36 protein-coding genes are annotated in these 45,886 nt (G+C 72.4%); 20 read left to right on the top strand and 16 right to left on the bottom strand.

Annotation, left to right across the window (positions count from 1 at the left end; genetic code table 11):
- Positions 1–255: 255 nt before the first annotated feature.
- From P1P75_RS11255 to P1P75_RS11265, 3 genes are all read left to right on the top strand, one after another.
- A complete protein-coding gene (locus tag P1P75_RS11255; protein ID WP_319254131.1) occupies positions 256–2,427 on the top strand; it encodes a trypsin-like peptidase domain-containing protein in 2,172 nt (723 codons plus the stop codon).
- Positions 2,428–2,665: 238 nt separating this feature from the next.
- Entirely contained in the window at positions 2,666–3,115 is a 450-nt protein-coding gene (locus P1P75_RS11260; RefSeq protein ID WP_319254133.1) for a sec-independent translocase, read from the top strand.
- 179 nt (positions 3,116–3,294) lie between these two features.
- Positions 3,295–3,954: a hypothetical protein gene (locus tag P1P75_RS11265; RefSeq protein ID WP_319254135.1), complete on the top strand. Its 660-nt coding sequence runs from the start codon at positions 3,295–3,297 to the stop codon at positions 3,952–3,954.
- A 63-nt stretch (positions 3,955–4,017) separates the two neighbouring features.
- On the opposite strand, the gene P1P75_RS11270 is transcribed toward P1P75_RS11265, so the two are convergent.
- Genes P1P75_RS11270 through P1P75_RS11280 form a run of 3 tightly spaced genes read right to left on the bottom strand, consistent with a single transcriptional unit; the run spans position 4,018 to position 7,055 of the window.
- A complete protein-coding gene (locus P1P75_RS11270) occupies positions 4,018–5,151 on the bottom strand; it encodes an Mrp/NBP35 family ATP-binding protein (RefSeq protein ID WP_319254137.1) in 1,134 nt (377 codons plus the stop codon).
- A 43-nt stretch (positions 5,152–5,194) separates the two neighbouring features.
- Positions 5,195–5,782, bottom strand: coding sequence for a DUF1003 domain-containing protein (locus P1P75_RS11275; protein ID WP_319254139.1), 588 nt, complete (start codon positions 5,780–5,782; stop codon positions 5,195–5,197).
- Entirely contained in the window at positions 5,766–7,055 is a 1,290-nt protein-coding gene (locus P1P75_RS11280; RefSeq protein WP_319254141.1) for a CBS domain-containing protein, read from the bottom strand. The genes P1P75_RS11275 and P1P75_RS11280 overlap by 17 nt, the downstream gene beginning before the upstream one ends.
- A gap of 235 nt (positions 7,056–7,290) precedes the next feature.
- Here P1P75_RS11280 and P1P75_RS11285 point away from each other — a divergent pair, with 235 nt between their 5' ends.
- A complete protein-coding gene (locus P1P75_RS11285) occupies positions 7,291–8,052 on the top strand; it encodes a hypothetical protein (RefSeq protein WP_319254143.1) in 762 nt (253 codons plus the stop codon).
- Positions 8,053–8,056: 4 nt separating this feature from the next.
- Here P1P75_RS11285 and P1P75_RS11290 read toward each other — a convergent pair whose 3' ends face one another.
- Complete coding sequence (locus P1P75_RS11290; protein WP_319254145.1) at positions 8,057–8,584, bottom strand: hypothetical protein; 528 nt, start codon at positions 8,582–8,584, stop codon at positions 8,057–8,059.
- Between the two features lie 25 nt (positions 8,585–8,609).
- A complete protein-coding gene (locus P1P75_RS11295; RefSeq protein WP_086771688.1) occupies positions 8,610–9,725 on the bottom strand; it encodes a magnesium and cobalt transport protein CorA in 1,116 nt (371 codons plus the stop codon).
- A 491-nt stretch (positions 9,726–10,216) separates the two neighbouring features.
- On the opposite strand from P1P75_RS11295, the gene P1P75_RS11300 reads away from it, so the two are divergent.
- Positions 10,217–10,801: a suppressor of fused domain protein gene (locus P1P75_RS11300; RefSeq protein ID WP_086771687.1), complete on the top strand. Its 585-nt coding sequence runs from the start codon at positions 10,217–10,219 to the stop codon at positions 10,799–10,801.
- Positions 10,802–10,831: 30 nt separating this feature from the next.
- On the opposite strand, the gene P1P75_RS11305 is transcribed toward P1P75_RS11300, so the two are convergent.
- Entirely contained in the window at positions 10,832–12,055 is a 1,224-nt protein-coding gene (locus P1P75_RS11305) for an MFS transporter (protein WP_319254148.1), read from the bottom strand.
- A 159-nt stretch (positions 12,056–12,214) separates the two neighbouring features.
- Between P1P75_RS11305 and P1P75_RS11310 the strand changes: the two genes are divergently transcribed.
- The 3 genes from P1P75_RS11310 to P1P75_RS11320 all read left to right on the top strand — a co-directional run bounded on the left by P1P75_RS11310 (position 12,215) and on the right by P1P75_RS11320 (position 14,528).
- On the top strand, positions 12,215–12,856 hold the full coding sequence (locus P1P75_RS11310; RefSeq protein ID WP_319254150.1) for a DUF6758 family protein: 642 nt from the start codon (positions 12,215–12,217) through the stop codon (positions 12,854–12,856).
- A 154-nt stretch (positions 12,857–13,010) separates the two neighbouring features.
- Positions 13,011–13,868: a PHP domain-containing protein gene (locus tag P1P75_RS11315; RefSeq protein WP_319254152.1), complete on the top strand. Its 858-nt coding sequence runs from the start codon at positions 13,011–13,013 to the stop codon at positions 13,866–13,868.
- A gap of 54 nt (positions 13,869–13,922) precedes the next feature.
- Positions 13,923–14,528, top strand: coding sequence for a MarC family protein (locus P1P75_RS11320; protein WP_086771683.1), 606 nt, complete (start codon positions 13,923–13,925; stop codon positions 14,526–14,528).
- Positions 14,529–14,605: 77 nt separating this feature from the next.
- Here P1P75_RS11320 and P1P75_RS11325 read toward each other — a convergent pair whose 3' ends face one another.
- On the bottom strand, positions 14,606–14,758 hold the full coding sequence (locus P1P75_RS11325; RefSeq protein ID WP_007384531.1) for a hypothetical protein: 153 nt from the start codon (positions 14,756–14,758) through the stop codon (positions 14,606–14,608).
- A 243-nt stretch (positions 14,759–15,001) separates the two neighbouring features.
- On the opposite strand from P1P75_RS11325, the gene P1P75_RS11330 reads away from it, so the two are divergent.
- Entirely contained in the window at positions 15,002–15,898 is an 897-nt protein-coding gene (locus P1P75_RS11330) for an NYN domain-containing protein (RefSeq protein WP_319254154.1), read from the top strand.
- A gap of 131 nt (positions 15,899–16,029) precedes the next feature.
- Here P1P75_RS11330 and P1P75_RS11335 read toward each other — a convergent pair whose 3' ends face one another.
- Both P1P75_RS11335 and P1P75_RS11340 read right to left on the bottom strand, forming a co-directional pair.
- Positions 16,030–16,908 (bottom strand): alpha/beta hydrolase, encoded by an 879-nt coding sequence (locus P1P75_RS11335; RefSeq protein WP_319254156.1) that lies wholly within the window; start codon positions 16,906–16,908, stop codon positions 16,030–16,032.
- A gap of 145 nt (positions 16,909–17,053) precedes the next feature.
- Entirely contained in the window at positions 17,054–19,732 is a 2,679-nt protein-coding gene (locus tag P1P75_RS11340; RefSeq protein WP_319254158.1) for a DEAD/DEAH box helicase, read from the bottom strand.
- A gap of 507 nt (positions 19,733–20,239) precedes the next feature.
- Here P1P75_RS11340 and P1P75_RS11345 point away from each other — a divergent pair.
- Entirely contained in the window at positions 20,240–20,968 is a 729-nt protein-coding gene (locus P1P75_RS11345; RefSeq protein WP_319254160.1) for a ferritin-like fold-containing protein, read from the top strand.
- Between the two features lie 199 nt (positions 20,969–21,167).
- On the opposite strand, the gene P1P75_RS11350 is transcribed toward P1P75_RS11345, so the two are convergent.
- The 4 genes from P1P75_RS11350 to P1P75_RS11365 form a co-directional block, all read right to left on the bottom strand.
- Positions 21,168–21,437 (bottom strand): hypothetical protein, encoded by a 270-nt coding sequence (locus tag P1P75_RS11350; RefSeq protein WP_319254162.1) that lies wholly within the window; start codon positions 21,435–21,437, stop codon positions 21,168–21,170.
- Positions 21,438–21,667: 230 nt separating this feature from the next.
- Complete coding sequence (locus tag P1P75_RS11355) at positions 21,668–21,895, bottom strand: DUF3107 domain-containing protein (RefSeq protein ID WP_073493074.1); 228 nt, start codon at positions 21,893–21,895, stop codon at positions 21,668–21,670.
- A gap of 145 nt (positions 21,896–22,040) precedes the next feature.
- A complete protein-coding gene (locus tag P1P75_RS11360) occupies positions 22,041–22,682 on the bottom strand; it encodes a TetR/AcrR family transcriptional regulator (RefSeq protein WP_073493073.1) in 642 nt (213 codons plus the stop codon).
- Between the two features lie 232 nt (positions 22,683–22,914).
- Positions 22,915–23,136, bottom strand: a complete 222-nt coding sequence (locus P1P75_RS11365) for a hypothetical protein (protein WP_266462072.1) — start codon at positions 23,134–23,136, stop codon at positions 22,915–22,917.
- Positions 23,137–23,335: 199 nt separating this feature from the next.
- Between P1P75_RS11365 and P1P75_RS11370 the strand changes: the two genes are divergently transcribed.
- From P1P75_RS11370 to moeZ, 7 genes are all read left to right on the top strand, one after another.
- Positions 23,336–24,583, top strand: coding sequence for an alpha/beta hydrolase (locus P1P75_RS11370; protein WP_319254165.1), 1,248 nt, complete (start codon positions 23,336–23,338; stop codon positions 24,581–24,583).
- Between the two features lie 5 nt (positions 24,584–24,588).
- Complete coding sequence (locus tag P1P75_RS11375) at positions 24,589–26,046, top strand: DUF3152 domain-containing protein (RefSeq protein ID WP_319254168.1); 1,458 nt, start codon at positions 24,589–24,591, stop codon at positions 26,044–26,046.
- A 252-nt stretch (positions 26,047–26,298) separates the two neighbouring features.
- Positions 26,299–28,218: a DUF3492 domain-containing protein gene (locus tag P1P75_RS11380; RefSeq protein ID WP_319254171.1), complete on the top strand. Its 1,920-nt coding sequence runs from the start codon at positions 26,299–26,301 to the stop codon at positions 28,216–28,218.
- Positions 28,215–29,552 carry a hypothetical protein gene (locus P1P75_RS11385; RefSeq protein ID WP_319254172.1) on the top strand — a complete coding sequence of 446 codons (1,338 nt, stop codon included), beginning with the start codon at positions 28,215–28,217 and terminating at the stop codon, positions 29,550–29,552. The genes P1P75_RS11380 and P1P75_RS11385 overlap by 4 nt, the downstream gene beginning before the upstream one ends.
- Before the next feature lie 220 nt (positions 29,553–29,772).
- The gene (locus P1P75_RS11390; protein ID WP_319254174.1) at positions 29,773–30,735 is read left to right on the top strand and encodes an NAD-dependent epimerase/dehydratase family protein; all 963 of its coding nucleotides are present in this window, start codon (positions 29,773–29,775) and stop codon (positions 30,733–30,735) included.
- Positions 30,723–31,472 (top strand): spherulation-specific family 4 protein, encoded by a 750-nt coding sequence (locus tag P1P75_RS11395; protein WP_319254176.1) that lies wholly within the window; start codon positions 30,723–30,725, stop codon positions 31,470–31,472. The genes P1P75_RS11390 and P1P75_RS11395 overlap by 13 nt, the downstream gene beginning before the upstream one ends.
- 63 nt (positions 31,473–31,535) lie before the next feature.
- Positions 31,536–32,714: an adenylyltransferase/sulfurtransferase MoeZ gene (gene moeZ / locus P1P75_RS11400; RefSeq protein WP_073497294.1), complete on the top strand. Its 1,179-nt coding sequence runs from the start codon at positions 31,536–31,538 to the stop codon at positions 32,712–32,714.
- A 64-nt stretch (positions 32,715–32,778) separates the two neighbouring features.
- Here the strand turns inward: moeZ and P1P75_RS11405 are convergent, their stop codons facing one another.
- From P1P75_RS11405 to P1P75_RS11415, 3 genes are all read right to left on the bottom strand, one after another.
- Positions 32,779–34,344, bottom strand: coding sequence for an alpha/beta hydrolase (locus P1P75_RS11405; RefSeq protein ID WP_319254178.1), 1,566 nt, complete (start codon positions 34,342–34,344; stop codon positions 32,779–32,781).
- 130 nt (positions 34,345–34,474) lie between these two features.
- On the bottom strand, positions 34,475–36,019 hold the full coding sequence (locus P1P75_RS11410) for an alpha/beta hydrolase (RefSeq protein ID WP_319254180.1): 1,545 nt from the start codon (positions 36,017–36,019) through the stop codon (positions 34,475–34,477).
- A 114-nt stretch (positions 36,020–36,133) separates the two neighbouring features.
- Positions 36,134–38,839, bottom strand: coding sequence for a lysylphosphatidylglycerol synthase transmembrane domain-containing protein (locus tag P1P75_RS11415; RefSeq protein ID WP_319254182.1), 2,706 nt, complete (start codon positions 38,837–38,839; stop codon positions 36,134–36,136).
- A 185-nt stretch (positions 38,840–39,024) separates the two neighbouring features.
- Between P1P75_RS11415 and P1P75_RS11420 the strand changes: the two genes are divergently transcribed.
- The 3 genes from P1P75_RS11420 to P1P75_RS11430 all read left to right on the top strand — a co-directional run.
- The gene (locus tag P1P75_RS11420; RefSeq protein ID WP_319254184.1) at positions 39,025–39,438 is read left to right on the top strand and encodes an MGMT family protein; all 414 of its coding nucleotides are present in this window, start codon (positions 39,025–39,027) and stop codon (positions 39,436–39,438) included.
- Between the two features lie 308 nt (positions 39,439–39,746).
- Positions 39,747–43,100, top strand: a complete 3,354-nt coding sequence (locus P1P75_RS11425; protein WP_319254186.1) for an ATP-dependent DNA helicase — start codon at positions 39,747–39,749, stop codon at positions 43,098–43,100.
- 207 nt (positions 43,101–43,307) lie between these two features.
- Positions 43,308–45,886, top strand: a 2,579-nt coding sequence (locus P1P75_RS11430) for an ATP-dependent helicase (RefSeq protein WP_319254188.1), incomplete at its 3' end; no start/stop codon positions are given.

Below are 45,886 nucleotides of genomic sequence, written 5' to 3' on the forward strand. Positions count from 1 at the left end.
CCTCCGCCCCCACCCCGTCCCCGCACCAGGCCCACTGATCCGTGGACCTGGTTGAATCCAGGGTGAACCGCGCGCATGCGGCGCGGGGCGGAGTGCGAGCCTGAGCGCGGGGAGAGCATGAACGAGGGCAAGCCCACAGAAAGCCCTGCCGGGCGGGCGGACGGGCACGCGGACGAGACAGACACGCCTGTGCGGGACGCGGTCCCTGAGGGGAGTTCTGCGGGGCCGGTGGGTGTGGAGCGGTCGGTCGGGCCTGTGCGGGATGCGGTCCCTGAGGGGAGTCCTGCCGGGCCGGCGGATGCGGAACGGCCGAGCACGCCCGCGCGGGATGCGATCCCCGAGGGCGACTTCGAGCTGGCCCGCCCCGAAGCGGCCGCCGGTGCGGTTGTCCCGGAGGCCGGTTCCTCGCAGCCGTCGTCGGGGGAGGCGGCCGAGTCGGCAGGCGGCGCGGTCCGCCCTCCCGTCGGGGACCAGGAGGAGTCACTGCCGACGGCCCCCGCGACCCAGCACCCTGCCGTCACCGACCTGCCCAAGCCCCTGCACGACCCCGACCCCTACAGCACCCCGCCCTATGGCGAGCCCGGCCCCTGGGCGCCCGCACCGCCCGTCCAGCACCCGGCAGCGCCACCGGCCTCCCGCACGGCCGCCTCCGGGGCACCGGTGCCGACGCCCGGTGCCGTCGACGTGCGCGGCCTGGGCGCTCCGGAGACGCCCCCGGTCGTGCCTGGCGTTCCTGGCGCACCCGTGTTCGACGGGGTCCCGCCGGACCCGGGTACGCCTGTCCCCGGGGTGGCGGCTGCCGAGGCGCCCCCGGTCGTGCCTGGCGTTGCCGGCGGGCCCGTGTTGGACCTGGTCCCGCCGGTCTCGGGCGGGCCCGCTGCCGGCGGGGCGGCCTTCGAGGCGTCCCCGCCCGTCCCGGGTACGCCCGCCCCCGGCGTGGCGGCTGCGGAGGCGCCCCCGGCCTCGCCTGGAGTTGCCGTCGCGCCCGTGCTCGACGGGGTCCCGCCGGTCCCGGGTACGCCCGCCGTCGGCGTGGTGGCTGCGGAGGCGCCCCCGGCCTCGCCTGGAGTTGCCGTCGCGCCCGTGTCCGACATGGTCCCGCCGGTCCCGGGTACGCCCGCCGTCGGCGCGGTGGATTCCGAGACGCCCCCGCTCGCTTCCGGCGCGCTCGGTGCGCCCGCCCCCGGCATTCCCGTCCCGGCCGCCGAAGTCCCCGCCGACCCCTGGCGCCGCTACGACCCCTGGGCCGCCGCTCCGCTCGGGGCCGGTCCGTTGCAGCAGACCGGGGGCGCTGTCCTCAGCGTGGAGCAGCGGCGCAGGCGCAGGCGTCGTGGGCTGGTCGGTGGGGCCCTGCTGCTGGCGCTGGTGTCCGGGGCCGTCGGCGGCGGCGTCGGGGTCCATCTGGAGCGCAGTGGCGGCGTGGGGGCGGTGGAGCTGCCGCAGGCCCCCGCCGAGCCGGGCGGGCGGGACGCGGACAGCGTCGCCGGGATCGCCGCCCGTGCCCTGCCCAGCGTCGTCACGCTGCACGTCAGCGGCAGCGAGGAGGCCGGCACCGGCACCGGCTTCGTCCTCGACACGCGGGGCCACATCCTCACGAACAGCCACGTCGTCGAGCCGGCCGGGTCCGGCGGCGAGATATCCGTGGTCTTCAACGGCGGCCAGACAGCCAAGGCCGAGGTCGTCGGCAAGGACAGCGGATACGACCTCGCGGTGGTGCGGGTGACCGGCGTGCGGGGCCTGCGGCCGCTGCCCCTCGGCAACTCCGACAACGTGCGGGTCGGCGACCCGGTCGTCGCCATCGGCGCCCCCTTCGACCTGGAGGGCACGGTCACCTCGGGCATCATCAGTGCCAAGGAGCGGCCCATCACCGCCGGCGGCGAGAGCGGTGACGCCAGCGACGTGTCGTACGTGGACGCACTGCAGACCGACGCGCCCATCAACCCCGGCAACTCCGGCGGCCCCCTCCTCGACACGCGGGGCCAGGTCATCGGCATCAACTCGGCCATCAGGTCCGCCGCGGACGGCACCGACTCCGACGGCGGCCAGTCCGGTTCGATCGGCCTGGGCTTCGCCATCCCGGTCAATCAGGGCAAGCGCGTCGCCGAGGAGCTGATCAACACGGGCCGGGCGACCCACCCGGTCATCGGCGTGACCCTCGACATGGACTACTCGGGCGACGGCGCCCGGGTCGGCACCGGCGACAGCGGCGGGAGCGCTCCGGTGACCGCGGGCGGCCCCGGCGACAGGGCCGGCATCCGGCCGGGGGACGTCATCACGGCCGTCGACGGCCGGCGTGTCCACTCCGGCGAGGAGCTGATCGTCAAGACCCGCGCCCACCGGCCCGGCGACCGCCTGGAGCTGACCGTCATACGCGACGGGAAGGAACGCACCCTTTCCCTCGTGCTCGGCTCCTCGGACAGTGGCTGAACCGGCCCGCCGATCGACAGGAACGTCACATCCCGGACGCCGCCGCGCAGGTCGTCCGGGCAAACAACGCGGAAAACCGGTCGTCCGTGACCACCCGGACACCTCGGGACGGTACCGGTCGGACAGGTGTGACAGGTACCGTGGACCCGGCCCGGACCACGGACGACCCGCACCGGCGACCGAGGGCCACACAGGGCCGCCGAGGACCGCGGACCGCGGACATCGCAAGGAGCTTCAGGTGTTCAATGACATAGGGCCGCTCGAGCTGGTGACGATCATTGTCCTGGCCGTGCTCGTCTTCGGTCCGGACAAGCTCCCGAAGGTCATCCAGGACGTGATGCGCACGGTCCGCAAGGTCCGTGAGTTCTCGGAGAGCGCCAAGCAGGACATCCGGCAGGAACTCGGCCCGGAGTTCAAGGACTTCGAGTTCGAGGATCTCAACCCCAAGACCTTCATCCGCAAGCAGCTGGACAACGAGGACCTGGGGCTGAAGGAACTCCGCAACGGCTTCGACCTGAAGAAGGAGATGGCCGAGGTCGCGGACGCCGTCCATGGCCGTTCCCCCGAGTCCTCCTCGCCGTCCGCTGCCGCTTCCTCCGCTTCGTCGGGTGACCGTATCGACATGACGAAGAAGCCGGAGGAGCCGGCCAAGGACGACCGCCCGCCCTTCGACGCGGACGCCACCTGAGCCTCCCGTGTCCCCCGATGTGAGGGGGCGCACGTCCCACGCGCCGGGCGGCTTCCCCGCAGTCACGAGCGGGGTGGCTATGCTGCCTGGTTGTTGTGCGGGCCGTACCCAAAAGGGCAACGCCGCCCGAAGGGGGACGGGCCGTACGGTCCGGCGAGAACGAGGAGGCGTCCGGGGACATGGAGACGACGAGTCGGGCAGTCGTGGAGGCGCCGGACGCGGAGGGTGGACAACAGGTCCGCTCCGCCCGCCGCACGGTCGACGGATACCTGGAGGCGCCCTTCCCGTGGTACGGCCTCGACGAGGCCTTCACGGGACCGCGCTGGCTGATGCAGGTCGGCACGGCGGCCGACGGCGCCGTCGAGCACGGATCGATCGGGCACGGTGACGAGCCCTCCGTGCGGCACGAGACGGCCGGTGAGGACCGCGGGAAGTTCGCGGTCGTGGTGACCGTCGCCGCGAACCCCGTACGCCGCAGCGCGGACGGCACAGGGCTGCTGGAGGCCACCTCGGTGTCCTCGGCGGCCTGGCTGGCGGGGGTGGGGCTGCTGTCCTTCACCTGGCCGGGCCAGATGGACCACAGCCTGCGGGACGACTGGCTGGAGCAGCAGACCGAGACGGCGTGGGTGCTGGCCGACGACCTGTCCGGCGAGGACTGGTCCACGCTGTCCCTGCCGGTCGACGGTGTGCCGACCCCGTTCCACTACCGCGAGTCGGAGTTCGGCTGGGTGCTGGCCGGCTCGACGAGGGAAGGGGTGCACGTGGGGGCGTACGGGAGAGGCATGAGCGCGTACGGGCTCGGCTTCGCCGTGGTCAAGGACATCGCGGCGTACGAGTAGCCGCGGAGACGACAACGGGGGCGCCGTCCGTCAGGACCGGCGCCCCCGTTGCCGTACGGCGGGTCAGAACTTGTTCTTGGGGGTGATGCCCAGGGACAGGCCCGACAGACCGCGCTGGCGGCCGCCGAGCTTGCCCGCGATGGCGCGCAGGGCCGCACCCGCCGGGGAGTCCGGATCGGTGAGGACGACCGGCTTGCCCTCGTCGCCGCCTTCGCGGAGGCGGACGTCGATGGGGATCGAGCCGAGGACCGGCACCGAGGCGCCCGTGGTGCGGGTCAGGCCGTCGGCGACGGACTGGCCGCCGCCGGTGCCGAACACGTCGACCATCTCGCCGCAGTGCGGGCAGGGCAGCCCGGACATGTTCTCGACGACACCGACGATCTTCTGATGGGTCTGGACGGCGATGGAACCCGCCCGCTCGGCGACCTCGGCGGCGGCCTGCTGGGGCGTGGTGACGACCAGGATCTCCGCGTTCGGGACCAGCTGGGCCACCGAGATCGCGATGTCGCCGGTGCCCGGCGGGAGGTCGAGCAGCAGGACGTCCAGATCGCCCCAGTACACGTCGGCCAGGAACTGCTGGAGCGCGCGGTGCAGCATCGGGCCGCGCCAGACGACGGGGGCGTTGCCCGGCGTGAACATGCCGATCGAGATGACCTTCACGCCGTGCGCCGACGGCGGCATGATCATGTTCTCGACCTGGGTGGGACGGCCGTCCGCTCCCAGCATGCGCGGCACGCTGTGGCCGTAGATGTCGGCGTCGACGACGCCGACCTTCAGGCCGTCGGCCGCCATCGCCGCCGCCAGGTTCACCGTCACCGACGACTTGCCGACGCCGCCCTTGCCGGACGCGACCGCGTACACGCGCGTGAGGGAGCCCGGCTTGGCGAAGGGCACCTCGCGCTCGGTCTGGCCGCCGCGCAGTGCGCTCGCCAGTTCCTTGCGCTGCTCGTCGCTCATCACGTCGAGTGTCACGTCGACCCGCGTGACACCGTCGACCGCGGCGACCGCGTCGGTGACGCGCTGGGTGATCGTCTCGCGCATCGGGCAGCCGGAGACCGTCAGGTACACGGCGACCGCGACCGCTCCATCCGCTCCGATGTCCACCGACTTGACCATCCCGAGTTCGGTGATGGGGCGGTTGATCTCGGGGTCGTTCACCGTCGCCAGTGCTTCACGCACCGCGTCTTCCGTAGCCATACGAACGATGGTACGGCGCCCCGCCGGGGCCCAGACACGCCCGTCAGCGGTCGTCTACGTCACGTCCGCGCGACCGTTCTGCCGGGAATACGACATGGCCGTCCCGCAGCCCCTCCAGCTCCTTCACCATGTCCTGCAGTTCGGAGCGGATCCAGTCCCGGGTGGCGACCTCGCCGAGGCCGATCCGCAGGGCGGCGATCTCCCGTGTGAGGTACTCGGTGTCCGCGATGGACCGCTCGTTCTGCTTGCGGTCCTGCTCCAGGTTGACCCGGTCGCGGTCGTCCTGCCGGTTCTGCGCGAGCAGGATCAGCGGGGCCGCGTAGGAGGCCTGGAGCGACAGCATGAAGGTCAGGAAGATGAAGGGATAGCTGTCGAAGCGCAGGTCGTGCGGGGCGAAGCTGTTCCACAGGACCCACACGATGATGACGATCGTCATCCAGACGATGAACCGTCCGGTGCCCAGGAAGCGGGCGATGCGCTCCGAGAGCCGCCCGAAGGCCTCCGGGTCCCACTCGGGCAGGATCCGGCGCCGGGGCGGGCGCGGCTGGTCCAGCCGGACACGGGGGCGGGTCGTCGCGGTGGCGCCGGCCGGGATCCGCTCGGTGCGGGCGAGGTCACGCTCGGGAGCCATCGGGCACCTCACCCTCGGCCAGGTGGAACTCCGTCTCCCGCCAGTCCTCGGGCAGCATGTGGTCCAGCACGTCGTCCACGGTCACCGCGCCGAGCAGCGAGCCCGCCTCGTCGACGACGGGCGCCGCGACCATGTCGTACGTCGCGAAGAACCCGGCGACCACGGGCAGCGCCGCGCCCGGGGCGAGGGTCTGGAGGTCGTCGTCGAGGATCGAGCTGACCAGCGTGTACGGGGGGTCGCGCAGCAGCCGCTGGAAGTGGACCGTGCCCAGGTACTTGCCGGTCGGCGTCTCGTCGGGCGGACGGCAGACGTACACCTGGGCGGCGAGCGCGGGGGAGAGGTCGGGGTTGCGGACCCGGGCCAGGGCGTCGGCGACGGTGGCGTCGGGCCGCAGCACGATCGGCTCGGTCGTCATCAGACCGCCCGCGGTGTGCTCCTCGTACGCCATCAGGCGGCGCATGTCGGCGGCGTCGTCGGGCTCCATCAGGCTCAGCAGCCGCTCCTTGTCCTTCTCGGGCAGCTCGGAGAGCAGGTCGGCCGCGTCGTCGGGGTCCATGGCCTCCAGGACGTCCGCGGCGCGCTCCTCCTTGAGCTTGCCGAGGATCTCGATCTGGTCGTCCTCCGGCAGCTCCTCCAGGACGTCGGCGAGCCGGTCGTCGTCGAGGGCGGCGGCCACCTCCGCGCGGCGCTTGGCGGACAGGTGGTGCAGGACGTTCGCCAGGTCGGCCGGGCGCAGCTGCTCGAAGGTGGCCAGGAGGCTCTCCGCGCCCTGCCCGTGCTCCTCCAGGGAGAACCCGGTGACGGCCGACCACTCCACGGTCAGTTTCTCGCCCTTGCCGCGCCGGAAGGCACCCGACCTCCTGCCCTTCTGCACGAAGATCCGGTCGATCTCCCAGTCCCGGCGGGCCGGCAACTGCCGCACGGACAGATCGAGGACGGTGACCTCCTCACCGGTCTCGGCGAGCGTGACGCGCCGGTCGAGCAGCTCGCCGAAGACGAGGCGCTCGGTGGGCCGCTGTTCGAAGCGGCGGACGTTCAGCACGCCGGTGCTGAGGACCTGGCCGGACTCGATGCTGGTCACCCGGGTCATGGGCAGGAAGATCCGGCGCCGGTTGGTCAGTTCGACGACCAGTCCGAGCAGCCTCGGCGGCTTGCGGCCGACCCGCAGCATGACGACCAGGTCACGGACCCGCCCCACGGTGTCGCCGTTGGGGTCGAAGACCGCGACTCCGGCGAGGTGGGAGACGAAGATCCGGGGGGCGCCCGCTGCCATGTCCGGACCTCCTTCTCGTACGCGCTCGTACGGGCTGTTCGCTGCCTCGTTCCCCGCGGTGTTGCGGGTGAGGTTCTTTTCCCAATTGCCCGCTCGTGCGGGCTTCAGGCTAGCCCGTCCCGATCGGGTACGCCCTGGTGAGCGGTCCGGACGGACTGGCTCCGATCGCCCCCGGGGACCCCGGTACGCTGCGGTACGCCGTTCAGGAGTCCCCCGCAGAAAGGCAGCCCCCTCTGTGACTGCGATCGCCCAGGGCCGTACCCGTCGACGGGCTCCGCTGGTGAGCGCGATGTGCGCGCTGGCCGTGACGGGACTGGGACTCACCGGGTGCGCCGACGAGGACCCCGACGCGGGGACGAACGGGGTCGGCAAACTGGCCGCCGACAAGATCCAGGCCAAGGCGCAGGCCGCCGCCGGGGAGGTGGACGCGGTGCGGCTGTCGGGGACCGTGGTCGCCGGGGGGAAGTCGTACAAGCTCGACATGAGCCTGAAGTCGGACGGCGCCACGGGGTCGGTCACCGCCGGCGGCACGGCCTTCCACCTGCTGCGGGTCGACGAGGAGCTGTACCTCAAGGCGGACGCCGCGTTCTGGAAGCACGAGGACGGCAAGTCCGACGACGTCGGCTCCGACACCGCGGCGGCGGGCAAACTCGACGACAAGTATGTGAAGGTGCCGACCGGTGACCCCTCGTACAAGAAGTTCAGCGGGTTCACGGACAAGGACCTCCTTCTCGACAGTGTGCTGACACTGCACGGTTCGCTGGACAGGGACGGGCACCACGAGCAGGCCGGGGTGCGCACCATCCGCATCACGGGGGACGGGGGCTCCGGCGGCACGCTGGACGTGTCCCTGGAGGGCAAGCCCTACCCGCTGCGCCTGGAGCGCGCGGGCGGGGCGGGCACGCTGACCTTCTCCGCCTGGGGCAAGGACTTCACCCTGGAGGAGCCGGCGAAGGACGAGACGGTGGACTACGGCAAGCAGCTTCCGACGTCCTGACCGGCTACGCGCGCGTGCCCTTCTTCCGTTTCTTCCTCAGCAGCAGCCGCGGAAGGCCCGCCGGGGCCGGCTGACGGGTCGTCGCCGGGGACGGCACCGGCGGCGCCGACAGGTTTCCGTCGGGCAGCGGCGACGTACCTCCGGTGGGCTCCAGCCGGATCACACGGCACTCGCGCGCCCAGCGTCCGGTCATCGCCTCGCCGTCGGGCGCGTTCAGCCGCTTGCCCTTGAGGTCGGCGACCGCCGCCTCCCACGCCTTCGTGCCGGGGGCGAGCTGCACGACCCGCGCGGTCCAGGTGACCAGCCGGCCGCCCTTGTCCTTGCTGCGCACGGTCACCTCGGCCGTCACACCGTCGGCCAGCCCCGGCAGCGGCTGCTCGCCGGGCCCGTCGCCGACCAGAGCGGCCGCGCCCTCGTGCCACACGTGCCACAGCGCACGCGCGGTGCGTTCACCGGCCGCCTCGACCCAGATGAGGCCGGACTTCTTGGTGGCCTCCTCGACGAGGGCCGGGTCGAGCAGCTCGCGTGTCATGGGGACCACCCTATCCAGGCGGCTCTCACAGCCAGCCGTTGCGCTTCAGCGTGCGGTGGATGCCCACACAGAGCGCCACCGTCACCGACATCATCACCGGGTAGCCGTACCGCCAGTGCAGCTCCGGCATGTGGTCGAAGTTCATGCCGTAGACCCCGCAGACCATCGTCGGTACGGCGATGATGGCGGCCCAGGACGTGATCTTGCGCATGTCCTCGTTCTGCGCGACGGACGCCTGCGCGAGGTTGGCCTGGAGGATCGAGTTGAGCAGCTCGTCGAAGCCGATGACCTGTTCCTGGACCCGGGCGAGGTGGTCGGCCACGTCACGGAAGTACTTCTGGATGTCGGGGTCGATCAGCCGCATGGGCCGCTCGCTCAGCAGCTGCATCGGCCGCAGCAGCGGCGACACCGCCCGCTTGAACTCCAGTACCTCGCGCTTGAGTTGGTAGATCCGGCCGGCGTCCGTGCCGCGCGGGCTGCCCTTGCGGCCCGGCGAGAACACCTCCGTCTCGACCTCGTCGATGTCGTCCTGCACGGCGTCGGCGACCGCGATGTAGCCGTCGACGACGTGGTCGGCGATGGCGTGCAGTACCGCCGACGGGCCCTTCTCGAGCAACTCCGGGTCGTCCTGGAGGCGGTGGCGCAGCGCGCGCAACGAGCCCTGGCCGCCGTGCCGGACGGTGATGAAGAAGTCCTTGCCGGTGAAGCACATGACCTCGCCGGTCTCCACGATCTCACTGTTGGCGTCGAGTTGGTCGTGCTCGACGTAGTGGATGGTCTTGAAGACGGTGAACAGGGAGTCGTCGTAGCGCTCCAGCTTGGGGCGCTGGTGGGCCTGGACCGCGTCCTCCACGGCCAGCGGGTGCAGCCCGAACTCCCGGGCGATACCGGCGAACTCACTCTCCGTCGGCTCGTGGAGTCCGATCCACACGAAGCCGCCGTCGCGGCGCACCTGGCGCATCGCCTCGTGCGGGGCGAGCGGCGTCGGCATCTCGACGCGGGCGCCGTCGCGGTAGACGGCGCAGTCGACGACGGCCGAGGGGGTGGCGGGGTCGCGGGTGGTGTCGTACGGGCCGCTCTCCTTGCGCAGGGAGGGGCGGGACGGACGGACCACGGCACGCAGGTCGCGGATCATCGACATGGCAGGCTCCTTCGCGACAGGCAACGAAAGGCGCCGACGACGGGTGGAACTACCCGGAATGGGGACGTCCTGACTGCGGATGTTTGGTACGTCCACAAAGCGGGGAGCACCGCACCGTCGCGGTGGCGGGTTTCGCTACTGATTCAGCTACTGCTTCAGATCAGACGGATCGCGCGGACCGAAGAGGTCAGGGGGATCCGGTACAACGAAACGAAGTGCTCTTCCGAGTGAGGACGCGAACGCGAGAGGCGGCGGTCGGCCGGAGCCAGAGCTACATCAGCGGCGGGAAGAGCGAGTGGTACTGCACGGTCGACTTCGATCCATGACAGCCCCACCTCCTCCAGCCGGTCCCCCGTGAGGGAATACCTTCGGCGTCGGAGCTTGATCGCGACGCTTCTGCGTGCTGCCCCGAACCACCGGCCCAGAGTAGCAGCCGACCGAAGTGTCAAGGCGCTGCTTTGCCTTGTGCTGGTGAGTTCTATGCTCGCGGCATGGCAGATGTTCTTCCTCTGGTCGAGGCCCGGTTGCGCAGCGCGCTGGGCGAGCCGGACGCCCGCGCCGCGGTCACCTTCCTGGGCACGGACCGCATCGAGGTCCTGCGTTTCCAGGAGGGTGACATCGTCCGCTACGCGACCCTCGGCATGTCCGCGCAGCCGATGAGCGACCCCACCGCGGTGCTCGCCGACCCGGTCAAGGGGCCTCGCGCCGAGCTGGTCCTGTCCGTGCGCGCCGGTCTCGCCGACACCGGCAAGGTGCTCCGGCCCCTCGCCGTGCTCGCGGCTTCCCCGCAGGTCGAGGGTGTGGTCGTGGCGCCCGGCGCCTCCCTCGACGTCGGTGAACCCCTGTGGCCCGGCGCCCCGTTCACCTCCGTGCTGGTCGCCGAGCCCGGCGGTCTGATCGAGGACCTCGACCTCGACGAGCCGCTCGATCCGGTGCACTTCCTGCCGCTGCTGCCGATGACCCCCAACGAGGCGGCCTGGAAGCGCGTGCACGGCGCCCAGGCCCTCCAGGAGCGCTGGCTGACACACGGGACGGACCTGCGGGATCCGTCCCGCAGGTCCGTCCCGCTGGAGTGACCGAGCTCACCGACCGGCGGCCGGATCCGGTCAGTTGGCGAACACGGTGACCCCGTCCTCGGCGGCGTGCCCCGGTTCCAGCTCGGCGGCCTCGTGCGTGAGCGCCTCACGCCGTACGGCCACCACGACCGCGCCCAGGACCGCGGTGACCGCCGCGACGACGAACGGGACGTGGATGTCGGTCCACTCCTCGATCCGCGGCGCGAGGAACGGCGCGGCGGCCGCGGCGAACCAGCGGACGAAGTTGTAGCCGGCGCTCGCGACCGGGCGTGGGGCGTCCGACACGCCCAGGGCCAGCTCGGTGTACACGGTGTTGTTCACACCGATGAAGGCACCGGACAGGATCGTGCAGGCCACGGCGGTGGCGTGGTCGCCGTAGCCGAGGACGAGGACATCGGCGGCGAGCAGCAGCAGCGAGCCGCCGAGCACCTTCAGCGAGCCGAACCTTCGCTGCAGCCGGGGGGCCACCAGGACCGAGAAGACGGCGAGCAGCAGACCCCAGGCGAAGAACACCGCGCCCGACGCGTAGGGCGTCATGTCCAGCACGAACGGCGTGAAGGCCAGCACGGTGAAGAACGTGTAGTTGTAGAAGAACGCCGAGACCGCCGCCGAGGCCAGACCACCGTGGCCGAGCGCCCTCAGCGGGTCCAGCAGCGAGGTCCTGCGGGCCGGCTTCGGCTGTTCCTTCAGGAACGCCGTGATGCCCAGGAAGCCGATCGCCATCAGCGCCGCCGTGCCGAAGAAGGGGTAGCGCCAGCTGGCGTCGCCCAGCAGCGCGCCGAGCAGGGGCCCGCACGCCATGCCGAGGCCGAGGGCGGACTCGTACAGCAGAATCGCCGCCGCGCTCCCTCCCGCCGCCGCGCCGACGATCACCGCGAGGGCGGTGGAGACGAACAGCGCGTTGCCCAGGCCCCAGCCCGCCCGGTAGCCGACGAGTTGTCCGACGGTGTCGGAGGTGCCGGCCAGGCCCGCGAAGACGACGACGAGGGCGAGGCCGAGCAGCAGGGTCCGGCGACCGCCGATCCGGCTGGAGACGAAGCCGGTCACCAGCATCGCGAAGGCGGTGATCAGGAAGTAGGAGGTGAAGAGGAGTGAGACCTGGCCGGCCGTGGCGTCCAGGCCCTGGGCGATGGACGGCAGGATCGGGTCGACGAGTCCGATGCCCATGAAGGCGACGACGGACGCGCCGGCGGTCGCCCAGACCGCCTTGGGCTGCCGCAGAAGGCCACCGGCTCCCGCATCGAAGGGGTCCATGTTTGCTCCCGTCCCGAACAGATGGTTGGTGTTTGCACATACTAAGTTAGTCAAGCTAATTAATGCAAGATACATCTATATGGTCCGTCGGGCAGGGGTTCCGCCCGGACGGGTGATCGTCCTTGACGTGGGCCGGATCGGGTAGGACCGTGGGGCTCTATGAGGGGCGAACCCAGTTGCCCGAAGTGTGGTGGCCGGGTCAGGGCTCCCGGCCTCTTCTCCGATTCCTGGCAGTGCGACGTGCATGGGGCCGTGTATCCGCTCCAGCCCGTGATCCCGCCCAGCGTCGAGGCCCTCAGCGTCGTCGTGCACCGCACCCAGGTGCCGGTGTGGATGCCGTGGCCGTTGCCGGTCGGCTGGCTGTTCACGGGCGTCACCTATGCCGGTGACGACCGCAGCGGCGGCCGTGCCAGCGCCGTCGCCTGCACGGGCCCCGGCCCGCTCGGCGGCATGGGGGAGCTGATCCTCGTCGCGGAGGAGCTGGGCGTCGGACTCGGCGCGCGCTACGCCGGGATGGACGGCCCCGACCCCGGCCCGTACATGAACGTCGAGAAGCCGCCCCAGGCCAAGGTCCTCGCCGCCGGCCGCCCCACCCCGCTCTGGCTGGTCAACGGCGCTCCCGACGACCGCGCGGTCTTCGCGGGCGAGGCGCGGGGTCTGTGGCTGTGGGCGGTCGTCTGGCCCGAGCAGTCGGGACTGCTGATGTACGACGAGCTGGTGCTGACCGATCTGCGGGACGCTGGGGCCGAGGTCGAGCTGGTGCCCTGCGGGGCGCTGTCGCCGCGGCTGCTGAAGCCGTGAGGGTGGCTTCCTGGCCTGGGAGCCTTTGGCGGGGCGACTGAGTGGGCGCCTGAGTGTAGGGGGCTCTTCCCCGGTTCGGGTGTGACATGGGAGTCCGTAAATCCGGTTATCCTTGAGCGTCCCCGTCCACCCGTCACCGCCTGGAGCCCGCGTCGTGCGCATCGATCTGCACTGCCACTCCACGGCTTCCGACGGTACGGACACCCCGGCCGAGCTGGTGCGCAAGGCCGCGGCCGCCGGACTGGACGTCGTCGCGCTGACCGACCACGACAGCACCCGTGGGTACGCCGAGGCGATCGCCGCGCTGCCGCACGGGCTGACCATGGTCACCGGCGCCGAGCTGTCCTGCCGTGTCGACGGCATCAGCATGCACATGCTGGCCTACCTCTTCGACCCCGACGAGCCCGCCCTGCTCGCCGAGCGCGAGCTGGTGCGCGACGACCGGGTGCCGCGGGCGCGCGGGATGGTCGCCCGGCTCAACGAACTGGGCGTGCCCGTCACCTGGGAGCAGGTCGCGCGGATCGCGGGGGAGGGTTCCGTCGGGCGCCCGCACGTCGCCACCGCGCTCGTCGAACTCGGCGTCGTGCCGACCGTGAGCGACGCGTTCAGTCAGCACTGGCTGTCCGACGGGGGCCGGGCCTACGTCGCGAAGCACGAGACCGACCCCTTCGAGGCGATCCGGCTGGTCAAGGCGGCCGGCGGGGTCACCGTCTTCGCCCACCCGGCCGCGAGCAAGCGGGGCCGGACGGTACCGGAGTCCGTGATCGCCGAGCTGGCCGCCGCGGGCCTCGACGGCATCGAGGTCGACCACATGGACCACGACGACGACACCCGCACGCGACTGCGCGGGCTCGCCGCCGACCTGAGCCTGCTGGTGACCGGGTCGAGCGACTACCACGGCAGCCGCAAGACGTGCGTGCTCGGCGAGTACACGACGGACCCCGAGGTCTACGGGGAGATCACCCGGCGCGCGACGGGCGCGTTCCCGGTGCCGGGGGCCGGCGGAGCCTGAGGCTCACCTCCGACCCGTCACCCTTCATCCTCCTTCCGCAAGGCTTCCGTACTGATGTTCGACGTCGCCGTCTTCGGCTCCCTCTTCCTCACCCTCTTCGTCATCATGGATCCCCCCGGGATCACCCCGATCTTCCTCGCGCTGACCTCCGGGCGTCCCGCCAAGGTGCAGAAGCGGATGGCCTTCCAGGCCGTCTGCGTGGCCGGCGGAGTCATCACGGTCTTCGGGCTCCTCGGCCACCAGATCCTGAACTACCTGCATGTGTCCGTGCCCGCGCTGATGATCGCGGGTGGACTGCTGCTCCTGCTGATCGCCCTGGACCTGCTGACCGGCAAGACCGACGAGCCCAAGCAGACCAAGGACGTCAACGTGGCGCTGGTCCCGCTCGGCATGCCCCTGCTGGCCGGGCCCGGCGCGATCGTGTCCGTCATCCTGGCCGTGCAGAAGGCCGACAGTGCCGCCACGCAGGTGTCGGTGTGGGCGGCGATCCTCGCCATCCATGTCGTGCTGTGGGTGGTGATGCGCTACTCGCTGCTGATCATCCGCGTCATCAAGGACGGCGGAGTGGTCCTCGTGACGCGCCTCGCGGGCATGATGCTGTCCGCCATCGCCGTGCAGCAGATCATCAACGGCGTCACGCAGGTCATCCAGGGGGCCTGAGGCCCGCCCGGTACGCGCAGAGCCCCCTGCGGCATCGTGCCGTGGGGGGCTCTGAAGTCTGGTGAGGACCCGTGGTGTCACGAGGCCGAGGTGTCGGCCGGACGGATCCACAACCGCTGCCCGATGGCGGCGGCCTGCTGAACGATCCGGTTGACGGAGGCGGCGTCCACGACGGTGCTGTCCACGGGGGTACCGTCGACGTCGTCGAGTCGCATGATTTCGAAGCGCATGGGCTTCTCCCTTCGTCTGGTCATCCTCCTGAGGAGAATTGCTTGCTGTACATGGGAGTCAACCCCGTGCGGGTTACGAACATTCCCTACGCTAAAGAAATTTTTCGAACGTCTAATTACTAACCGGTAAGGGAGCTGGTCCGGCGAGCGCCGGAACGTTGACCGCCACGGTCGTCGAGCGGCCTCGGTGGACCGAACGGGACCGGTTGTGTTCGCAGCGTGACCGCCGGGACAATGGGCGTGATGAACGACGACCTCGAGGCCCTCGCCGCCCACATCGACCGCACGAACGAGCTGCTCACCCGCATGCTCGCCGAGGTGGCCAAGACACCCTCGACCCATGCGATCTTCGTCGACGCAGGGTACCTCTACGCGGCTGCGGGCCGGCTGGTCACCGGGACCGAGGACCGCCGGGCCTTCGACCTCGACGCCGAGGGCCTGATCGACGCGCTCATCGACCGCGCCCGCACCATCTTCGCGGACAGCCGGCTGCTGCGCGTCTACTGGTACGACGGCGCCCGCCGCCGCATCCACACCTCCGAACAGCAGACCATCGCCGAGCTTCCCGACGTCAAGGTCCGGCTGGGCAACCTCAACGCCAACAATCAGCAGAAGGGCGTCGACTCCCTGATCCGCAGCGACCTGGAGTCCCTGGCCCGCCACCGTGCCATCAGTGACGCGGCGCTGCTGGGCGGCGACGAGGACCTGGTCTCGGCCGTGGAGGCCGCGCAGGGGTACGGCGCCCGCGTCCACCTCTGGGGCATCGAGGCCCCGGAGGGCCGCAACCAGGCGGAACCCCTGCTGTGGGAGGTCGACAGCCAGCGCACCCTCGACCTCGACTTCTTCAAGCCGTACGTCTCCCGGCGCACCGCCCAGACCTACGAGCCGGCCGGCGCGGCCCGGCCCACCCGGGACGACGTCCGCTTCATCGGCGCGCAGATCGCGGCCAAGTGGCTGGCGGCGCGAGGCCGGGAAGCCCTCGTGGAACTGCTGCCCGGCCACCCCTACCTGCCCGGCTCCGTCGACCAGGACCTCCTGGTGGAGGCGGAGGGCATGCTCCAGTACTCGCTGCGCGGCCAGTCGGACCTGCGGCGTGCGCTGCGGGACGGGTTCTGGGAGCACTTGCAGACGCAGTACTAGCCGGCGCCACGGGTCGGGCTCAGTACTGGCCGGGGTCACGGGTCGGACGTAGTGCTGGCCCGGCCATCGGTCGGACGCAGTGCCGGTCCGGGCCGCAGGTCGGTCGCGTCCGGTGGCGGATTCCGCTTCGGTCAGTCCCTCTCCGGGCGGATCTTGTCCCAGAAGTCGGCGAGCGCGTGGGCCGTCGGCAGGGGCTGGTCCAGGTTCGGCGAGTGCTCGGCGCCCGCGACGACCGTCCGGTGCGCGCCCAGGTCCATCGCCATGTCGTCCAGCAGGGTCACCGGCCAGGTGTCGTCACGGGCTCCGGACAGGACGTGGAAGGGCAGCGGCACAGCGGCGAGTTCCGCCACCCGGTCCGGCTCCGCCAGCAACTGGCGTCCGGTGGCGAGGAGTTGGGCGGGTTTGTGGTTCACCCAGCGCTGCCGCAGCAGGGCCGGTTCGCCGAAGCCACGCGCCGGGCCGCCGACTTCCTCCGGCGGTCCCATCGCCAGGATGGCCTCCCACACCTCGGGCATCGTCATCAGCGCGAGCGCGTCGTGCAGCAACTGCACACGCTGCCGCTGCGACTCGGAGATCTGCGCCGGGCCCGACGCGACGAGCGTGAAGGAGAGGAAGGGAGAGTGGTCGATCAGGACGGCGGCGCGGGCGATCTGACCACCGAGGGAGTGCCCGGCCAGATGCACAGGGGTGCCGAGCGCGGCCGCCTGCGCGAGCACGTCGTGCGCCAACTCCTCCCGGGCGTAAGGAGCTTCGTCGAACTCGGGACCGTCGCTCTGGTTCTGCCCGCGCCCGTCCACGGCGACCGTGCGGTACCCGCGCGCCGCCAGCGGCTCGTGCAGCAGGTGGAAGTCCTCCTTGCTGCCGGTGAACCCGGGCAACAGCAGCGCGACGCCGCGCGGCACCACGCCGTCGGCCACGGGCGAGTCGACGACGGCGAACTCACCGCGCGCGGTCCGCAAGGGGTACGCGCGAGCGCCGGGGGGCGGGGTGAAGTCGGGCGGGATGGTCACACGCCGAGGCTACCGGGCCGGGCCGACGGGCTTCGAGTGGAGGGGGCCGTCAGAGGACGACGCCGGTCCGGTCCCGGGAAACGCCGACGGCCCGGTCGCTCCACTGGGGAGGGACCGGGCCGTCGGACTGGGGCCTGGAGGGCGATCAGCTCTCCGCGGACTTCGCGGCGGCCGTCGCCTTGCGCGGACGCCGTGCCTTCGGCTTCGCCTCGTCGGCAGCACCGGCCTCGGCGGCCGGAGCCGTGGTGGCGGTCTTGCGGGTGCGGCGCGGCTTGGTCTCCGGCTCCTGCGTGGCCTGGGCCGGGATGTCGGCGACGGTGGCCGTCGCCTTCGGCTGGGCGGCCTTGCGGGTGCGGCGGGGCTTGACCTCGGCCTCGGCCTCGACGGCCGCGGCCTCGGCCGGGGCGGCAGCGGTCTTGCGGGTCCGGCGCGGCTTGGCCTCCGCGGCCTCGGCCGTGTCGACCGCGGCCTCCGGCGCGGCGGCCGTCTTGCGCGTACGGCGCGGCTTGGCCTCGGCCGTGTCGACCGCGGCTTCCGCGGCCGCTGCCGCCGTCTTGCGCGTACGGCGGGGCTTGGCCTCGACCGCGTCGACGGTGTCCGCCGCGGCCTCCGTCGCGACCGCGGCCTTACGGGCGCGTCGCGGCTTGGCCACCGTGCCCTCGGCCGTGTCGACGGCGGCGGCCTCGGCGGCCGGAGCCGTGGTGGCGGTCTTGCGGGTGCGGCGCGGCTTGGTCTCCGGCTGCTGCGTGGCCTGGGCCGGGATGTCGGCGATGTCGGCGACGGTGGCCGTCGCCTTCGGCTGGGCGGCCTTGCGGGTGCGGCGGGGCTTGACCTCGGCCTCGGCCACGACGGCCGCGGCCTCGGCCGGGGCGGCAGCGGCCGCGGCCGGGGCGGCGGCGGTCTTGCGGGTCCGGCGCGGCTTGGCCTCCGCGGCCTCGGCCGTGTCGACGGCGGCCTCGGCGGCCGGAGCCGCAGTCTTGCGCGTACGACGCCGCGCGGGCTCGGCGGCCACCGCGATGTTCTCCGCGGTTTCGACCGCAGGCTCGACCTCGGCCGGGGCCGTCGCCTTGCGGGTACGGCGGCGCGGCCTGGTCTCGGTCGCCTCCGCCGTGTCGACGGCGGCCTCGGCCGCGGGGGCCTCCACCGGCGCCTGGGCCGGCAGCTGCACCGTGGTCTCGGCTGCCGTCTCCGGCACGGTCACCGGCGCGTCCGCGGGCCTGCGGGTGCGGCGGCGGCGCGGCTTGGTGTCCTCCGGGGCGGCGACGTCGAGGGCCGGGCTCGCCACGGTCTCCGCGACCGCCTCAGCGGCCTCGGGGGCGCTGACCGAGGTCACGGACGCGGCCGTGGCGACCTCCTGCGCCCCGGTGGCACGCCCACGGCGCCGGCGGCGCGGCGTGCGCGACGAGGTCGCGTCCTCCGTGGCGGGCGCCTGCTCGGGTGCGGCGGTCCCCACGGGGGCCGACGCGTCGAGGACCTCGCCGTTGCGGGTGCGGCGGCGACGGCGCGGTGTACGTGCGGGGCGCTCACGCTCGGCGGAGCGGGACTCGTCCCGGGCGCCACCACGGCGGTCACCCCGGTCGTCGCGCCCACTGCGGTCGTTGCGGTCGTTACGGCCGCGTCCACCGCGGCCGCCCGGCTCGCCGAGGTCCTCCATCTCCTCCGCGGCGAGTCCGGCACGCGTGCGCTCCGAACGCGGCAGCACACCCTTGGTGCCCGCGGGGATGTCGAGTTCCTCGAAGAAGTGCGGGGACGTGGAGTACGTCTCCGGCGGGTCCGGGAACTTCAGGTCCAGCGCCTTGTTGATGAGCTGCCAGCGCGGGATGTCGTCCCAGTCGACGAGCGTGACGGCGATGCCCTTGGCGCCCGCGCGGCCGGTACGGCCGATGCGGTGCAGGTACGTCTTCTCGTCCTCGGGGGACTGGTAGTTGATGACGTGGGTCACGCCCTCGACGTCGATGCCGCGGGCGGCCACGTCGGTGCAGACCAGGACGTCGACCTTGCCGTTGCGGAAGGCGCGCAGCGCCTGCTCGCGGGCGCCCTGGCCGAGGTCGCCGTGGACCGCGCCGGAGGCGAAACCGCGCTGCTGGAGCTGGTCGGCCAGGTCGGCCGCCGTGCGCTTGGTACGGCAGAACACCATGACCAGGCCGCGGCCCTCGGCCTGGAGGATGCGCGCGACCATCTCGGGCTTGTCCATGTTGTGCGCGCGGTACACGTGCTGCCTGGTGTTCGCGACGGTCGCGCCCGCGTCGTCCGGCGACGTGGCGTTGATGTGCGTCGGCTGCGACATGTAGCGGCGCGCGAGACCGATGACCGCACCCGGCATGGTGGCCGAGAACAGCATGGTCTGACGCTTCACCGGAAGCATGTTGATGATCTTCTCGACGTCGGGCAGGAAGCCCAGGTCGAGCATCTCGTCGGCCTCGTCGAGGACCAGCGAGCGGATGTGCTTCAGGTCGAGCTTCTTCTGGCCGGCGAGGTCGAGCAGTCGGCCGGGGGTGCCGACGACGACGTCGACGCCCTTCTTGAGGGCCTCGACCTGGGGCTCGTAGGCCCGGCCGCCATAAATGGCGAGAACGCGCACATTGCGCACCTTGCCCGCGGTCAGCAGGTCGTTGGTGACCTGCGTACACAGCTCGCGGGTGGGGACGACGACGAGCGCCTGCGGGGCGTCGGTCAGGTCCTCGGGCTTGGCGCGGCCGGCCTCGACGTCGGCGGGGACGGTGACGCGCTCGAGGAGCGGGAGGCCGAAGCCGAGCGTCTTGCCGGTGCCGGTCTTCGCCTGTCCGATGACGTCGGTGCCCGTCAGGGCGACCGGGAGCGTCATCTCCTGGATGGGGAAGGGGGTGATGATGCCGACGGCTTCAAGGGCTTCGGCGGTCTCGGGAAGAATCCCGAGCTCTCGGAACGTGGTAGTCAGGGTGCTGCCTCTTCTGTGTGCGCGGTGCGAGGCGAGCGCGGGGGTCGTGGCGGACCATGTCGGGGACGTCGGCCGCCCTTGGGGCGAGACCGGCAAGACACGGGACCTCTGCCGACGCTCTAGCGTTCGTACCGCTGAGGGGATCCCTCCGGTCGTCGTACGCAATGTGCCGTACGGCCAGGGAGGGCTGTCGGGTCGGAGCCGATCGGGCCACCGACCGGGCATCCTCATACGTGCAGCCCGTCGAATATTCGGCAGGCGCATTACCACCATACCCCGGATTCACGCACATGCGATGGCCGATTCGGTCACGTTGTGGTTGTCACACCGTCGGACATGGTCCTTCGCGTCGTCGTTGTCACACTGATTGACCAGGGACTTCCGTCCCACGACGAGCGGGCTATTGTGCGCTGCATGACGAGCTCTGACAACCCTGAGAACGCCGCCACCGGTATCGCCGCCCAGGACTGGGCGAAGGCATCCGCCGATCCCCAGTACCGGGCCGCGGTCGTGGACCTGCTCGGCGCGCTCGCGTACGGCGAGCTCGCGGCGTTCGAGCGGCTCGCCGAGGACGCCAAGCTGGCACCCACGCTGGAGGACAAGGCGGAGCTGGCCAAGATGGCATCCGCCGAGTTCCACCACTTCGAGCGGCTTCGCGACCGGCTCACGGAGGTCGGTGAGGAGCCGACGCGCGCGATGCAGCCGTTCGTCGCCGCGCTCGACGGCTTCCACAAGCAGACCGCCCCGTCGGACTGGCTGGAGGGCCTCGTCAAGGCCTACGTCGGCGACTCGATCGCCAGCGACTTCTACCGCGAGGTCGCGGCCCGTCTGGACACCGACACCCGGGCCCTGGTGCTGGCCGTGCTGGACGACACCGGTCACGCCGGTTTCGCCGTGGACCGGGTGCGCGCGGCGATCGACGCGGACCCGCGCGTGGGTGGGCGGCTCGCCCTGTGGGCGCGGCGGCTGATGGGCGAGGCCCTGTCGCAGTCGCAGCGGGTGGTGGCCGACCGCGACGCACTGTCGACGATGCTCGTGGGCGGGGTCGCGGACGGGTTCGACCTCGCGGAGGTGGGCCGGATGTTCTCGCGGATCACCGAGGCGCACACCAAGCGGATGGCCGCGCTGGGCTTGGCCGCGTAGTCCCTGCGGGGGCTTCCGGGCTTCCGGGCTTCAGGGCTTTGAGGGCTTCCGGGCTTCCGGGCCGCGCGGCCTCGGGGCCGCGCGGGGTGTGCGGCTGCGGGCCGGTCGCGGCCGGGCCGTCCGCACGGCGGGCCGCGGCCCGGTTCGGCATGGCGTCCTAAGGCGGTCCGGTGCGGGGCCGCCCTCCCGTCCGCGCCTCTTACGCCGTCGCTGATCGGCGGCGGAGTCTTGTCGCCGGGCGCAGGAGCAGGGAGAGGGAAGCGCTGGAGACGATCAGCGCGCCGAGGAGACTGCCGATCGCGGAGCCGGTGCCCAGGGCGCTGTGGGTGACGAAGTCACCGAGCAGGGCTCCGGCCACGCCCGTCATGAGCACCAGGGCGCGGGCCGGTAGCCGGTGGGACAGGCGGTGGAGCGCCGCCCACGCGAGCACGAGGCCGAGCACAGCGGAGGCGAGCGCTTCCAAGATCATCCGTGGTCCTTCCAGGCGGCCGGGCCGTGCACCAGGGTCGTAGCCCGTCTTACCCGTGACCTGCGGAATGCAACCCTGCCCTGTGGCCGGGTTGTGCTCCATCTGTGGAGGACACGGTGGAGGGCACGGTGCGGAGCGGAGGAGCCGGGCGGAACGCGGAAGTGGCCGGGCGGAACGCGGAAGGGGCCCGGCAGCCGAACGGCCGCCGGGCCCCTTCCGTCGAGCGTCGCCTACAGCGCGCCGAAGCCCACCTTGCGCGGGGCCGGCTCGCCCAGCTCCACGTAGGCCAGGCGGTCGGCCGGAACCAGGACCTTGCGGCCGTGCTGGTCCGTGAGGCTGAGCAGCTGCGACTTACCGGCCAGTGCGTCGGCCACCACGCGCTCGACCTCCTCCGGAGTCTGACCGCTCTCCAGAACGATCTCGCGGGGCGCGTGCTGCACGCCGATCTTGACCTCCACGGCTAAGTCCCTCCGACGGTCACGAGGTGCGCGGGCTTCCGCGCCGTACGCTGCACACATTAGCCCGGTGAGGGGACGTACACGGCGCGGCCGTCCACGCCAGGAGCGAACAGCGAGCGGGAACAAACGGCCGGGGTGGTGCCGCTCAGTGCTGCTCGGTCCCGTGCAGCGGGAAACCGGCGATGCCCCGCCAGGCCAGTGAGGCCAGCAGCTGCACCGCCTCGTCGCGCGGGACGCTTCGGTCGCTGTGCAGCCAGGAACGGGCCACCACCTGCGCGAGGCCGCCGAGCCCGGAGGCCAGCAGCATCGACTCCGCGCGCGAGAGACCAGTGTCCTCGGCGATGACGTCGCGGATCGCCTCCGCGCACTCGTTGGTGACCTTGTCGACGCGCTCGCGCACGGCCGGCTCGTTCGTCAGGTCCGACTCGAAGACCAGACGGAAGGCGCCGCCGTCGTCCTCGACGTAAGCGAAGTACGCGTCCATCGTCGCGCGGACGCGCTGCTTGTTGTCGGTCGTGGACGCGAGCGCGCTGCGCACGGCCTGGATGAGCGACTCGCAGTGCTGGTCCAGCAGGGCCAGGTAGAGGTCGAGCTTGCCCGGGAAGTGCTGGTAGAGCACCGGCTTGCTGACGCCGGCGCGTTCGGCGATGTCGTCCATCGCGGCCGCGTGGTAGCCCTGCGCGACGAAGACTTCCTGGGCGGCGCCCAGCAGTTGGTTCCGTCGGGCACGGCGCGGCAGGCGGGTGCCTCGCGGGCGCGCCGCCTCGGTCTGCTCGATGGCTGTCACGCCGCCTCCCAATGTCGTCCCTCTTGCGGTGTGCCGCCGCGCCGCCATCGTACTTTTCGGTAACCGTGGTGCGCGCGGTGCGAACGCAGAATTTCACGGACCGGACGATGGTAAAAGCCGTAGGTAAGGTTTCAAACCGGGGCGTTGTGGGCACAATCGCGCTCCACTCCAGCTCGGTGCACGGCGATTGCCGGCGTTTCCTCGCCTTCCGCGGCGGTGCTCCTCGGTCTCCTCAGCGGTAGTCGTCCTCGTCGTGCCTGATGACGCGCGCCTGTTCGGCGAGGTCGGCCTCGTTGGCCCGGCTGGGGTCGACGCCCTCCAGCGGGTCGTCACTCTCCGGTGCGACGTCGGCCTGCTGCTCGGCGGCGTCGTTCTCCGGCGCCTCGACGCCGATCTCCGCGGCGTCGTCCTCCTCGTCCGTGAACGTCTCCGGATCGGTCGGATCGATGGCCATGGTGGGCTCCCTTCCAACGAACGTCCCTGAAGATGCAGGGGCCACACGCGGGTGCCCTCTGTACGAGCCTAGGAGACACCCTTTTCGGACGCTATGCGATGTGCCCAGGCAATCGCGCAGCCATCTGCGCGACGCGCGGTCGACCTCTTGTGACGGCGAACACACGGGTCCCCGCGTGATCGTCTCGTAACATTGCGGCATGTCTTCGACAGAGCTGCCGTCCGTGCCGCCCACCAGCGTGCTGCCGAAGGCCGCGTCGGTCCGGGTCGCCGAGGGCGAGAGACTGCGGTCGGTCCGCCTGCCCGGTGTCACCCTGACAGTCCGCTCCAGGCCCGCTACGCGCGCGGGACTGCAGCCCGCGCTGTACGTCCACGGCCTCGGCGGTTCCTCGCAGAACTGGTCCGCGCTGATGGCCCAGCTCGACGGCGTCGTCGAGAGCGAGGCCGTCGACCTTCCCGGATTCGGGGACTCGCCGCCACCGGACGACGGCAACTACTCCATCACGGCACACGCGCGTGCCGTCATCCGTCACCTCGACGCGTCCGCCCGCGGACCCGTCCACCTCTTCGGCAACTCGCTCGGCGGCGCCGTGTCCACGCGTGTCGCGGCGGTCCGCCCCGACCTGGTGCGGACGCTCACCCTCGTCTCGCCGGCCCTGCCGGAGCTGCGGGTCCAGCGCACGGCGGTGCCCACGGGACTGCTCGGCATGCCCGGCGTGGCCGCGCTGTTCACCCGGTTCACCCGCGAGTGGACGGCCGAGCAGCGCGTCCGCGGCGTCATGGCCCTGTGTTACGGCGACCCCGGGCGGGTCACCCCGGAGGCGTTCGGATACGCCGTGGAGGAACTCGAGCGGCGGCTGCGGCTGCCGTACTTCTGGGACGCGATGACGCGTTCCGCGCGCGGGCTGGTCAACGCGTACACCCTCGGCGGTCAGCACGGCCTGTGGCGCCAGGCCGAACGGGTCCTCGCCCCGACCCTCCTCGTCTACGGCGGCCGCGACCAGCTCGTCGGCTTCCGCATGGCCCAGCGGGCGGTCCGCACCTTCCGCGACTCCCGCCTGCTCACCCTGCCGAACGCGGGGCACGTGGCGATGATGGAGTACCCGGAGACGGTCGCCACGGCCTTCCAGGAGCTGCTGGAGGAGACGGCCGAGCGTGGCGAGCGGGGATCGCGCCCCGAGTCGGAGGCCGAGCCGGACACGGGCGCGCGGCCGGACGCCGACACCGGGGCCACGCGCGCTGTGAGTACCGGGGTCCGGCGGGCTGCGGACGTCGGGTCGAGGCGGGATACGGACATCGGGTCGAGGCCGGATGCGGACATCGGGTCGAGGCCGGATGCGGACATCGGGTCGAGGCCCGATGCGGGGCCGGACTCAGGCTCGGGAACCGGGTCGGGCTCCGGGGCGTTCTCCGAGCGGGCCGGTGGATCCGCGGGTTCGGGGAGCTGAGGGGCGTGGGACGTCACAGCCGACGCGGGCCTGCGCCCAAGAACGCACCACAGCAGGGCACCGACGGTGCCCCCCAGGGAGCCGCGCCGGCCGAGGCGCGGGGCGACCGTCCCCAGGGCGCGGCCCGGCCCGCCGACGGGCCCTCACCGGCATCGGGGCTTCCCGGCGGGGCCCCTGCTCGCGGGGTGCCCCGGTTCCCGGACGGCACCCCGGCCCACGGTATGCCGCGACTCCCGGACGGCACCCCGCCGCACGGCACGGCGCAGGTCCGCGGCGGGCACCCCGAGCAGCATGAGGCCGGGGGAGCCTGGGGCGGGTTGACGGGCCGTACGGCCAGCGGTTCCGGTCCGCTGATCCCGCGACAGCGGCCCGAGTCCGCGGCCGGGGTCAGGCAGCGGCGGACGGATGCGGCGGGAGGTCCGCGCCAGGACTACCTCGACGCCTTCACCCTGGACGACGACGACGTCTTCGCGCGCCGTGTGCCCGTGGCAGCCGCCGCGGCCACCACGCTCGCCACCGACGCCTACGTCACCCCGCGCCCCACCGACGCCTACGTCTCCGTCACCGACTGGGACAGGAGTCCCCGTCCGGCTCCCGCGGGCGGCGGGGCCGGCGCGTCCGGGGGAGAGCCGCCCACCGGTGAGCCGGCGGCCCGGGGTGGCAAGGGCCGGGCGTTCACCGGCATCGCCGCCGCAGCCGTCACCACCGTGCTCGCCGTGGTCGTCGCCGGCCAGGTCACCGACGCGCGCGACGACTCCGTCCAGTCGCGGTCCACGGCCGACAAGGCCGCCCGTGACGCGCGCGACAGCGCCGCGCGCGACGCCGAGCGGCCGAGCCCGTCGGCGTCACCCAGCGTGGTCACGCTGACGTACGACCAGAAGATGAGCGCGCGGTACAGGCTCGGGGCCGGCTTCGCGGGGTCGGGGAAGTTCGACGCCGTACCCGGTATCGACAAGGCGCCCGGCAAGGGGCAGAAGTACACCTACCGCGTGGATGTGGAGCAGGGGCTCGGCCTCGACGCCGCGGTGTTCGCGCAGGCCGTGCAGAAGACGCTGAACGACGACCGCAGCTGGGCCCATGACGGCGCGCGGACCTTCGAGCGCATCCACTCGGGCGAGCCCGACTTCGTCATCACGCTCGCCAGCCCCGGCACCACCGCCGAATGGTGCGCGAAGTCCGGCCTGGACACCACCGAGGACAACGTCTCGTGCGACTCGGCCGCCACCGAACGCGTGATGATCAACGCCTACCGGTGGGCGCAGGGCTCCCCGACCTACGGCGACGAGATGTACGCCTACCGGCAGATGCTGATCAACCACGAGGTCGGCCACCGGCTCGGCTACGGCCATGTCACCTGTGACAAGGACGGCGACCTGGCCCCGGTCATGCAGCAGCAGACGAAGTTCCTGGAGTACGAAGGGATCCGCTGCCGACCCAACCCCTGGGCCTATCCGAACAGTTGACGAACACCCAGGGAGCGCCTGCGGGGCGCCCGGAAGGCGTCCGCACGCCCCCTGAGGTGTAACGTTTCGCGCTCGCCTGATCTCTTAGTGCGACGCAACGCCACTCGCACGGGAAAGTTACGACCGTTCACCCCTTTTGGTGGTGCGACGGACAACCGTCCATCGCGCCACCGCCTTGTCCGCATACGTTCGTCCCGCTGCGAGCCGCCGGGTCAACGGCGGCTCCCCAAACGGGAGATCGGGGGTGCACGCGTGCGCATCGGACTGCTTACGGAGGGTGGCTATCCGTATGTGAATGGTGATGCGGGGCTCTGGTGCGACCGGCTCGTGCGCGGGCTCGGGCAGCATGAGTTCGGCGTCTACGCGCTCAGCCGCAGCGAGCGCCAGGAGGTCGCCGGCCAGGTCGCGCTGCCGCCGCAGGTCACCGGCGTGCGTACCGCGCCGCTGTGGACCGCCGAGGACGACGGGGTGGTGCACGGACGGCGTGCGCGCCGGCGTTTCACCGAGCACTACGGCGCGTTGGTGTCCGTGTTGTGCGAAGGGGCGCCCGCAGGTGCGGGGACCGACCGTTCCGGCGCCCAGGCGGACCGTTTCGGCAACGCGCTGTACGGGCTCGCGGAACTCGCTCGCGACGAGGGCGGCCTGGTGGGCGCGCTCCGCTCGGAAGGCGCCGTGCGCGCCCTGGAACGTGCCTGTCGTGCGCCGGGCGCCGCCGGTACGGCGCGTGAGGCGCGCGTACCCGATCTGCTCGCCGTCGCCGCTCACCTCGAACGCGCCCTGCGCCCCCTCTCGCTGGACTGGTACGAGGACGACGGGGGCGACGGCCTGGGCTCGGTCGACCTCTGCCACGCCGCATCGGGGGGTGCGGCGGCGCTTCCGGGCCTGCTCGCCCGGCACTTCTTCGGAGTGCCGCTGCTGGTGACGGAGTACGGCGTCCGGTTGCGGACGCACTATCTCGGGGCCGGCGGGGGCACGGCTGTCGCACCCGGAGCGACTTCGACCCCGCGGGCGGCGTCGGGCCCGGCAACCGGTCGGGCGGCTGGAACGGTGGCCGTCCCGGACGGCGCCCCGGCCGTACGGTCCCTGCTCGCGGCCTTCCACGGGCGGCTCGCCGCCGAGGTGTACCGGCAGGCGGCATGTGTCACGCCCGGCAACGCCCACGCCCGCCGCTGGCAGGAGCGCTGCGGCGCCGACCCGGCCAAGCTGCGGACGGTCCACCCGGGCATGGACGCCTCCCGCTTCGCCGAGGTCGGTGACTCCCCGGACGCCGCCGACCCGCGCACGCTGGTCTGGGTCGGCAGGGTCGAACCGGCGAAGGACCTGGTCTCCCTGCTCCACGCCTTCAGGGAGATCCGCAAGGAGGAGCCCGGGACCCGGCTGCGGATCTTCGGCGCTGCCGCCGGGACGGAGGGCGAGGCCTACCTCGGTCACTGCCGGATGCTGGCCGCGCAGCTCTTCCCCGACGAGGCGGCCGGGCCGCACTCCGAAGGCGACAACCCGGTGTCCTTCGAGGAGATCGGCGGCCCGGAGGTGCCCGGACTCGCCGAGGCGTACGCGGCCGGTGCCGTCGTCGTCCTGTCCAGCGTCGTCGAGGGGTTCCCGGTCGGTCTGGTCGAGGCGATGTTCTGCGGGCGCGCGACCGTGTCCACGGACGTCGGCGCGGTGGTCGAGGTCATCGGCGGCACCGGACTCGTCGTCCCGCCGCGCAACCCGCGGGCGCTCGCGGAGGCGTGCGTGGCCCTGCTGCGCGACCCCGGACGCCGTGCACGCCTGGGTGCCGCCGCCCGAGCACGCGCCCTCGAACTGTTCACCATCGAGCAGAACATCGCGGCCTTTCACGGCACTTACCTGGAGATCGTCTCCCGGAGCCCGGTCCGCCGGGGCGCCCTCGACGCGGCCGGTGAACCCCGGCCCTTCGCGGTCCCGGCCGAGGCCTGGCTGCCTGGCCGATGGACCGGCCTCGGTGGGCGGGCCACTCCCCGGCACCCGTCCACCTGGGCGGCCGGACCGCCGGTGCGGGGTACGGCCGCGGCCCGCGGTTCCGTCGGGGCGCCTGGCCTGTCGACGCCCTCCACCCCGACTCCCGCCGCTGCTCCTGCCACCGCTCCTGCCACTGCTCGTGTCACCGCTCCTGCCGCTGCTCCCGTCGTGGCGACCGAGGGGGCCCGATGAGCGGCCTGGGCGAACTCGACCGCCCCGCGACGCCGGTGAGTCCCGGTGCCTGGGACGAACGTTCCGGGGGGTGGCTGGTGAGCGAGGACACCGCTCCGAGCACCGATCCACGGTCCGACTCCGATGGGCCGGCGGCGCCCACCCCCGCCGAGCGTCCCGCGCCGGCCTCCGGCGCACGCCCTTATCCGGATGCCGACCCCGTCGCGCCGCGCCGAGGCGGCGCCGTGGACCCGGTGAAGGCACTGATGCACAGGCACCGAGAGCTCTGCGAGCGGGCGGTCGACCCGCTGGAGATCGCGGCGGGTCTGGAGGCCCACGGCGTCACCGACCGCACCGCCGCGCGGTTCCGGCACCGGGACGTCTTCTCCCTCGCGGAGGAGATGTACGCCCGTGTTCCCCGCGACGGCGACACGCCCCCGCGCCCGGAGTCCACTCCGGCGCCGCGGGCCCGCCCGGACTGGGCGCTGCTCGCCCTCCTGCCGGGCGCCCTGACCGCCGCGACCGTGGTCGGCCTGCGTCTCACCCACGGCCAGGCCCGCGTCCTCGCCGTCGCCGCCGGCGTCCTGGCGGTGACCCTGACCCTGCGCGCCGCGCTGCGCCGGGGCCCGTTGAGCCCTCGCCGGGGCCGGCCCTCGTCGAGCCCACGCGGTGGCTCGCACCCCGGCAGGCACCACACCGGCGGCTCGACCTGCTGGCTCCTCGCCTACGCAGCCCTCGGCGACGGTCTGCTGCGCGCCGCGGCCGACGGCGGCCCGGACGGCCTGCCCACCGGAGCGCCCGACGGCCCCTGGCCACTCGCCACGGCCCCGCTCCTCACCCTGGCGCTGGCGTGCGTACCCGCCGCCTGGTGTGCGCACCTTCTCGCCGTACGCGCCCGGCGCAGGCTGGACACCAGCCGGGGCCTGGACGAGTTCGCCGCCTCCGTCCGGCCGTTGCTGCTCAGCGTCTTCGCCCTGTTCCTGTGCGCGCTCGCGGTCCTCACCGGTGTCTGCGCGGCCGCCCTCGGCGAACCAGCCGCCTACGCGGCAACGCTCGGTCTGGGTGCGCTGCTCCTGCTCTCCCGCCTCCTCACGATCCACGGCTTCACCCACGCCCCGGCGGTCGTCCTCAGGGCGGCGAGTGGGGCCGAGGCGCTCGCCCTGGCCGCCCTCCTCGCGGGCCGGCTGCCCCGCTGCGGCTTCCTGGCCGCACCCGTGGACACCCTCATGGCCGCCTGGGGCCCCGCCGGAGTGCCCGCCCTCGCCTGCGGGGCGGCGGCCCTCACCCTGCTGATCCACGCGACCCGCACCCTCACCAGGGCCTCGGCCCACGCGCGAACGGACCAGCCGTGCTGACCCGGCGCCGTCCGCCCGCCCCCGACCATCGCGCGCCGCGCCACCCCCACCGTGCACGGACCGCACGACGCACGCGCTCCTCCACCCATGAAATCCCCCTAAGGAGAGACCAGATGACCACCTCCCGATCCGGAGCGACCGGAGCCACCGGGACACCCGCGGTCGCAGGAGCCCGCGCGGTCACCGGAGCAGCCGCGGCGAACACCCCGGGAGCCGAGCGATGAGGGTCCTGCTGACCGGTGCCAACGGCTACGTCGGCCGCTTCGTCGCCGACCGTCTGCTGGCCGACCCGGCCGTCCAGCTCACCGCGCTCGGCCGCGGCGACGACGCCGACGTCCGCTTCGACCTCGCGAGCGGCAGCCCAGGCGCCCTGACCCGCTTCCTCGACGCGGTCCACCCCCAGGTCGTCGTCAACTGTGCGGGCGCCACCCGCGGCGGAGCCCGGGAACTCACCCGGCACAACACCGTCGCCGTCGCCACCGTCTGCGAGGCGCTGCGCCGCAGCGGATGCGGCGCCCGTCTCGTCCACGTCGGCTGCGGCGCCGAGTACGGCCCCAGCCAGCCCGGTTCCTCCACCGCGGAGGACGCCGTCCCACGCCCCGGCGGCCCGTACGGCGTCAGCAAGCTCGCCGCCACCGAACTGGTCCTCGGCTCCGGCCTGGACGCGGTCGTGCTGCGGGTGTTCTCCCCGGCCGGGCCCGGCACTCCCGCCGGTTCCCCGCTGGGCCGGCTCGCCGAGGCGATGCGCCGCGCCATGCAGTCCGGAGACGGCGAACTGAAACTCGGCGGACTGGGCGCCCAGCGCGACTTCATCGACGTCCGTGACGTCGCCCGCGCCGTGCACGCCGCCTCGCTGTCCGCCGCGCAGGGCGTCATCAACATCGGCTCCGGCCGTGCCGTCCGTCTCCGGGACGCCGCGGCCGTCCTCGCACGCGTGGCGGGATACGGCGGCACCCTGCACGAACTCGACGGCCCGCCCGGCGGCCACCTCAGGCCGACCGTCGTCCACCCCCGCCCCGACTCCGACCATGTGGCCCAGGTGGCGTACCCGTACCCCGACGGGTGTGGCAGCTGGCAGCAGGCCGATGTCCGTACCGCGCGCGACCGGCTGGGCTGGCGGCCGCGGATCAACCTTGAGGAGTCCCTGGCCGACATCTGGATGGAGGCGGCATGCCGTATCTGACCGGTACTCGGGCGGGTACCGCGAGCACCGACGTCCGCGCCGGGTTCGGCGTCCCCGGCTTCGCGCACCCCCTCGTCGCACCGGCCGAGTGGGGCGAACTCGCCCGTCCCGGCAGGCCCTTGCACTGGGTCGTCCTCAATGTCGCCGACGGCCCCGGTGTCCGCCCCGACCCGCACTGCCTGGAGGCCGCGGGCCGGCTGCGCAACGCGGGCGTCCGCGTCCTCGGGCACCTGGACGCCGTCCACGGCGCCCGTGCCTTCGCGGAGGTGATCGCCGACGCCCGCCGTTACCTCGACTGGTACCAGGTCGACGGCTTCCTCCTGGACCGCTGCCCGACCGAACGGGCCGAACTCGCGGAGATCCGCCGCACCGTCGGCACCCTCCGCACGCTCCGTGACACGCCCCACATCGTCCTCGGACACGGCATCCACCCGCACCCCGGATACGCGGAGAACGCCGACCAGCTCGTCACCTTCTCCGGGCCCTGGAGCGACTACCGCTGGTCGCAGGCCGCGGAATGGACCGCCGACCACCCGCCCGAGCGGTTCTGCCACTTCGTCCACGGCGTGCCCCGCGGCCATCTCGACGAGGCGCTGCGGATCGCCCGGTGGCAGGGAGCGGCCACGATCTGGTTCACGGACCGTCACGATCGGGACGGCGCGTGCGACCCGTGGGAGACCATGCCCGGCTACTGGGACGACATCGTCTCGCGGATCGGAACAGGTGTCTCGGAATGAAGAAGGCCATGGCAGTGTTACGCGGAGAACAACTGTAGTGATTGACCGACCAACGGAGTCCCCGTGTCGCTGCCACCCCTGGTCGAGCCGGCTGCCGAGCTCACCGTAGACGAGGTCCGCAGGTACTCCCGCCACCTGATCATCCCCGACGTGGGGATGGACGGGCAGAAGCGGCTGAAGAACGCCAAGGTGCTGTGTGTGGGCGCCGGCGGCCTGGGCTCGCCGGCGCTGATGTACCTGGCCGCGGCGGGCGTGGGCACGCTCGGCATCGTGGAGTTCGACGAGGTCGACGAGTCGAACCTCCAGCGCCAGATCATCCACAGCCAGGCCGACATCGGCCGCTCCAAGGCCGTGTCCGCCCGCGATTCCGTCCTCGGCATCAACCCGTACGTGAACGTGGTCCTTCACGAGGAGCGGCTCGAGGCCGACAACGTGATGGACATCTTCAGCCAGTACGACCTGATCGTCGACGGCACGGACAACTTTGCGACCCGTTACCTGGTCAACGACGCCGCCGTGCTGCTGAACAAGCCGTACGTGTGGGGCTCGATCTACCGCTTCGACGGTCAGGCGTCCGTGTTCTGGTCGGAGCACGGTCCCTGCTACCGCTGCCTCTACCCGGAGCCCCCGCCCCCCGGCATGGTCCCCTCCTGCGCCGAGGGCGGCGTGCTGGGCGTGCTGTGCGCGTCGATCGGCTCCATCCAGGTCAACGAGGCCATCAAGCTCCTCGCGGGCATCGGCGAGCCGCTCGTCGGCCGCCTGATGATCTACGACGCCCTGGAGATGCAGTACCGCCAGGTCAAGGTCCGCAAGGACCCCGACTGCGCGGTCTGCGGCGAGAACCCGACCGTCACCGAACTCATCGACTACGAGGCCTTCTGCGGCGTCGTGTCCGAGGAGGCCCAGCAGGCGGCCGCCGGTGCGACGATCACTCCCAAGCAGCTCAAGGAGTGGATCGACGACGGCGAGAACATCGAGATCATCGATGTCCGCGAGCCGAACGAGTACGAGATCGTCTCCATTCCCGGCGCCAAGCTGATCCCGAAGAACGAGTTTCTGCTCGGCACCGCCCTGGAGGGTCTGCCGCAGGACAAGAAGATCGTCTTGCATTGCAAGACGGGTGTCCGCAGTGCGGAGGTCCTCGCGGTGCTGAAGTCCGCGGGCTTCGCGGACGCCGTCCATGTCGGTGGCGGTGTGATCGGCTGGGTCAACCAGATCGAGCCGAGCAAGCCGGTCTACTGAGCCGACCTGCCTGCCCGACCGGCGGGGTCGCGCGCACCACGGGTGCGCGCGACCCCCGCCGTCGTCATGAGCAGACCTTGCCGTCCTTCGGCACCGTGCCGTCGAGCAGATAGTCGTCCACCGTCGAGTCGACGCAGTCGCTCCCGCTGCCGTACGCCCCGTGGCCCTCGCCCTTCCAGGTGAGCAGCACCCCCACCCGCTCGCCCAGTTCGTCCGCCATCCGCCGCGCGCCCTCGTAGGGCGTCGCCGGGTCGCCGGTGTTGCCGACGAGCAGGATGGGCGCGGCTCCGGCCGCGCTCACCTCCGGGCTGTCGAACTGCCCGGCCACCGGCCAGTCGTGGCACCAGCCGGCCGTGTCCCAACCGAGGAACGTGCCGAACACGGGCGAGATCTTCTCGAACTCCGGCAGCAGCTTCTTCGTCTCCTCCAGAGTCGGCCGCTGCTTGTCGTCCAAGCACGATATGACCCGCTGCGAGTGGGTCGTCGTGCCGTAGTTCCCCTCGGAGTCCCGCTCGTTGTAGGCGTCGGCGAGCGTGAGCAGCTCGGAGCCGTCGCCCTCCTGCGCCGACTCCAGGGCGCTGGTCAGGGTCGGCCAGCCCTCCTTGCTGTACAGGGGCAGGACGATGCCGGTGACCGCGAGTGTCTGGGTCAGTTTCCGTCCGGAGGACGTGGGCAGCGGGTCGTTGTCGATCCGCTTCAACAGGTCGGCGATCTTCCGGCTGCCCTGCCCGGGATTCTGGCCGGTCGACTTCAGGTAGTTGTCGAGCGCGAGTTGGAAGCCCTTCGCCTGGTTCTTGGCGTGCCCCACCGCGTCTGCGCTCGGGTCGACGACCGCGTCGAGGATCACCCGCCCCACGTTCTTGGGGAACAGGTGGGCGTACACGCCGCCGAGTTCGGTGCCGTAGGAGATGCCGAAGTAGTGCAGCTTGTCGTCGCCGAGGACCTGGCGCATCAGGTCCATGTCGCGTGCGCTGTCAGTGGTGGAGACGTGCGCCATCAGCTCCCCGGCGTCCTTCTGACAGCCCTTGCCGAAGTCGACGGAGTCCCGGAGGTAGGCCTGTTCCTCGGCCGTGGTGTCCGGCGTGGAATCGACCGACTCGGCGGCCTGGATGTCCTTGTCGCTGCGGCAGCGGACGCCTTCGCTGGCACCCACCCCGCGCGGATCCCAGCTCACCAGGTCGTACTGCTTGCGCAAGGAGGAGACCGTGGAGCCGTACGCCGGCATCGTCGACACTCCGGAGCCGCCCGGTCCGCCGAAGTTGAACAGCAGCGAACCGATCCGCTTGCTCCCCTTGCCGCCGGACTTGGCGCGGATCATCGCGAGGCCGATCGTGTCCCCGTCCGGCTTCGACCAGTCCAGCGGCACCTTCAGCTCCGCGCACTGCCACTCGCTGCTCGGCGCGTCGGCGTCGGCGGTGGCCTTGCAGCGGCCCCAGTCGGGTTTCTGCCCGGTCAGTGAGGCGGGAAGGGGTGCCGCGGTCACCTCCGCTGCGCCGGAGGAGGAGGCCGACGGGCGCGCGTCGGCCGTACCTCCCTTGTTGTCGTCCCCGTCGTCGGACGAGCCACCGCAGCCCGTCATCAGCAGTGCGGCGACGGCTCCCGACGCCGTCCACCGTACGAATCGCGCCATTGCGTTTCCCCCTCGCGGAACCGTCCGCACCGGCGGCGGACGGCTGTCACGCCATAGTAGGCGGATCCCAGCACACCCGTCGGAGCCTGTGGATAACCCTGTGACCTGCGTGTTTATCGGGCTGTGCGTGTCATGAGCAGACCGTCCCGGCGGCCGGCGGCCTTCCGTTCAGCAAGTAGCCGTCCACCGCCGCCCGCACGCACTTGTTCTTGCTGTCGTACGCTCCGTGCCCCTGCCCCTCGTACGTCAGCTCGACGCCGACGCCCTGGCCGAGGGCGGCGGCCATCCTCCGCGCACCCTCGTACGGGGTCGCCGGGTCGCCGGTGTTGCCCACGACGAGGATCGGCGCCGAGCCGATGGCGCTCACGTCGGGATGGTCGGCGGCGCCCGGCACGGCCCAGTCGGTGCAGCCGACCATGCCCCAGGCCAGGAAGTCCCCGAACAGTGGGGACGCCGCCCGGAACTCGGGAAGCCTCCGCTCCACCTGGGCCACGGAGTAGCGCGCTCTGTCGTCGGCGCAGTTGACGGAGACGTTGGCGGCGGTGATGTTGCTGTACTCGCCGTTCTCGTTGCGGCCGTTCATCGAGTCGGACAGCAGCATGAGGATGCTGCCGTCGCCGTCGTAGGCCTGCTGCAGGCCCTCGGTGAGGTACTCCCAGAAGTCCTTCGAGTACAGGGACTGCGCGATGCCGTTGGTGGCGGCGGTCTGCGTGAGCTCGCGCGGGAAGACGCCCGGGATCGGCTTGGCGTCCAGGGTCTTCAGCAGGTTGGCGATCCGGTCCCTCACCTCCTGCGGGGTGCCCCCGACGGGGCAGTCCTGCGTCTTCGACGTGCAGTCCTCGGCGAAGTTGTCGAGCGCCAGCTGGAATCCCCTGGCCTGCCCCAGCGCGCCCTGCTCGGGCGTCTGCGTCGGGTCGACGACCGCGTCGAAGACGGCACGGCCCACGTTCTTGGGGAACAGGTGGGCGTACACGCCGCCGAGTTCGGTGCCGTAGGAGATGCCGAAGTAGTGCAGCCTGTCGTCGCCGAGGACCTCGCGCATGAGGTCCATGTCGCGGGCCGCGTCGGTGGTGCGCACATGCGGAAGGATCTTCTTCGACTTCTTCTCGCAGGCCGCGTTGAACTCCTTGGTGTTGTCCAGGAACGTGCTGCGCTCGGCGCGGTCGTCGGGTGTCATGTCCTGCTGGAAGTACGCGTCCAGCTGCTCGTCGCTCTCGCATCGCACGCCCGCGCTGCGGCCCACCCCGCGGGGGTCGAAGCTCACCAGGTCGTAGCGGGTGCGCAGGGTCGCGTAGTCCTCGCCGAACGCGGGCAGGGCGGTGATGCCGGAGCCGCCGGGTCCACCGAAGTTGAACAGCAGCGAACCGATCCGGCGATTCTCCGGACCGCTCGTCCGCGCGCGGATCAGCGCGACGCCGATCGTGTCGCCCTCGGGCTCGCTCCAGTCCAGGGGCGCCTGCATGGTCGCGCACTGCCACTCGTCGCCGTCCGGCAGCGGTGAGGGGGCGTTGCCCCCGCCCTCGGACTGGGACGGTGCGGGGCAGTCCTTCCAGCTCAGCTTCTGCGCCGTCAGATCCTCGTCCTGGGAGCCGTCGCCGCAGCCCGCGACCAGGCAGGACAACAGGACGGCGGTGGCGCTGAGCACGACGGCGCGCGGACGGGAGGGATTCGGCATGATCCCATCCTGGCGTCGCACCCTGCCCCGCGCGCGGGGCACGGGCCGTACGAGGTACGCCCGTTGCCGCGACGACAGGGCTCGGAGGGCACCCCTGCCGGTGGGGGACAGGGCCTAGAGGGCGCCCTTGCGGGTGAGGTGGGTGAAGGCCAGCCAGCCCGGCAGCACCGGCAGCCACAGCGTCAGCAGCCGGTACAGGAGCACCGCGGGGGCGGCGACTTCCTTGGGGAGGCCGACGGCGATCAGACCGACCGTCAGGGTCGCCTCCACAGCCCCGACACCGCCCGGGGTCGGGGCGGCGGAACCGAGTGCGTTGCCGGCGAGGAAGACGACGGCGACGCTGGCGAGGCTGATCGAGGTCGTCTCGTCGCCGAACGCGCGGATCGACGCGTCCAGGCACATCACGAAGCAGGCCGTCAGCAGCAGCATGCCGCCGATGCCGGTGACCAGCTTCTGCGGCCGCTGGAGCACGTCCAGCATGCGCGGCACGACCCCCGCGAACAGCGACCTCACGCGCGTGACGACGAATTTCCGCAGGAACGGCACCGAGGTCACCACGAGCACCAGCACCGCCACGGTCAGCAGACCCGCGATGACGGTCCGGGACGGCGACAGCGACGGCGTCTTCTCGGTGCCGGTCAGATAGCCGAACGACAGCAGCATCAGGATGTGGCAGCCCAGCCCGAACAGCTGCGAGGCACCGACGCTCGCCACCGCGAGCCCCGGCCGCACCCCCGCGCGCTGGAGGAACCGCGTGTTGAGGGCGACGCCGCCGACCGCGGCGGGCGCGACGATCTTCACGAAGGACCCGGCGACCTGCGCGGCCACGGTCCGCGGGAACGGCACCCGCTCCGGCACGAATCCCAACAGGCTCATCGCCGCCGCCACATAGCTCAGCGCCGAGAACAGCACGGCCGCGGCGACCCAGCCCCACTCGGCGTTGGCGATGAGCGGACCGAACTCGATGTGCGTGAGCTGGGTCAGCAGGAAGTACGCGCCGATCGCGCCGGCGATGAAGCTGATCAGTGTGCGCGGCCGCACCCGCTCCAGGCGGGCCGGCTCCACCGGCGCCTGAGGCCGGATCAGCAGCACCTCGTGCCGGATCTGCGTGAGCAGGTCCTCCTCGCGGGCCTCGTCCAGCGCGTCGTCGATGGCTCGCTTCTCGGCCCGTGTCTCCGCGCGCACGGCCTTTTTCTCGGCCTTGTCGAGCGGAGGCCCGCTCTCGTGCCCGGCCGCCGCGTGACGGGCCTGCTTGGCCTGCCGGGAGGCCTCCAGGACGGCTTCACGCTCTCGCTGCGCCCGCTCCCGGGCCAGTCTGCGCAGTGTCGCGCGCGTGGAGCGGCTCAGCGCGATGGGCTGGAGCATCGGCAGACAGTCGGCGACGGCGTCGGGACCGAGCACGCTCACCGCGGAGGCGACCGCGCGTTCGGCGCCCACCCGCAGGCCGAGCGTCACGAGCAGTTGCGAGGTGTCCATGCGCAGCAGCAGGTCACCGGCCGCGATCTCGCCGACCCGCATGTCGGTGAGGATCACCGTGCCGGAACGATCCACCAGAATGGCGTCGCCGACCAGTCTGCGATGCGCGATACGGCGGGACTGGAGGGCGCGCACCTGCTGCCAGGTGTCGTGCAGCAGTTCGTCGGTGATCTCCTCGTCGGCCAGCGAGTCGAGCGTGCGGCCGCCGGTGTGCTCGTAGACGAGCATGACGGCGTCGGGGCCCAGCTCGGAGGTCGCGATCAGCTTCGGCGCGTTGGCTCCGGCCGCGATCGCCGCATAGGCCAGCAGCGCCTCCTGCTCCAGCGCCTGGCGCAGCGACTGGAGGCTGCTGCGGGTGGCGAAGCCGCGCAGGGTCAGATTGCGCCACGCGCGGTAGAAGAAGCCCTGCGCCTGCTGCTCGCGGTCGACCACCGTGACGTCCAGCGGTGGGCCGTTCTCCAGGGTGACGAAGTAGCGCCGGCCGCGGTCGCCGGTCTCCGGGGTTTCCGAGACCTCCTCGCGCGCGGCGCTCACCGGGTGGAAGCCCACGTGCCGCAGGCCCGCCATCAGCGTCCGTCCCGTGGGCCGGACATTGGGCGAGCCGACCGCGTACAGCGTGCCGTAGGCGATGGTCCAGCCGATCAGAACCGTCAGGATGATCGAGAACGGGGTCGTGTAGCCGGTGACGAGCATCGAGAACGCGTCGAGCATCAGCACGATCCACAGCACCGCGCGCCACCGTGGTCGCCGCGACATGCCGACGGCCGTCATATAGGCGATGACGGGCGCCAGATAGCCGTGCACGGGGTCGGTGAGAGCGTGGATGTCGCCGGGGGAGGGCTGGGTGAGCGCCTCCTGGATCGAGTCCGGGGCAGCCTTGGCGACCCACAGGTCGGTGGCGAGCGTCACTCCGTGGGCGAGGACCGCCGCGAGCACGCCGTCGGCGATCCGCAGCCCGTCCCGCTTGATGAGCCGCTCGATGGCGAACGCCACCGGCACCAGCAGGATCGCGATGCTGGACGCCAGCCCAGCGATCTTGATGAGCAGATCGGGCGCCTGGCCGGTGCCCTTGTTGATGTCCTGTTCCAGGCCCGAGGTCGTTCCGTGCGCAAAGGCGGCGACGCCCAACAGCACGACGACGGCCAGCACGCCGATCAGCAGTCGCATGAGGTCGGAGGGGCGGTGTACGCGCGCGGGAAGCAGCGGTTCGTCGCCCTCGACCTCGTCGACGTGCGTCACCTCGACCAGGTCCTCGTCCTGCTCCACCGGGCCGGCGGTGTCCGGGCGCGACGCAGCGCCAGAGGTGCCCTCCGCGTCATCGGGGTGCACACCCTGCTGCTTCATCGTCTCTTCTTGGTCTCGTATCACCGGTCACCGCCCGCACGATGGTGGCATGCCGCACCGACACACAGGGGCATCAGGGTGCAAACGCGGGTCGCACAGTCTGCCCGAAGCGTCTCCGTGGGGCGAGGGTCACACAGTGTCGCGGGCCCGTCGCATTGTCGGTGCGGTGGTGCAGGATGGGGCGGATGAGCGAGCAGAGCCTTCCGGACGCCGCCCGCCCGGAGTACAGCGGCGACACGCCGCCGGATGCCACCGACGACGCGCTGCCGGAGTACGCCGAGCGCGTCCTCGAGGTCGCGGAACTGATCCCGCCCGGGCGGGTCATGACCTACGGCGACGTGGCCGAGTGGCTCGAGACGGGCGGGCCGCGGCAGGTCGGCCGGGTGATGGCCCTCTACGGCGGAGCCGTCCCCTGGTGGCGTGTCGTGCGCGCCGACGGAGTGCTGCTGCCGGGCCACGAACTCCGGGCCCTGGACCACTACCGCGCCGAGGGCACGCCCCTGAGAGAGGCGAGCCGGGCCGCCGAGGGGCACCTGCCGCGCCTGGACATGAGACGGGCGAGGTGGGACGGCGGTGAGCGTGCGCAGGGTCACATCTGACAGCTTCCGCCATCGGCCCCGCCCGGGGGGATCTTGTGGCCCGTACGGGGGAAACGGGGCACGTCCGTGACATGGCGTACGTTCGAGGGCCGAGGGACCCGCGTGGCCTGCGGGCCGCACGGGCAGTGAGGGAAGAAGCGGAAGCCGTCCTCGCGGGCTGCTCGTCGGCGTAGCGTCGGCGGCAGGCGTCGCCCTCATCCCGGGACCACCGCCCGCCCAGGGCGGCACCCGTCCCACCACGGCCCCCTCCGGACGGCGCACAGCGCCGGACGTGACGATCCGCACACCCACCAGGACCGGCGAACCACGTGAGCTCCTCTTTCTCCACCAGGCGCCTGCCGCACCCCCAGGGGCGGCAGGGGAGCCGTGGCGCGTACCGGCTGGTGCGTACCCGCCCGGCGCGGGTGGATCCCCCTCGTCTGGACGCCGCGCAGCGCTCCGTGGTTGACCACGCCACCGGCCCGATGCTCGTCCTGGCGGGGCCGGGCACCGGGAAGACCACCACACTCGTCGAATCCGTCGCGGCCCGCGTGGCGAGCGGCGGAGACCCCGCGCGCATCCTGGTACTGACGTTCAGCCGCAAGGCGGCCGTCGAGCTGCGCGACCGCATGGCACTGCGCATGGGCGCCGCCCGCGCGCCGCGCGCCACCACCTTCCACTCGTACTGCTACGCCCTGGTCCGTGCCGAACAGGACAGCGGCCTGTTCGCCGAACCGTTGCGGCTGCTCTCCGGACCCGAACAGGACGTGGCCGTCCGCGAGCTGCTCGCCGGCCAGGTCGAACTCCAGCGGCACGGCCTCGCCCACGTGCGCTGGCCGGACGACCTGCGCGCCTGCCTCACCACGCGCGGCTTCGCCGACGAGGTCCGCGCGGTCCTCGCCCGCAGCCGTGAGCTGGGTCTGGGTCCCGACGCCCTGGACGCCTTCGCCGGCCGCATCGGCCGCCCCGACTGGCGGGCCGCGGCCTCCTTCCTCGCCGAGTACCTCGACGTCCTCGACCTGCACGGCGTGATCGACTACGCGGAACTCGTCCACCGCGCCGTCCTGCTCGCCCACCGCCCCGAGATCGCCCAGCGGCTCGCCACGCAGTACGACGCCGTCTACGTCGACGAGTACCAGGACACCGACCCCGCCCAGGTCCGGCTGCTGCGCGCCCTCGCCGGCGGCGGCCGCACCCTGGTCGCCTTCGGTGACCCGGACCAGTCGATCTACGCCTTCCGGGGCGCCGACGTGAACGGCATCCTGGAGTTCCCGGAGACCTTCCCGCGCCGCGACGGACGCCCGGCCCCGGTAGAGGTTCTGCGCACCTCCCGCCGCTCCGCCGCCACGGTGCTGGCCGCCACCCGGCTCGTGACCCAGCGCATGCCCCTCACCCGCCTCCCGGCCGAGAAGGTCCGCGCCCACCGCGATCTCGCCTCCGCGCGCGAGGGGGGCCGGGTCGAGGCCTACACGTACCCGACGTCCGGAACCGAGCTGGACAACATCGCCGACATTCTGCGCCGGGCGCACCTGGAGGACGGCGTGCCCTGGGGTGAGATGGCCGTCCTGGTGCGCGCCGGCTCCCGCACGATCCCCACGGTCCGCCGCACCCTCACCGCCGCCGGCGTCCCGCTCGACATCGACGGCGACGACCTTCCCCTGCGCCACGAACCCGCGGTGGCGCCCTTGCTGACGGCACTGCGCGCGGTGGCCACGGCGGAGACGGCCTCGGCTGCGGTACGGCCTGCGCAGGGTGACGAACCGGAGGAGAGCGGGAGCGGGCCGGCCGACGTCGAGCCGGCGGAGGCCTCCTGGCTCGACACCGAGACCGCCCTCGCTCTGCTCGCCTCGCCCCTCGCGAGCATGGACGCAGCCGATCTGCGCCGCCTCGGGCGTGCCCTGCGGGACGACGAGCGGGCTGCCGGCAACCCCCTGCCGCCGCCGTCCGACGAACTCCTCGCGCGGGCCCTCGCCCAGCCGGAGCGCCTGGCCGTGCACGACCCGGTGTACGCGCGCGGTGCCCAGCGTCTGGGCGCGCTGCTGCGCAAGGCCCGAGAGCGTCTCGCGGGCGGCGGCACGACCGAGGAGGCACTCTGGGACCTGTGGGCGGGCACGCCCTGGCCCACGCGCCTGGAACGGTCCGCCCGCCGTGGCGGCGCGGCCGGCCGCAACGCCGACCGCGACCTGGACGCCGTATGCGCGCTGTTCGCCACCGCCGCGCGCGCGGAGGAGCGCACCGGCGGTCGGGGCGCGCTGAACTTCCTGGCCGAGATCGAGGCCGAGGACATCGCCGCCGACACCCTCACCCGGCGCGCCGCGCGCCCCGACGCCGTACGCCTGATGACCGCGCACCGAGCCAAGGGGCTGGAGTGGGCTCTGGTCGTCGTCGCGGGCGTGCAGGAGGGCCTGTGGCCCGACCTGCGCCGCCGCGGCTCCCTGCTGGAGGCGGACCGCATCGGCCGCGACGGGCTCGCCGAACCGCTCACACCGGGCGCCCTCCTCGCGGAGGAGCGCCGCCTGTTCTACGTGGCCGCCACGCGCGCGCGTGAGCGGCTCGTCGTCACGGCGGTCAAGGCGCCCGCGGACGACGGCGACCAGCCCTCCCGCTTCCTCACCGAACTCGGCGTCGAGCCCAAGGACGTCACGGGCCGCCCGCGCCGCCCCCTGTCGGTCGCCGCACTGGTGGCCGAACTGCGCGCCACGACGGTCGACCCCCGTGTCTCGCAACCGCTCAGGCAGGCCGCGGCGCACCGCCTCGCCCGCCTGGCCGCCCTGGCCGACGAGGACGGCCGTCCCCTGGTGCCGTCGGCGCACCCGTACCGCTGGTGGGGCATGTTCGAGCCGACCGAGAGCAAGGTGCCGCTGCGCGACCGCGACCGGCCCGTCGTGCTCTCCGGCAGCGCCCTCGACCAGCTGGCCAACACCTGTGCCCTCCAGTGGTTCCTGGGGCGAGAGGTGAAGGCCGACGCCCCCGCCACGGTCGCCCAGGGCTTCGGCAACGTCGTGCACGTCCTCGCCGACGAGGTCGCCTCCGGACACACCCCGGCCGACCTCGCCGTCCTCATGGAGCGCCTCGACTCCGTGTGGAACGCGCTCGCCTTCGACGCCCCCTGGAAGTCGGCGCAGGAGAAGGAGCACGCGCGCGTGGCGCTCGAACGGTTCCTGAAGTGGCATGTCATGGACCGCACCGGTCGTACGCCCGTCGCCAGCGAGCACGACTTCGACGTCACCCTGGAAGCGGGCGAGTACGAGGTCCGCATCCGGGGCCAGATGGACCGTGTCGAGGCCGACGGTGACGGCCGCGCCTACGTCGTCGACTTCAAGACCGGCAAAGCGGCACCCACCGCGCGCGAGGTGGAACACCACCCACAGCTCGCCGTCTACCAGCTCGCCGTCAGCGAGGGCGCGGTCGACGAGGTCTTCGACGGTGCCCGCCCCGAGCCGGCCGGCGCCGAACTCGTGCAGTTGCGCCAGGGTGCCGCCAAGAGGGACGGCGGCGACAGCCTGCCCAAGGTCCAGGCTCAGGAGCCGCTGGACGGCGAGTGGGTCGGCGACCTGCTCGCCACCGCCGCCGGCAAGGTCCTCGATGAACGGTTCACGCCCAGCGCCGGCCAGCACTGCACGCACTGCGCCTTCCGCGCATCCTGCAGCGCCCGGCCCGAGGGCCGCCAGGTCGTGGAGTGAGCCGGCGCCGTGCACCGCGGGGGCGGGCGGGCCGGTGCGGCGTACGGCGTGGGCGATCCGGTGGTGCGTCGGCGTGGGCGATCCGGTGGGCCGACATGGCGTGAGTGGATCGTGTGACGGACCGCACCACACTGGCTGACCTGGGCTTCCTGCCCGGCGGCAGGCGATGTGGCATCGACTGTCAGTGCCCGCCGCTAGCCTCTCCCCATGCCCGCCCGCATCACCGATCCCGAGCAGCTCAAGGAGCTCCTCGGGATCCCGTTCACCCCGGAGCAGACGGCCTGCATCACCGCGCCGCCCGCCCCGCAGGTGATCGTGGCCGGAGCCGGGTCGGGCAAGACCACGGTGATGGCCGCGCGCGTGCTGTGGCTGGTCGGCACCGGCCAGGTCGCCCCCGAGCAGGTCCTCGGCCTGACCTTCACCAACAAGGCCGCCGGTGAACTCGCCGAGCGCGTCCGCAAGGCGTTGATCAGGGCCGGCGTCACCGACCCCGACGTCATCGACCCGGACAATCCGCCGGGCGAGCCGGTGATCTCCACGTACCACTCCTTCGCGGGCCGCCTGCTGACCGACCACGGCCTGCGGATCGGTCTGGAGCCGACGTCCCGGCTGCTCGCCGACGCCACCCGCTACCAGCTCGCCGCCCGCATCCTCAGGGAGGCGCCCGGCCCCTACCCGGCACTCACCCGGTCCTTCGCCGACCTGGTCAGCGACCTCCTCGCCCTCGACTCCGAGCTGGCCGAACACCTGGTCCGCCCCGAGGACCTGCGCGCGTGGGACGCCGAGCTGCTGCGCACCCTGGAGGGCGCCAAACTCAGCAACGCCGATCTGCGCAAGGTGCCCGAGACAGCCGCCGCCCGGCGCGAACTCGCCGAACTGGTGCTGCGCTACCGGGCCGCCAAGCGCGAGCGCGACCTGCTCGACTTCGGCGACCAGATCGCCCTCTCCGCCCAGCTCGCCCGGATCCCCGAAGTGGGCCGCCTCCTGCGCGACGAGTTCCGCGTGGTGCTGCTGGACGAGTACCAGGACACCTCCGTGGCCCAGCGCACCCTCCTGGCAGGCCTCTTCGGCGGCGGGACCGGCCATCCCGTCACCGCCGTCGGCGACCCCTGCCAGGCGATCTACGGCTGGCGCGGCGCCTCCGTCGCCAACCTCGACGACTTCCCCGAGCACTTCGCCCACGCCGACGGCCGCCCCGCGACCCGGCAGGCGCTCAGCGAGAACCGCCGCAGCGGCGGCCGGCTCCTCGACCTCGCCAACAGCCTGGCCGGACCGCTGCGCGCGATGCACGCGGGCGTGGAGGCACTGCGCCCCGCCCCCGGCGCCGAGCGCGACGGCATGGTCCGCTGCGCGCTCCTGACCACCCACGCGGAGGAGATCGACTGGATCGCCGACTCCGTCGCCCACCTGGTGAACACCGGCAAGGCACCCGGCGAGATCGCCGTGCTCTGCCGCACGGCCACCGACTTCGCAGAGATCCAGGGCGCCCTGGTCGCCCGGGACGTACCCGTCGAGGTGGTGGGCCTCTCCGGCCTGCTGCACCTGCCCGAGGTCGCCGACCTCGTCGCCGTCTGCCAGGTCCTCCAGGACCCCGGCGCCAACGCCTCCCTGGTCCGCCTCCTCACCGGCCCGCGCTGGCGCATCGGCCCCCGAGACCTCGCCCTCCTGGGCCGACGCGCGCGGCTCCTGGTGTCCCACGCGCGCGGGGCCGACGGTGACGACCCGGACCGGCGGCTCGCCGCGGCGGTCGAGGGCGTGGACCCCTCCGAGGTGATCTCGCTCGCGGACGCCCTCGACACCTTCCTCGAAGCGCCCCTGGAGGGACCCGGAGACGACGGGCTGCCCTTCTCCCCGGACGCGCGCGTGCGCTTCGCCCGGCTCGCGGCGGAACTGCGCGACCTGCGCCGCTCCCTTTCCGACCCGCTGATGGACGTCCTGCACCGCGTCCTCGCCGTCACCGGCCTAGAGGTCGAACTGTCGGCGTCCCCGCACGCCCTGGCGGCCCGCCGCCGCGAGACCCTGTCGAACTTCCTCGACATCGCCGCCTCCTTCGCCGCCGCCGAGAGCGAGGCGAGTCTGCTCGCCTTCCTCGGCTTCCTGCGCACCGCCGCCCAGTACGAGAAGGGGCTGGACAACGCCCTGCCCGGCGGGGAGAACACCGTCAAGGTCCTCACCGCGCACAGGTCCAAGGGCCTGGAGTGGGACGTGGTCGCCGTCCCCGGCCTGGTCACCGGCACCTTCCCCAGCGGCCAGGGCCGCGAGAAGTGGACCGCCCAGGCCAAGGTGCTGCCGCACGGACTGCGCGGCGACGCCGACACGCTCCCCGACATCGAGACCTGGGACTCCCGCGGCATGAAGGCCTTCCACGAGGCCATGAAGGACCACCAGCACACCGAGGAACTGCGCCTCGGTTACGTCACCTTCACCCGCCCCCGCTCCCTGCTCCTCGGCTCCGGCCACTGGTGGGGCCCCACCCAGAAGAAGCCCCGCGGCCCCTCCGACTTCCTCCAGGCCCTCCACGACCACTGCACGGCCGGGTACGGCGAGATTGAGGCCTGGGCCGACCAGCCCGAGGAGGACGAGGAGAACCCCGTCCTCCATCAGGCGTCCGCCGACCAGGTCTGGCCGCTGCCCCTGGACGATGCCTCGCTGGCCCGCCGCCGCGCCGCCGCCGCGACCGTCCTCGCCCACCTGGAGCACCTCGCCGCCGCCGAGACCGGCGCCCCCACGGCCACACACGACCCCGAGACCCTCGACGACCCCGACTGGCCCCCGCCGCCGGACGA

Origin of the sequence: Streptomyces sp. ID05-39B (assembly GCF_033794725.1) — a bacterium.
Taxonomy (GTDB): Bacteria; Actinomycetota; Actinomycetes; order Streptomycetales; family Streptomycetaceae; genus Streptomyces; species Streptomyces bobili.

Bases quoted from the DNA above. Each gene is read 5' to 3' on its own strand.
- P1P75_RS11265 (WP_319254135.1), top strand. From the start codon at position 3,295: ATGGAGACGACGAGTCGGGCAGTCGTGGAGGCGCCGGACGCGGAGGGT.
- P1P75_RS11270 (WP_319254137.1), bottom strand. From the start codon at position 5,151: ATGGCTACGGAAGACGCGGTGCGTGAAGCACTGGCGACGGTGAACGAC.
- P1P75_RS11275 (WP_319254139.1), bottom strand. From the start codon at position 5,782: ATGGCTCCCGAGCGTGACCTCGCCCGCACCGAGCGGATCCCGGCCGGC.
- P1P75_RS11280 (WP_319254141.1), bottom strand. From the start codon at position 7,055: ATGGCAGCGGGCGCCCCCCGGATCTTCGTCTCCCACCTCGCCGGAGTC.
- P1P75_RS11290 (WP_319254145.1), bottom strand. From the start codon at position 8,584: ATGACACGCGAGCTGCTCGACCCGGCCCTCGTCGAGGAGGCCACCAAG.
- P1P75_RS11295 (WP_086771688.1), bottom strand. From the start codon at position 9,725: ATGTCGATGATCCGCGACCTGCGTGCCGTGGTCCGTCCGTCCCGCCCC.
- P1P75_RS11300 (WP_086771687.1), top strand. From the start codon at position 10,217: ATGGCAGATGTTCTTCCTCTGGTCGAGGCCCGGTTGCGCAGCGCGCTG.
- P1P75_RS11305 (WP_319254148.1), bottom strand. From the start codon at position 12,055: ATGGACCCCTTCGATGCGGGAGCCGGTGGCCTTCTGCGGCAGCCCAAG.
- P1P75_RS11310 (WP_319254150.1), top strand. From the start codon at position 12,215: ATGAGGGGCGAACCCAGTTGCCCGAAGTGTGGTGGCCGGGTCAGGGCT.
- P1P75_RS11320 (WP_086771683.1), top strand. From the start codon at position 13,923: ATGTTCGACGTCGCCGTCTTCGGCTCCCTCTTCCTCACCCTCTTCGTC.
- P1P75_RS11325 (WP_007384531.1), bottom strand. From the start codon at position 14,758: ATGCGCTTCGAAATCATGCGACTCGACGACGTCGACGGTACCCCCGTG.
- P1P75_RS11330 (WP_319254154.1), top strand. From the start codon at position 15,002: ATGAACGACGACCTCGAGGCCCTCGCCGCCCACATCGACCGCACGAAC.
- P1P75_RS11340 (WP_319254158.1), bottom strand. From the start codon at position 19,732: ATGACGCTCCCGGTCGCCCTGACGGGCACCGACGTCATCGGACAGGCG.
- P1P75_RS11345 (WP_319254160.1), top strand. From the start codon at position 20,240: ATGACGAGCTCTGACAACCCTGAGAACGCCGCCACCGGTATCGCCGCC.
- P1P75_RS11350 (WP_319254162.1), bottom strand. From the start codon at position 21,437: ATGATCTTGGAAGCGCTCGCCTCCGCTGTGCTCGGCCTCGTGCTCGCG.
- P1P75_RS11365 (WP_266462072.1), bottom strand. From the start codon at position 23,136: ATGGCCATCGATCCGACCGATCCGGAGACGTTCACGGACGAGGAGGAC.
- P1P75_RS11370 (WP_319254165.1), top strand. From the start codon at position 23,336: ATGTCTTCGACAGAGCTGCCGTCCGTGCCGCCCACCAGCGTGCTGCCG.
- P1P75_RS11385 (WP_319254172.1), top strand. From the start codon at position 28,215: ATGAGCGGCCTGGGCGAACTCGACCGCCCCGCGACGCCGGTGAGTCCC.
- P1P75_RS11390 (WP_319254174.1), top strand. From the start codon at position 29,773: ATGAGGGTCCTGCTGACCGGTGCCAACGGCTACGTCGGCCGCTTCGTC.
- P1P75_RS11395 (WP_319254176.1), top strand. From the start codon at position 30,723: ATGCCGTATCTGACCGGTACTCGGGCGGGTACCGCGAGCACCGACGTC.
- P1P75_RS11405 (WP_319254178.1), bottom strand. From the start codon at position 34,344: ATGGCGCGATTCGTACGGTGGACGGCGTCGGGAGCCGTCGCCGCACTG.
- P1P75_RS11410 (WP_319254180.1), bottom strand. From the start codon at position 36,019: ATGCCGAATCCCTCCCGTCCGCGCGCCGTCGTGCTCAGCGCCACCGCC.
- P1P75_RS11415 (WP_319254182.1), bottom strand. From the start codon at position 38,839: ATGAAGCAGCAGGGTGTGCACCCCGATGACGCGGAGGGCACCTCTGGC.
- P1P75_RS11420 (WP_319254184.1), top strand. From the start codon at position 39,025: ATGAGCGAGCAGAGCCTTCCGGACGCCGCCCGCCCGGAGTACAGCGGC.